Genomic DNA, 57,671 nt, shown 5'->3' with positions numbered 1-57,671 from the left:
CTACTGCTTCATCAGGAGAAAGAGAATCTGCCAGATAATAATTATAATCGTTAAACTCTCCATAATCACAATTTAGTAAATCCCTTATATCCATGAAACCCTGTCTTTGACTATATGCTATATCATTCTGTCTAAAATCATTCGACTTAGCTTCCGGTGTCTGTGAAATCCTGACATTTTCTTCAATAATTTTTCTAAGCACATCCTCTGTCAGTTCTCCTGACCATTCTTTTTTCAACTCACGAACCTTTAACATAGCCGATATTCCACTTTCCGCATCACCATTACGATTCACATATTTATTATCCCCGATGATAAAAGACAAGACTACTGAAATTACAATAAAAATAAATATCAGCGCAACCTTACTTCCTTTTTTTGAAAAAACTTTTTTTATTTCATAATACGTCATAATCATCACCTGTTTTCTCTCCGAAATAATATAAGAATATGTCCTCCAAAGTCATCGTTTCCTCTTTCGCATTATAGTGTGGAGATTTTTCAGACAAAATGCGTAATTCTATTCCATCCGAAAGTGTTTTCATATTTGAGACTTTAAACTGTTTTTGCCACATTTCAACTTCATTATTTGCAACTACACAACTCCATACTTTTACTGGTACTGACTGAATAATCTCTTCTTGTGTTCCTGAATGGCTAATCTTTCCATCTTTCATCAATAACACCTGGTTGGCAATGTATTCAATATCCGACACAATATGTGTTGATAATAGCACGAGACGATCCTGTGACAATTCACTGATCAGATTTCGAAAACGTATCCTTTCATTCGGATCCAGACCTGCAGTAGGCTCATCGAGGATCAAAATCTTTGGGTTATTTAGCATAGCTTGGGCAATCCCTGCACGGCGTTTCATTCCTCCAGACAATTTTTTCATTTTTCTATTCTGCATTTTAGCCAACCCAACCTGCCGCAGAAGTTCTGTTACACGCTTTCGTGCAATACTTATTCGCATTCCTTTAATTGACGCAATATACATTAAATAATCATGAACCGAAAATTCCGGATAAAATCCAAATTCTTGAGGTAAATAACCAAGAATTCTCCTATATTCGCCATCCAATGCAAAAATATCTTTTCCATCACATAATATGCTTCCCGAAGTAGGTTTAATAAGTGTGCAGAGCATTCTCATCAGCGTTGTTTTTCCAGCACCGTTGACACCAAGAAGCCCATAAACTCCATTACTCATCGTCAGCGTGATATCATCAACTGCTTTAAATCCCTGAAATTCTTTTGTTAATTTTTTCAATTCTAATTCCATAATCAAATTCCTCACATTTCTCTGATTACGACCGTTGTGTGATTTCTCGTAATTGACACCATAATAGTCTTATACACTTGCCCCATTACTCTCGTAATATCTTTCACTGCATTTCCATACTCGCCAAATACTGTAACACAAATATAAAACAGATAATATCATCATTCCACACCATATTGATGTAGATATATGCTCATAAATACTATCTTTGAGAACTACAAGCGTCCAAACAGCAATCCAAATCAGACAGGAAAATAATGTGGAAGATACATAATCATCTCCTTTACTGCAAAGTAATCGAAAACATATGCAGCATGTCACATTCATTGGCAAAATAAATTGTATTAAGATATCCATAAATGTAATCTGTAACACAAAAGTGCTGGTTATCAAAAACACACTCAATAGGCAAACATCTACCATGCCGAAGAGTAGCATTCGTGCGGCATATATATTCTTTATGGAAAAAAATGTTGCACCTTCTACTTCCATAGCCCCATTGCTTCTATTTTTCCAGAGTTCCGGAAGTATCAATATTACAAAACTCGGTGCCAAAATCCCCATGCAGCGCCTTGTATAAATACTACTGTCTGATAAGAACATTGTCATCCAAAGGATTAGTAATACTGCCCCTTGAGCAAACCACCAGTGCTTCTGTATATACGAAGCCTGCTGATATAAAAATTCTAACCATGACATATTTCTTTCGATTTCTCTATCCCAATATGCTTCTTTCGATTTTATAATGGTCTGTTGTAATTTTTTCTCATCTATATTTCTATCCTTCTGATTTTTTGCATACGCATGCAATTTTTCATCAACTGTCATCATCATTTCTTATCCCCCAGATAAACACTCAACAATTCTTTTGCTTTTCCTATCCTATATTTTACAAGAGGAAGTCCTATGCCAATAATGTCTGCTACTTCTTTTAATTTCAAATCCTGAAAATAATGTAGAATAACTACTTCCTGCAAATCTTCTGGAAGTTTTTTTATTGATTCTTCTATATCTATTTTATTCTCAATTACAGCAATTGGATTTTCCCCCTTATCTGGTAACGCTTCCATCACAATATCTCTTTTTTTCTTATAACTATCCCGACATAAATTTCGAGCAATCACATACAAATAATTAGCAGTCTTTCCCAAATGATGATACGATCTAAATGATCGAAAAAAGTGTTCAAATGTTGCTTGAGTAATATCTTCTGCATCACAGTCTGTGTATGTATGTAATCGACAATAATTCCGTATAGTTGAATAGTATTTTTTTACGAATACCTCTATAGCTTCTTCATCACCATTTTTCATTTTGTGAATCAAAAGAAAATCTGCATCCACTTCTTTCCTCCTTTTTCTACTGAAAGCACTTTCTATTATATATAACGAATAAATTGTACAAAAAGATAGTCAAAAATATTTTTCTTGCTTTTTATTATATCATTAATTACACTGCTCTTTTACATACTCGCTTTATTTTACTATGATGCATTGTGAAATTTAAAAGCCAATAATAAAATTTATCATATTAATAATATGTGCCAGTTTCTCAATCGGATTGGCTACTTTCTCCAATTTAAATAAATTCTATCTAACACTAATTCACACAAAATATTCTCTATTTTTTATAATTATCTTCCAAATCCACTTTATAATCTTCCAGATCCATAAGAAAAATCTCATAGCCTTCATCACTCATGCAGAACAGCTTTCTTATGGTATTGCAGACCAGCCCGATCATATCCGCATCCCCTTTCAGAAATGGAATGATATTGTCGATAGCTTCCATCGTATCATTTCGGTTGCCTTTATCAAACATTGCGGTCACTAAGCATTCATCTGTATCAAAGTTCATTGCCAGATTCATCATAATTCTACATTTCCCTTCTTATGTGCTTTGGATTTTTCAGTTGCCATTTCTTTCTGCTCCTGTGCTTTTGCTCTTGCCTGGAACTCTTTTAACGACTGCAGCACGGATTTTTTCAGTTCCCCTTTTCCACCCTTTGCAGGCTCTTTGTTTTGTTCCCGGTTCGATTCTACTGATACGGATTCTTTCTTGAATGGTGTTTCTGAAACTTTCTGTTTCACTTCCACGGTCTGTTCTGCCTCCTGCACTTTTCCATGTTTCTCATTCAGATACTTTTCCATGTCATTGATTGCTTTCTGTACCAATGGGCTTTCCTTATAATGTGGAATCATATCAATCAGATCCCTGTCTATCCTGTCTCCACTCATGAGTCCGTATTCCCCGGAATAATCCTCATCCCCGTCCTGCAGATCAAAACCAATCCCTTTGATTCCATGCAGGCGTTCTGCCGGAATACTTTCATAGATTTTGATTGCTTCTTCCAGAGTAAGATTATTATGGTACTCACCCATGACCGGGAACTCCATGCACTCTGCTACATAGAAACTGATCGTAGCTTCTGGCTGTTCCTGTTCTGATTGTCTGGTAAAGATAGAAAAGGTTTCTGCATTTTCTAAACGGGAGAGCAGTGACCGGGCAGTTATCACATCACTGTCTATATCAGATTCTTCCGATACTTCAACCAACCAGTCCTTTAAACACCCTGTTTTCTTATTCAGAATGTCCTCTGTGATTTTCTTCACCTGTTCTTCCCTGTTCTCAACGATATCTTTATATTCGTAAGTGTCATATTCATAGCTGAAATTATCTAAATCCACCGCCAGCTTTTCGATTTCCTTCTGATCAAGATAGGCTTCTGACTCTTTCATATATTCTGCCAGAGTGATTCTTTCTTCTGCGATAGGATTGATGTCCACCTTAATACCTGCCATTGCTATACCATGAGCATTTAATTCATTGAAGAAACTGTCCTCCCGGATATTGCCACGATAAGAAAGCACCACATCAAGGTCAGAATCATCTCTGTAAAGTTCCTCTCTGCTTCTGGAACCATGCACCCTTGCTGCAAGCAGCTCTACTTCATTTTCTAATCCCATATCTTCCAGAATACCCTGTGCGTGATACAAGACACCCCGTTCCACTTCTGCCCTGCTAAGACCATTTAATGCTGCTTCATCTCTTCCAATCTCAGAAGTCGCACGAAGCTCACCTGACTGTAGTAAATCCTTTGAATGTTGGATGGTCATTGCCTCAAATTCTTTATAGTCCACTTTGACACATTCCATATCATCCATTCTTTCACTTTTTAAGATTTCATAAGTAGCTTTCTGAACAGATACTTTGGGATCGTCATAATCATTGGAATGGATTTCGTGCAGGTCAGAATCATAAAAAATATAAAAATAGCCTTCTTCCGTTGCCTGTACGGTCAGATACCCTTTGCTCTTGGTAAACTGCATTACAATTCCCTCACAGGTATCCACTGCTCTTTTCCTGTCATAATCCTCAAAAATACTTGGTGGACAATTCTTTAATAACTGTGCCAGCTGCATCTGCCGTTCGCCTGCTTCTTCCACTTCTGCCATCAAATCCTCATAGTCAACGGGAACTGCATTTTCCAGGGACATTTCTTCATCTTCCAGAATATCTTCCATTGCCTGCTGCATAGAAATATCAGGATTGTCATAGGCACCGCCGTCGATCTCATCGTAATCCAAAGCATAAAAGGTATAATCATAGCCTTCCTCTGTTCTCTGGATTGCAAAATACCTATCGTCAATCTTATATGCCAGTTCATCCGGTTCCAGTTCCGGCATAAGTCCTTCCACAGAAATCCCTTTCTCCTGCAGATATTCTGAAATAGCTTCCAATGCTCCTGCATCATACCCATTCCAGAGATCTTCTGCGACAAGCTGACCATGTTCCGATACGATAATCCCTGCCACATCTGAACCATACTCATCATGTTCCATGAAGAAGAACTTCTCCCCTGCATACTCTCTTTCATCTACTGTATGCCAGGTTCCTGCATGTCCATCTGCTTCAAATCCTCTGGTATCTGCTGTAATGGTGACTTCCGCTTCATCTAATGCCTGTTCAATCTTCTGCATACGGATCTCTGCCCTTGCCATATCAATAAATCCATCTAACACCGCTGGGTGGCTTTCTATCACATAATCCTGATTCAGATTCTTCCCCTGATTGATATTTTCCGGGATTTCGATATGTTCTGCCCAGTCTTTGTTCTGTTTGGAAAATCTGCCGTCATAAGAAAGTTCCCGAAGTGTATTTGCCATAACAAACGTCATACGTTCTTCTCCAAACTGTTCCAGCACTTGTTTTGCGACATCTTCCTTTAAATGCAGCCCGTCAAAATTTAATGCGATTGCTTCCTCGATTGCTTTCTTACAATCAATATTTAACTTTCTGGAATCCAGATAAGCATCTACATCCCGTTCTTCCATTGCCTGAGCAAGTGTTCCTTTATAAACTGGCGGATAGGCTCTGGTATGATTATTTTCCAGCATCTCCATTCTCTGCTGTACAAAGTCCGGAAGTTCCTCAAAGCCGAAAGAATCCACATAATAAGCCTTTGTCTCCGCCGTCCGGTTTATAACTATGACGTCGCTTACCGATAAGGAATGTCCATGAAAATCGTTCGGGCGGTTGATATTAAATCTCTCAAAAATATCCTCTAATGTGATCGTTGGTGTCCACGGAGCCGCATACACCATCCTGTAGTCTTTCCCCTCAATGGTATAGCCTAATTTTTTAGCTGATTCAAAACCCATAAACTGATAAGTATGCTCTCCGCCCGTATCCATCTGATAGATTGCAAAACGACCGCTTTCTCCATGAAAAAGCAAAGTTTCATCAATCTTTTCCGCACTGTCCTGTTCCAGTTTTTCCTGTCTGGTGGCAGATGCTTCTTTTTCTTCATATTGCATGATATTTTCTCTTTCCAGCTCATGCATCTGCTCCTCAATGTTCCCAATGATCTCTGCAGATGTTTTTCGGATGGTATCCATTGATGCTTTCAACGCCTTCATATCCCTGCTCTCGCACCAGCTGGCGATATAGGTAAACGAATATTCTGAAGTATCCAGACCAAAATGGTTGCAGACAATATAAGCGATACTTTCTGCTTCCACTTCCTTTGTTGTTTGGTCTTTTAAGACGCCTTCCACATCCATTACTTCCCGGTCATGCAGCAATGCGTGGCTCACTTCATGGACTCCGGTTTTCATCGTCTGTACATTACTCATATCTTCCTTTATCGCAATATATTTTTCTGTCTGGTGATAATAGCCTTTTGCATCCCCTTCCACATTCATCATGCGGATCGGTACAGGAGAAATATTCTGCAATGCCTGCATAAACGTATCATAAAACTGTACACTTCCGGTAAGCTCCGGTACCTCCAGTTCTGCGATCGGTTCCCCCTCTGTCTGGCTGACATCAAACACTGTCGTTACACGGAATCTCGGTATCACCATCTCCACGATCTCTGTTTCCGGCTGTCCATCATCCCCGATCACAGGCTCTTTTGTTACCGGGTCGATCTTTTCAATCTCCTGTTTCTCCCGTATCGGTGCTGGTGCGATGATCTGGATTCCTTTCTCTCCACGTTTTACATGACGGTTAAATTTCTTCTGCCATGCCTGATAGCCTGCCACCAGTGTTGCTTCCGGTTTCTGCATGGTGATCAGCAACGTGTTATTAAAGCTGTAATTGTGGAACTTTGACATGGTATTCAGATATTCGGTATATCTCTCCGAAGTAAAGATTTCCTTTACTCCCTGTTCCAGCCGTTCCGATATTTCTTTTAACTGTTTTTCTATATTATTTGCCATAAACAAACCCTCCATTTTATGTCCCCGCCAGAGAAAACTCTGACGGGAAATCTTTTATAACTCCTGTTCATGTTTTTTCTTTGCAGCTTTCTGTACAGATGGCTGTTCCGCTGTATTCTGCTGTGCCTTCTCCTGCTTTAAGCGTTCCAGAATAGACGGCTTAAGGATTCTGTCTGCTGTTTCCGGAAGTTCTTTTTCTTCTATGGCATCCCTGCTGTCTGTGCTGCTTCCTTCTCTGCCAATATCCTCATCTGCCATAATCGTCTCATTACCCTTTTCATCCATGTTCAGCAGGGCATTTAACTCGGATAATCGTTCCATCTTTTCATTCAGCTCTGCTTCTTTCGGGAATGGCTTCTTTACCTCTTCCTGTGCAGTAGCAAGCTGCTGTTGTACAGTTTCCAATTTCTGCTCACTTTCCGTCAGTTTCCTGTCGATAGAAGAAAGGGTGTTATGGATACGCTGCATATTTCCTATCGGGTCTTTTCCAATCTCCAGCTTATAAGAGCATTTTCCTTTGACCGTCAGTTCAAACGCATTGGAGAACATATTGTAGGAAGCAGATAACGCAAACCCATGATATTCCCCGACCTTTCCGCCGGTGCTGACAGTTTTTAACCCTGCACAGGCGGCGATCAATGCCTCGCCTGCTTCTTTCTTATCTTCATAAAGGACATTCCCTACCGTCATGGCAAACGTGTCATTATCCTGTAAATCCACGCTTTTTACTACCTGCGAATCCACCTGCATCCCGGCAATCCGCTCTTTCAATGCACTGATCTGTACCGGGAAATTCTTTGCAATATCGGATTCCAGACGGTAAATCTGACTGGTATGGTTTGCCTTTAGAAGTTTCAGCTTACTCACCTGCACATCCAGATCCATTTTTTCCTTAATGTACGGATTGCCTGTAGCAAGTGCCTTGATCTCTGCATAGGACAGTGCCGTATCATCCACATCTTCACAAGCCCTGACCGGGGATTTACTGGTCATGATCTGGCTGATGAACTTCTGCTTATTCTCCAAAATCTGCCACATATACGCATCAAAAGTATTTTCCGTCACATACCGGAATATCTTTACTTTGTCATTCTGGTTTCCCTGTCTTAAGATACGTCCTTCCTGCTGTTCCAGATCAGACGGCTTCCACGGACAGTCAAGGTGATGGAGGGCAATGAGCCTGTCCTGTACGTTGGTACCAGCACCGAGTTTTGGAGTGGAACCCATAAGGATTCTCACCTGCCCGGCCCGTACCTTTGCAAACAAATCTGCTTTCTTTGTCTCCGTGTTGTATTCATGGATAAACGCAATCTCTTCTTTCGGGATTCCCCTAGCAACCAGTTTGTTTCGGACATCATCATATACATTGAAAGTCCCATCCCCTTTTGGAGTAGACAAGTCACAGAAGATCAGCTGTGTTGTCCGATCTGCTTTTCCCTCGTCCCATACCTGAAAAGCATTTTCCACACAGGTATTGACCTTGCTTTTTTCTGCATCCGGAAGGAGTTCATTTAATAGCCTCTGATCCAATGCACATTTTCTTCCGTCATTGGTAATCTTGAGCATGTTGTCCACCGTTGGATTCACAAGACCGGCTCTTACTTCTTCCGCACGTTCCGAAAAGGCACTGACCATTTCCTGCTGTTCTTCACTTGGCTTCAAGACTTCATTGATAAACTCTGCTTCCGGTACGGGAAGATTCAGCATATCCGAAGTCTGAATATCCGCAGCTTCCTTAAAAATGGAGATCAGCTCCGGAAGATTGAAAAAACGGGCAAACCGTGTTTTTGCACGATAGCCCGTTCCTTCCGGTGATAATTCAATCGCTCTTGAATTATAGGTACATTATGGAAATTTAATTGATTTCTCCAACGAACTTGTAGAAAATCCGGATATTCTGGACTTTCTCTCCGTCGATGGTCTGAGGTTCAGATACCTCAATCTTTTCGATAAGACGGTTTACTATGGCTGTGGTCAGCTCTTTGATTTCTGCACATTCTGCCATTTCATTGGCAAGCTGTTCCGCTTTGCAGGTGCTGTCCTTCAGATTGTCAGCCGTAGTTTTCAGTTTTTCAATTTCTTCGGTTGTTTCTTTCTTTTCCTGTTCAAAATGGGTGGACAACATCCGGAACTGCTGTTCTGACACAAGCTGCTTTGTAAAATCCTCATACAGCTTGATGAACTGTCTGTCCGATTCGAGGAGCTTTTTCTCCAGTTTCTCCAGCTTTTTCTGGATATTTTCCCGGTTATTCACCGCTGTCATATCCATCTGCCCCAGTACCTTCCGCATGAATTTCTCCCGGTTTTTTATGACCTTTTTTGCATGGGTCTGGATGTCCGCAAGTACAAGTTCCTCCAGATCGTCCGCATTGATGCGGTGCTGGCTGCAGAACCCGGTTCCCCTCACACGGTAGATGCGGCACTGATAAAAAGTCCGTTCGATGACTGGCTTCTCTTTATTCCTGCCATCGGTATGCACCATCAGGGTACTTCCGCAGTCGGCACATTTTAAAATGCCCCGGAACTTATTCTCATACCCGGAAGTACAGGGCTTGACTTTCGTATGGCGGTCAAGGATTTCCTGCACCGTGTCCCATGTGTGTTCATCGACAAGTGCCTCATGGTCACTGGGAATAATGGTTCGCTCACTCATGGGGATATAACCCCTTGTTTCCTGCTTGAAATGCTTCTTATCATATTTCTGCACCCAGAAATAGCCTTTGTAAAGCGGGTTGCGTAAAATCCGGATAACGGTTTCCTGTTTCCAGCTATAGGCATCATCTTCTTTTACCAGAAACTTTCCAAAATATTCCGGTTTATAATATGCCGGCTTTGGGATTTTCTGTTCATAAAGGATTTTCCCGATTTTATTGTTTCCCATTCCCTGAAGTGCAAGCTGGAAAATATAACGGACGGTTGGTGCGGTTTCTTCATCAGCAATCAGGTGGTTTTTATCCTCCGGGTCTTTCTGATACCCGAATGGTGCGTGTGTTCCCATGAATTTTCCCTGGCTTGCCCGGATGTACTTACCTGACTTCACCTTTTTAGAAACATCCCTTGAATAAAACTCATTAAGAATGTTCTTAAACGGGGTAATATCCATCTCACCGCTGTTTGCGGAATCCACACCGTCATTCACGGCGATATACCGTACCTGATGTTTTGGGAAAAATACCTCGATATAAGCACCGCTCTCCAGATAGTTCCTGCCTAATCTTGAAAGGTCTTTTGTGATCACACAGGTAACTTTTCCTGCTTCGATGTCCGCTATCATCTGTTGAAAGGACGGACGGTTGAAATTCGTACCGGAATAACCATCATCTACATAAAACCGATAATTATAAATTCCCAGTTCTTCTGCTTTTCTTGTAAGGATCGCCTTCTGGCTCTGGATGCTCATGCTCTCGCCCACATTGCCGTCATCCAATGATAATCTTGCATAAAGTGCTGTCCATGTTTCTCTGATTTCTGTTGTCTGCATATTGACCTCCTGTGGTTTCTTCAATATCCAGTGACAGAAATACGCTGTCTTTATTATAGCGATTCCTGCCACCTCCTGCAACTGCTGATTTTATTTTTCCGGTGAAATCTGCATCTTTTCTCATCCCACCTTTTTCTGATTTTCCAGTTTCTCCTTTACATTCTGTTTCGCCGCTTCTTCACTAACGGCAGTCAGTACCTTTTCCATGCTCTCCTTGCCGGAATAAACGTGTTCCACCACATAGCGGATGGGTTCTCTCCGACGGTTCCCTGCTTTTCTCTGCATAAAATCCCTCCATAAATACCAATGCTGGCAGAGGATTATCCCTGCCAGCACACCAACTGTCAAACTATTGTTTCTGTTTTTCGTAGTCCTGCAATCTTTACTCATTGCAATCTCCTTTCTGCCTGCCGGGGAACATCCCGGCAGATTTTCCTTAACGATGTATAAATCTAAAGTTCCATTTCCTGATGTTTCTTCTTTTGCTTCTGCCCCCTGTCCATTTTTTCATGCTGTCGGCTCTGGGACTGGTCTTTGTTCTTCTGATCCCGCTCATCCATCTTCCGGTTATGACGAAGCAGCTCCACATAGGCAAGATTGACGGTACTCCTGCCGTAACGTCTGGACTGTTTCTCGTATTCCTGTGTCAGCTCTTTGATCTGTGCTTCCCACTTTTTCGGTGTGAATTTTTCTCCTTCCCGAAGAAGTTCATAGACCGGAATACGGAGTTCTTTCGCCGTTTCCAGTTCTTTCTTATGCTGGCTGTGATAAACTGCCTGTGCGATTCCTTTCTTCTGCAGATATTCATTACGGATGGGAATGTATGGAGCATAGGCGGCATAAGCCTCTGACAGTTCCTTTAACCGCCGGATTTCCCTTCCATCTCTGTTGCAGATTTCCTCTGCTTCTTTCTTGGATGCTTCTTGCTGTACTGCAAAGGTTTCCAGTGCTTCAAAGCTGTCAATGCCTTTTTCTTCCACGAACCTACGCACGTTTTCAATATCCATCAGTACTGCGCGATTACTTACCTTTTTAAAATTCGGTGCCTGTATCAGCGGCAGATGAAGCCTTCCAAATGCTGCAAGAATACGTTCCAGCATTTCCAGAACCTCATTTTTCATCGCTGCAAATACGCTGACTTCCTTTGTACCGGAAGTTTCTTTCTGTATCGAACCAACTGCCGTCTGTTCTGCTTCACCTTCCTGTGCCGCAGGGATGTCTCCTGCCATTTTTCCTGCTTTCTTTTCTGCGGCATTCTTTGCAGCTTCCGCAGCTTTTTCCTGTTCCCATTTCTCCAAATTTTTCACACTGTTCCATGCAATATCATAGAACATCCTTGCCCTTTGCAGCGTCTGGTTATGCTCCATGATTGCCCGGTTCGCATCCCCTTTTTCGGTACGGATGCCTTTCCTCTCCAATGCACTGGCAATCGGGCCTAAGTGTCTGGTCGGCTCCTGCTCCAGTCCCAGCTCTTTAAAAGAACGGTGTTCCCAGTATTCCGGCAGTCCGATCCGGTCATTCACCACATTGATGGTGTCCGTCAAATCCTTTCTCCATTTCCTGGAATTACCTTTTTCATTCCAGTCATTCACATCTACCGCCCTGCTCTTAAATCCCCGTCCGGACTTATTGCGGATTTTATTGCCGTCTTTATCAAGGATATATTCCTTTCTCTGCTTGGCTCCCCACTTCCCGTTTTCTTCCACCGGGCGCAGGGTGAGCATAAGATGGAAATGCAGGTTATGGATGCCATGTTGATTAACAGAATCATGGATTGCCCAGTCCGCACACATCCCTTTGGAAACAAAATTCCGCTGCACATAATCCCGCACCGTTTCTTCTGCCAGCTCATAGCTCCAGTCATTTGGAAGTGCTGCTTTCAGTGTCCGGCAAAGCTGGGCATTTTTCTGTTTCTCATTCAGCTCCACAGAGTTCCACAGCACTGCCCTGTCCAGCCATTCCTCCGGTGCATATTCCGGGAGATTGATTTCACAATGCACCAAATCTTCATGGTATTTCGGGCGATACGTTTTCCCGTCATACTCGCTGACAAGAACACTCCTGCTGATGTAAGAAGCTGCATCTACCGCCGACTGCCCTTTGCTCCGCTTTACAATGCCGAACCTTGTGCTGGCATATTTCGTGCGCATACTCACAAAGTTCCTCCCTTACCGTAAAATAGAGGGCAGCAAGAAAAGCCTTTGCAGATGGACGAAAGCCGGGTGTTTTTTCCGGGTTACGGGCAGATGCAAAGGATACAAAGGGGTAGGAAGCGCAGCGGACGGAGGGGAAAGGTTATTTCCCCTCTTGACTGGTGCAAGGCAGGCAACGCCCACCGCAGGTGCCCTCGGAGAGCGCACAAGACCATACGGAGTGTGGTCTATCTGTGCGCACCCCATAACTGGGGTGAACCCATACTCCCGGAGATACTGCTTACACTCCCTGCGAAAAACTGCCACCCGCAAAATCTTTTGAATTGGCGTATCCGCCGCTGTTTTCTTTTGTCTTTGTTTCATCGGCGTGACCGCCGTTTCTGTCTTTTTCATCTTCCATGTCATCCGCATTTTTCTCCATCCTTTTTACGTTTTCCACCGCCTGCCTGCACTCTGCCGAAGCAAGAGCCGCTGACAAGATCACATTCAGTTCTTTTTCTTCATACTGATAACATTCCGGGAAATACTTTGCAACAATGCCGCCCATCAGATATTTATGATGGTTCTGTGCTTTCCTGCGTTTCTCATTCTCCTTTTTGCGCTCTGCCTCATATCTTGCCTTTGCCTGTTCCAGATTTTTCAGTGCCTTATCCATTGCAGCACTGGTTTCATTCCTGTTTTTTATCATGTGTTTATACTCCTTTTCTCATTTTTCTGTTTGATTTTTTATTTTATGGCATAAAAAAACAGCCTGAACCTTTTCCATGTCCATAGCCGCTCTCCTGCCATTTGGTTTTCTATTTTTCTTAATTTCCGTATTTTCACGGACAGCTTTCTTCCTGACACAGAGCTGTCACCTCTGTGGTGCGGTTCTTTCACAAATTCCCCGCATTTTTATGGCGGTTCATTTTCTGCATCCTCTGCCTTGCCCATTGGCTGTGTTCCTCATTCTGCTTTCTCGGTTTCCGAAGATTGATGAGGTGTTTTTCACAGGAATAGGTTTTACTCACTTCGGTCTGCCCTACCACCCGGTAATGCTCCGGATAAGCTGCAGCCAGTGCATCCAGTTTTCGCATCATCTGCGGGCTGGCTGTATAAATACTGGCTTCCTGTTCATCGTTATTAAAATTGATAATCGTTTCCTGCTCATACTTTGTCAGTTTCATCTGCTTTTTTCTCCTTTCCGGCTCCCGCCTGTTCTGCTGTATTTGTATGCTGTTCCATCCACAAAGCCAGCTTCTGCTTTGTGACAAGTTTCCGCCCTCCCACCTGCAAGGTTGGAAAATCCGGACGGTTCAATAGCTGATACGCTCCTGCCTTTGAAATAGAAAGGGCCGATGCCAGCAGTTTTGCATCCAGCACGTCCGGCAGCGTTTCAAATAATTCTTTCCCCACAAAAATCACCCCCTGTCCGAAAATGGGTAAAAGAAAGCAGCTATCGTAAGGATAGCCGCCGATGGGATGGATGGATTAGAATGTTTCCAGATATTTCTGATATTCTTCTGAGATAAAATCCTCATAACAGTCTGCAATATGACGGATTCTTTTCAGCACCGCACTGTGTGTCTGATAGCCTACAGCTTCCGCAATCTCCTGTGCCGTATGCCCCTCCATTTTCATTTCCAAAATCTTCTTATCACGCCCGGAAAACCTTGCGGCAAACTCCGCAATCTGAAGTTCTGACAGCACCGAGTTTTCAAACTCACTCCTCGTATCCGGAATATCAAAGTCTGTGCCATTTTCTTCTGCTTCCTCTGCAAGCTGCTCTATGGATACCGTCTTTTTTCTGGAACGGCTGTGTCCCCACGAACGCATGAAGTCCAGCTTTACCTGACTTCCCCTTTTATCGAAGTCCTCAAGGGTTCGGTTGTTCCAGATTTCATCAATCATCGGCTGCCAGTTCTGTTCTTGTATAATTTCAGGTACAAGGGTACCGATCAGATTGCCAAACTGCTGATAAGTGAGCCACGGAAGTTCTGTTCCTTCCGGCACGTTGTAAAGCTGCTGGAAAGAAAATCCACTGACCTCAAATTTGTCACGTAGAAGCGGCAGCATAGAGTAAGAGAGCCTCCACAAAGGGAAGTCCCCGGAATACTGTGCCGGACTGCCCGGTATTTCCCGGTAACCACTTCCATTTTGATACGGTATTTCAAAATACTGCCATGCGCTCCATGCCACACAATCCCAGACCAGTTCCAGAAATGTATCATCCTTTATCAGACTGTCATATTTATCCGTCCGCAGCACCTCATAAGGGCAGCGTGGTAAGTTCAGATAAACAAGACGTTTGCTGACAAACTCCTGCGGCAGACTATAGAATAATGTCAGCCATGCTTTGCCGCCGTTCTTTGGAATTTTTATCACCTGTCCCTGCTTCATTTCAATGATTTCTCCATTGTCATTCTGCTTCTGTTCTTTTACATCTTTCATCCAAAATCACCCCCTACTGATACATGGCAGAAGTCCCATTAAAATGTTCCAATATTTTTGAATATTTTTGAAAAAGTTTTTTCTCTTTTAAATTTCACAATCTGTCCGTTATTTTCTAATATTTTTCTTCTGCTGTCCATCTGTTTTCAGCGGACATAAAAACAGGCGGTACCCAATCTGTTTGAATACTGCCTGTCACTATAATCTTTTTGTATATCCTATGCGTTTTCCCGCAGCCACCGATTGATGATATACTGCCAGTCCATTCCATCCTGCATGACACGCAGAACTGTAACTGTTTTCACTGCTTCATCCACGGTATAAAACAGCAGATAGGATTCACACGGTTTCATGTAAATATCATAACCACGATACCGGAAGCCTGTTGTATTATACCCGGTCGGAAGTGTATCAAGTGCAAGAACCGCTTTTTTAATCTTTTTGGAAAAGTTTTCTGCATATTCCCGGTACTTAAATTGCTGAAGGATATATTTCTTTTTTTCTTTCACATCCAGCTTGCCGCTCTGGGCAATGACAACTTTGTATTTTTTGTTTTCCATCCGTACCCCTTATACTGCATCAATTTCTGCCCATGCTTCTTCCACTGTCTGCACTCTGCCATTTTCCATATCGTCAATGGCTTCATCCAGCTTTGACAGAAGGACATCCATTGCATCGTTGATCGTATAAGTTGTTTCACGGGATTTCGTTGCCTGTGCCAATGCCATAACCATCACCCTTTCTTAAAATAGCACTCATGTTTCTGTCTTTATCATACCACGAACCATCAGAAATATCTATCATTTTTTGACAGTCACACAACACTGGATCTGATTTAATTATTCACACATTTTTTCATTAAACTTATAACCAACTCCCCACACAGTCTGAATATAGACCGGATGACTCGGATCATCCTCTATTTTTTCCCGAATATGGCTGATATGGCTCATCACAATATTGTAATCTCCAGAATACGGTTCATTCCAAACAATATCGTATATCTGCTCCTTACTGAATACCCTGCCGGGATTTTGAGCGAGAAGCTGGAGGATTTCAAACTCTGTATATGTAAATTTCTTTTCTTCATTACTTTTAACAACCTCTCGTCGCTTAAAATCAAAAATTATATCTTTGTAATTCACTTCTGAGTTCGAATACATTTGTTGAAATGCAAATTTCTCTCTACCAACGCCTAAGACTGAAATAATAGAATCTATTACCTTTTCTTCGTTTCCTTCAAAAAATATCAGTAATACTTTTCCTATATTCATCACTCCTCACGATACATTTCTTTTTATCTGATTTTTTTCAACATTCCTTTCTTAACCCCATATACAACATCACATAAAATATCAATATCCTCTTTATAATGACTTGATATCACCGAATATAACTCCCACCAATACAAATCCTACTAAAAACCTTTTCCGCTTCATTATTTTCCCTCACCTATGTAAAACGGCGCTACAATAGCACCTCATATAAGTAGATGTATAACCATTACTCGGATAATAATCGTCATCAATTCTTGCACCTAAATACCTAGTGTGCTGACCGTTTTATACTTAGCCAAATAATTCTTCCATATATTGCTATTCCATGTTACAATAAAAAGAAACGGCGGTGGCGACTATGGCAAGACCTAAGACTTATATTATTAAGCTCAGCGATGATGAAAGAGCAGCACTTCAAAAGACTATCCGTAACAAAAAGACTTGTAAAACTGTTTTAAAACGGTGTCAGATACTGCTTGAACTGGACGAAGAACAGGGAACCGGGCTTACCCATTCCCAGATTGCCCGCAGTTATGCAGTCTGCCCTGCCACTATAACTAATATCGTCCAGTCTTATGTCAAAAATGGCATAACGAATATTGTCCGTTACAATATCAGCCCCAATTCCAGCGCTGCGCTCCGTAAAATGGATGGACGTACCGAAACACGTATTATCCAGATGGCTTGCGGCCCTGTCCCGGAGGGACATTCCCGCTGGACGATCCGGCTACTGGAGGAAAAAGCCCGTGTTGAGCTTGATATTCCGGTTGGAAGGGAAACCATACGGGAAACATTAAAAAAAATGAACTTCGACCTCACAAAAACTCCTACTGGTGTATCCCTCCAAAAGAAAACGCAGAATTTGTAGCCTGCATGGCGGATATCCTGGACATTTATGAAATGCCATATAACCCTGAAGTTCCAGTGGTATGCATGGATGAAAAACCCTACCAGCTTCTCGGGGAAACCAGAGAACCTCTGCCCATGCGCCCAGGTGACACACAGAAAACCGATTCCGAATATGTCCGAAAGGGCTTATGCAGCATATTTGTATTTGTGGAGCCTTTGGGCGGCGTACGGCATGTAAGTGTCCGGGAACACCGTACTGCAGTTGACTGGGCTGAGGAAATCAGGTATTTAGTGGATGTCAGTTACCCTGACCGAGATAAGATCATACTTGTCATGGACAATTTGAACACCCATGCGCTTTCATCCCTGTACAAAACATTTCCAGCTCCGGAAGCCCGCAGGATTGCCAAAAAGCTGGAAATCCATTACACTCCCAAACATGGGAGCTGGCTGGATATTGCCGAAATAGAACTTAATGTAATGACACGTCAGTGTCTGTCCCGTAGAATTGCGGACATAGTACTGCTCCGTCAGGAGTTGGCAGCATGGGAGGGCAACCGCAATGAACATACCGCCTGTATCCAATGGCAGTTCACTACCGATAATGCCCGAACTAAGCTGGTATCTCTCTATCCTAAATTTGATGTGGTGGTGAAAAATAATTAGACTAAGTATAAAACGGTCAGCACACTAGTACCTGTACCAGTGTCTCCAGATCCATAATCAGTATACATTCTTCCTGTCTGACCAGTTTTTCTCCATATACCACTATTGGAACAGGCAACCCCACTGCTCTTCACTGGCACAAAGCGCATTCCATAAGGACTGCTTCCTGTTTTTTTTTACACCATATCATCATCCTTGAGAACCTGGACGCGCTTTACTATAAGGTTCCTGAGTAGTTCCAACCACGACCCCATCTTTATTCAGTATATTACCTGTTTTGGGATCTATATGAGAACCGGCTGGTGGCGTCCATTTTCCCGACTCATTCACTGTACCAAGCGCATCTTCCAATTCCTTTTTCGTTCGGGGCGTTTTCAGTTCTGGCGTTGGTGCCGAGCTGCCGTCTGCATTGTCTGTATTGTCTATATTGTCAGTACTCTCAATAGTTTCTTCTTGAACAAATGATTCTCCTGAAGTCCTGTTATTTTTAGACGTATCTCCATTATCTTTATCACTGCAGCCTGTACATAACACCATTATTACAAACAACAAGCTAAAAACAACTTCTTTCTTATGTGTCATTTTAATCTTTTACCTCCATTATGTCCGTTTAACTACTCCGAACCGAACTACTCAATTTAAAGTGATAGAATTCTATCATTGTCCCATTGGAATCCACTCCCTTTCAATGAACAAACTGAATTAACTGTAAATAAAGAACTTTGATCAAATCAATGACAAACTTTATTATCTTTATTTTTGCCATGATTTCAACCCCTTTTGCACCAAACGACATTTACAGTCTGTTTTTGGTCGATTTACACATTTTCTTTACGATACAAGGTGCTTGTAAGCCTGCTGTCAGTAATATTCCAACAGAAAAACAGATTGTATAGATGTACTTTCCCAGCAAGAATAAAGCTATATCTAACAGCCCAAACAATATCACGAAGAACACTGTTGTTTTTTTATATGTCCTTTTCTCGTTAGTATCAAGTCTTCTGTTTTCACTGTCTATTGGACTAAATGTAATCAGGCTCACAGACGCAATAACTGTAGCTATTGCCAACTTCAAATCACATTGCACATGCATTGATAACATTATGCACAGAAACAATAGAAAACCAGATTCAAGAATACAAGTGTGCAAATTTTTTGCATGATAACCACCACTAAATTTTCTCAGAACCATAAACGGAAAAATAAGTGCAACTCCGTGTTTTACACTCCCTAAGCCAAAGCCAACACCTCCTGCAAGGATAAGTGGTGATACCAATAGAAAAAAACTATATAATGCATACTTGTAAAGTTCCTTATCCGCCTCGTTTATCGCATTACACCGGACCATCCAATCAACTCATTTTTCCATTACTTGTTTCTCCTGTATTTCATTAATTCTTTCGGTGCTTTTGGCTGATACATAATCGCACATGAAGCTGTGTTGGCTTCAGTCTGTAACACAACATCTAATGCTGCTTTCATCCCTTTTGCAACCGATTTAGTTACCCGTTTCTTCATAATGTCCTCTCTCCTTTCCTAAAGATTGTCATTGATTTTCACATAAACAATCATATGCCGGAGACTTTATCGAACTGCTTGTAAAACGAAATAACAAAACAAAAACATATAATGAACCAAAATTGTAATTAAAATGTCTTTTCATACGCATTTTTTGCATTTGGAAATTCTATATGATAAGATGTATGTAAATATACATTCATTAGAAAGCCAGGTGCAAAAATGCGTATTTTAATTTGTGATGACGATACTCTGATAATTGAACAATTACAGAAATATATTGAATCCTACTTTGAGTCAAATCATTTAAAATGTCCCGAATTAGTTTCCTTTACCAGTGGCGAATCTTTATTGGCTGAGAAAAGCGAAAAAGATATTGTTTTTCTGGATATTGAAATGCCCGGTATGAATGGAATTTATGTAGGAAATGAATTAAAAAAAGCAAACAAAAATGTCATTATTTTTGTGGTGACCTCATATTCTGAATATCTGGATGAAGCAATGCGTTTTCATGTATTCCGCTATCTTTCCAAACCTTTGGACAAGCAGCGTTTTTTCCGAAATATGAAAGACGCCTTAGCATATTACAATTCCATTACTACCAAAATTCCTGTTGAAACTAAGCAGGGAGTATATTCATTTCCTGCTTCACAGATAATTACAATAGAAGCACAGGGACGAAAAGTAATTGTACATACTACCCGGCAGGATTTTGATTCCATTCATAATATGGATTATTGGCTGGAACAACTCCCCAAAAACAGTTTTTTCCAGACACACAGGAGCTTTATTGTTAATTTCGAACATATTGTGGACTTTGATCATTCCACCATACATTTATCGAATCAGCAGATTGCAGCTTATCTGACACGCAGAAAATACAGTTCCTTTAAAAATGCTTATCTACTATATCTGGAAAGTATGAGGTAAAAATAAATGGGACATATCGTTTTACTTCTTTTTAGCTTTTTTACAGAAGCAGTTATACTATGGCAATACGCATCCAGCCTTTTTACCTCTTCTTATAGCAGTAAAATAAGGCTGGCACTATTGAGTGTTCTTTATACAATATTGTTTCTTCTTTCCCTGCTCGAACAAACAGGACTAAACGTTGTCAGCTTTTTTGTGTTTAACACTGTTTTTCTTTATATGTTGTTTAAACTCAAGTTGTTATTGGCACTCTTCCATTCGGCTATCCTTACAGCAATTATGGGTATATCTGAAATTGCAGTTCTGGGGATTACATCAAGATTTTTTCCGCATTTTCTCTTAGAAACAGATGTCGAACTTGTTTTTTATACGGTTTTTAGCAAAATTTTCTTTTTTGCAGTCATCTATTTATTAATTCATCTGTTCAAAGGAAAAAAATCAAATCAGGAACAGTACGATCACTCCGAACTTCTTTTAATGTTAATTCCGGTTTCGTCTATTTTTATAATTTTTACTTTTGCAGCAATGGGTGAAACATCAGCCTTTGCACCGCCTATTGATTTTATGGTAACAATCTGTGCTGTTTTTCTGCTGATGGTCAATCTGCTTGTATTCGGCATCAACCAATATAATCAGAAAAAATCACAGGAATATACTGATATGCAGTTGCTTCTTCAGAAAGAATCGGATTCCGTTGAATACTATGAAATGATGCTTTCACAAAATGAAAACCAGAGCATTCTGATTCACGATATAAAAAAACATCTACAATCTATCAAATTACTCAATGAAAAAAATGATTCTGATAAAATAAATGCTTATATACAACAGCTTATGGAATCTTCTGACTTAAAAGAAACCTCAAAAATCTGTGATAATGAAATGCTGAATGCAATTCTCTGCCGCTACCAGCGACAATGTAATGAAAAACATATTGTTTTTCATACTGACATCAGAAGCGGTACTGTTCAAAATATTTATCAGCATGACTTAACATCGTTATTCTGCAACTTATTGGATAATGCAGTGGAATCAGCAGATAATATCCCTGATTCTTTTATTGAGCTTACAGTACAAAAAAAGGAAAATTCACCTTTTATCGTTATCATAATCATAAATTCCTGCCGAAGCACCCCTGTATATGATCAGGATGGACTTCCTGTATCCCATAAATCAAGCAAGGGCAGACATGGTTTCGGAATCAAGAGTATTAAAAAAGTCGTGAAACAATATCACGGAAATTTGCAAATGTATTATGATAATGATTCCGGTACTTTCCACACAATCATAACCTTGAAACAATAAATGCAAAAAAATCAGGCAATCACAATTTTTTATGTGATTGCCTTTTTTGCGCATTTCTGTATGGACTGGAATTGTTTTGTACCTCTAATAGTGGAGCGAACTCAATTGCGGTTACTGTCTCCCCGAACGTTGCCGCCCAGGAATCAAAGTGTCCCATACCCATACGCATGAGTGTATCATACTGGAGATAACGCATGATAGTGTAAAGCTCCGTCATACTGTTTGATACGGGAGTACCTGTAGCAAAGGTGATCCCTCTGCCGCCGGTCAGTTCATCCATGTACCGGCATTTCATAAACATATCCGAACTTTTCTGTGCATACGTCTGTGAGATACCCGCCACATTTCTCATCTTTGTATATAGGAAAAGATTTTTAAATGAATGGCTTTCATCCACAAACAGCCGGTCTACACCCAACTGTTCAAAAGTTACCACATCATCCTTTCTGGTCTGGTCATTGAGTTTCTTCATCCTCGCCTGCAGACTCTTCTTTGTTTTTTCCAACTGCTTGATGGTATAATTCTGCCCTGCCTGATGTGCCGCTTCTTCAATGGAAAATGTAATATCTGCAATCTGATCTTCCAGCATGGCAATCTGACGTTCCCTTGAAAGAGGGATTTTCTCAAACTGTGTATGTCCGATGATCACCGCATCATAATCCCCTGTCGCAATACGGGAACAGAACCGTTTTCGGTTTGCCGGCTCAAAATCCTTCTTTGTTGCCACCAAAATATTTGCTCCCGGATAGAGGCGTAAGAAGTCACTGCCCCACTGCTCGGTCAGATGGTTTGGCACAACATAAAGATTCTTCTGTGAGAGTCCCAGCCGCTTTGATTCCATACCGGCTGCGATCATCTGGAACGTCTTTCCGGCTCCTACGCAATGAGCCAGTAACGTATTATTTCCATACAGCACATGAGCCACTGCGTTTTTCTGGTGCGGCATCAGGGTGATCTCCGGATTCATGCCAACAAACTGAATATGGCTTCCATCATATTCCCGTGGACGGATGCTGTTAAATCGTTCATTATAGATCTTACAGAGATCTTCCCGTCGGTGCAGGTCTTTAAATATCCACTCCTTAAATTCCTCTTTGATCAGCTCCTGCTTCTGCTGTGCCAGCATCGTTTCCTTCCGATTTAATTCCCGGTGTTCCCCATCGGCATCCTGTACCGTGTCATAAATCTTGGTATCTCTAAGGTTTAAGGCATCTTCCAAAAGGCGGTAGGCATTGGCTCTCTGTGTTCCATATGTGGAAGTAACAAGGGCATTTCCGTAGCTGTCCACATTTTTTCCCATAACATTCCACTGTCCGGTCACTTCGGCATACTGGACTTTGACCTTGCTCCCTACATAATATCTTGGTGTATGGAATGTTTCTGCCATGAACCGTGTAATGTAATCCTCGGAGATCCAGGTTGCCCCAAGTCTTGCTTCAATCTCTGATGCATCCAGATCTTTTGGCTGTACCTGCTCCAAATACTGCACATTCACCTGATATTCCGGGTGATCTTCTGCAAACTGTTTTGCAATCTGCAGTTTCTCCCTCACATTTCCAGAAAGATATTCATCCGACGGCTCCCATTTTTCACTGATCGGATTCTTAAAGATCACCCCTGCCAGTTCTTCGGTAAGCTCTGCTTCTGTTTTCCCGGAAAGCTGTGCCATATAGGAAAGTTCAACACCTGCCCTCTCACCAATGGAAACAGCAAGGGCTTCACTGGCAGTATCCACAGAAGTCACCGTTTCTGCCCGGCGGATCGTCCTTTTGGTAAAAATATCCGCTTTCCGTTTCAGTTCTCCCTTATCATCCAGAAATTCCAGAGAAGTCAAAAGACAATAGCTGCTGTCCTGACTAAATGCCCGCTTATTGGCATTGCTGCTGATAAGACCATATTTTGCTGTAAAGGTATCGTATTCTTCATTGAGTTTTCCCTGCAGCTTTGTGATCTGTTCATCGCTTCCCTCTTCCATCTGGCACTGGATCAGTTCATTCGTAATATCACGAATCTTCACCATCCCTTTGACACGTTCCGCTGTCATTGCCGGAAGCTCCATGCGGTTCATCACAGAGTTTTCCCGGTAATAAACTTCATCATCTACCACAGTAAAACTAAAATTCTTTACCTCCGGGTCTGCCGGGATAGAGACAACATCCTCCTCCAGCTCTGTATCCGAAAGTTCCAGTTCCGTGATCGTACCATGGATATTCTGGACAGCTTCTTTTAATTGTTCTTCTAAGATAATTCCTTCTTTTGGTTTTACGGTCACTTCCTGCTTTCCATACTGGGTACTTTCTGTAGTAAACTCACCAAGCACCATTTCCGGATGCTCTGCAAAATAAGCATTGACTGAATAGCCTTCCGGTGTTTCCTTTAAATTTAACCATTCCGGTTCCTCAATGGATGCCCTGTCCCTTTTCTGGAAAAACAGAATATCAGAAACAACGCTGGTATTGGCATTTCTCTGGAACGCATTATTCGGTAATCGGATGGCTCCAAGCAGTTCTGCCCGGTTTGCGATATACTGTCTCACTGCCGGGTTCTGCTTATCCATCGTTCCACTGGAAGTTACCACTGCAACTACACCGCCCGGACGGACCAGATCAAGGGATTTTGCAATAAAATAATCATGGATCATAAAATGATGCCGGTCATATCTGCGGTCACTGACCTGATACGCCCCAAATGGAACATTGCCTATCACACAGTCAAAAAAGCTGTCCGGATAACTGGTTTCCTCAAATCCCTGTACTGCAATCTTGTTTTTCTGGTAAAGCTGTTTTGCGATTCTTCCCGAAACCGGGTCGAGTTCCACACCGTACATATTGGCTTTGCCCATACTCTCCGGGATCAGTCCCATAAAGTTACCGACACCACAGGACGGCTCCAGAATATTTCCCTGTTTCAGTCCCATATTTTCCAGTACTTCATACATACTTCGGATCACGGTCGGGGACGTATAAAAAGCATTTAAGGTCGATGCCCTTGCTGCACTATATTCTTCCGGCGATAAAGTATTCTTTAATTCCAGATACTCATTCGCCCAGCTGCTGTTACTCTCCTCAAATGCCTGTGGGATACCACCCCAGCCAACATAACGGGATAAGATTTCCTGCTCTTCGGGTGTTGCCAAACGTTCTTCTTTCTCCAAAGTCTGTAACAAATGGATGGCTTCCATATTTGCCTTATACTTTGCCTTCGGACCGCCTGCACCAAGGTCATTATCCTGGATACGGAAGTTGTGTAGTTCTAACACAGCTTTTTCCTGTTCCTGACTTTCCGGAATATCTTCTTTGGCAGTAACCTCTTCCTCTTCTATTTCCTCCACATCTGACATATCTACTACGGTCGGTTCTGTCACTGCCTTCGTATCCAAGAAATCAAACATGGTCATCTGGTGTCCGGATGATTCCACAAAAGACGGTTCTGCTTCCGGTGTCGGGAAAATCGTATAGGTTCCTTCTGCATACTGGTGGAGTTCTGAAAGAAGTTCTGTTTTCTGCTGGTAGTTTGTCCCATACGCTTCAAAATCCAATGGAAGAGCTGCCAATGCTGCATCCATCTTCTGTAACAGTTCCTCTGTCTGCTCTGGATTCTCTAATACTGCCTCCATTTCTTTTCCTGGTTTTTCCCAGAAGAAATCATCCGTAAATGGTCTGTCTATCTCTTCCGGCAGACGGTCATAAAAGCGGAGTACCTTATTTGCCATCTGCTCCCGTTCATATTCCGGCATACGAGCATAATCTTCTGCCTGCAGAAACTGGTCATTCTTGATCAGATAAGCTATTCTATTTGCAACTTTATTCCAGGATAATAAAATTGACGTATATGGATTCCCATAAGCACCTCTTGCAAGAAACAAGCCTTTTCCATCATAGTTTGCGTGTGAATCATCGGCACCAGACAGTGCATGACTGCTTCCACCGATCCCATACTGTTCCTTGATAAAACCTGTCCTCGATCTTTCATCTTCATGAAGTAGATAAAAGGAATACGTCCTAAGCCTGCCCTGCGAATACGCTCCACCTCCTGCAAGATAAGCATCAATCTCATCCTGTGTAATGAACATCGGATGTTCTTTCCAGGCAAAGCCGTCCCTAACCTGATAAGGAATCACCTCATCCGCAAACTTTTGAAACTGCTTTGAGATATTTATAGGATTATAATGATGGAAACGCATAATAGAATGATTTTCTTCATAGGCTTCTGCCAGTGCATCCAGTCTTTCATTCAGTTCCGAAAGCCACTGGGGATCCTCCAGCTTTTCTTCCAGATAATCCGTGATCTCCGGATAGATACTGCGAAGATGTGGTAAGTCCTCTTCGTCAAAAACAATCTCCGCTACTCCTTCTGCCATATCCCCTTTCATATAGGCAAGAGCCTGGGCGTGTTCTTTTACTGCATTACTTCTTGCCGCATCCAATACAGACTGCGGTGCATATTCACCCTGGTCTAAAAGCTGATGGATACGTCCGCTGACATCTTCCCATGATAAAAATGCCTTATCTAAGATATGGTCTGTAACCGTATGCCCTACTGCGATCTGCATCCCGGTTTCATCAAACCAGACTGAATATTCATTTCCATCAATCTGAAAACCTTTTCCACCTTTACGGTATTCACGCTTCACAAACTCCGTATATTCCTCCGGTGTCTGTTCACTCATGAAATTATAGATGATCCGGAGCTGGCTGGCTTTCCGGTTTCCTCCTGTCCGTAAGATCTCATCAACAACTTGCTCTGGAATCGGAATTTCTCCGGCATAAAGGGCAGCTGCCTTTTCCTCGATCTTCCGTCTTTGTTCATTTGCGGTGGGATATTCGGGCAAAGATAAAGCAGAGGCGATCTCTTCCTCTGCTTTACTCAATCCATCTTCTCTTGTATCTTCGACTAACTGTATACCAATTCCGTCAAGATGCTCTCTTCCGCTGTTGCCATCAGTGCGTTCATGTGTGCTGTCCATGCCATCGGATCTGCTTCCTTGTCCGGTGCCGGATTCTTCTCCAGTAATTTCTCCATCTGGCTGTCCATTCTCTCCTGTGCTGCTTTCTCGATCTGTTCCAGATGGCCGTTCAGCTTCCCGGTCAGGAACAGGCTCTGATAAAGGCTGTTCTTGTGTTCTTTCAGAAATGTCCTCCGCAGCATCCCATATTTCCCGATCGTCACTTCTTCCTCTTCGACGGTCAGATTCGGAAACAGGTAATCTCCCTTGCGATGATATGTCAGTTCCATAATCGTTTCCTCCTTCATTTTCAATATTTTCTTCTTTTTTCGTTTCTGCATCCTGGTTTTTAATTTCGCGTATTAACGTGGTAAAGTTATTATAATTCCTTTCATTGGATTTTTCAACCTCTTTTCTCGCTTCTTCCAGAGAAATTTTATGTACGGTCTTTCCAATATCAATCAGAATACTCTCACTGAGCTGGCTTGCCGCATTTCCAAGGAAGGTGAGAACTGACAGACGGTTATAATCTGTGATATGCATGAAGTCCTCTTCTTCCAGAAGTTCCATCGGGTCAAGCCCGCATCGCCTGGAAAGCAGATAGTAAACACTGTCTGTTGCCAGCTGACGAAAATCACTGCGGATCGTCACCTCATCCAGATCTTCCAGATAAGTACTTTCTACAGCATATTCCAATCCATCCAGGTATTCCTCCAGATTGTCATTGACCATTTCCCTTGCGACCGCCATCAATGCGTCCTGCAAAGTTGCCGCATCCTTTTCTTCCAGAGCATAGACTTCTGCCAGATGGGTGAGGATCTCTTCTCTCTGGTGTTCCTGCATCTTCCAAAGATATGGGCTTCTGCCTCCGGCTACCATGTGGGTATCCGAAATATCAAACACATAACGAAGTTTGGTATTCTGCCAGGTTTCATCAAACAAGGCAATTCCTCTTGCACCACGATTTACCCAGCGTAACATCTTTTCATTCCATAGTTCCAGTGATGCACAGGCTGTTGCGTCTGGACGCTGTGCATGGATCAGAAGCTGGTCTGAAAAAGAATAACGATATAACCTTGATGCTGTGTCCATATAATCCATCCAATCCCCTGGCGAACTGCTCACTGATACGGCATGTTCCTGCACCAAGTTTCGGATGTCCTGTAGTTTAGACATTAAACTTCCCTCCTATCAATAAAAAAACAGCCCACTCTTTTTTAGAATTGGCTGCATAAAATGTACTTTACTTTTCGGAGAGAAAATGCTATATTCTAATTGAAAAGAGTAACCGCCCACAAGGTGGATGCTCCTGGATTAGGTTTTAATTTATTTTGCTCTCAAAGAGAGCTGCCTATCCTGTTGGCAGACAGGGTAGGCTATTTTTTTCGCTTGTTGTCCCTATTATCCAAATAGGCAAGCAAAGCAATCAGAAACGTACCGCCTAAGAACAATAAGCTCAAGACTTCGTATGTATCCATTCGCTCCACCTCCCTTCTTCTGTATCCCTTAACGGAATCTGAAAATCCAGGAGGTTTTTACCAACCCTGTACACGGTTACTCCAGTAATATTCTAACAGGTAACTCTCCGCAAAGCAATTCCTTTTTACTTCATACGGTTTTATATTCTGTTTTTCTCTTATTCTCTGGCCAATGCAGTTTCCATTCCAGATATTCCTCTTCTGTGATTCTTCCATCGCCCAATTTCTGCTTTTTCCCCATCCATTCCTGCAGATAAGACATTGTTTTTTTATCCCTTATTGTGATTCCAGCCATTTCACTTTCTGAATCATTTAGCAGGAACAGATGAAAAAGCCCTCTATTTTCTTCATCCATCCAGAATAAAGTTTCCATTAATTCGTCCATTGTCGCAATTCCAGGACTTAAAAAATTTCGGACATCAACTTCCAATATTTCTGCTATCCGGATAAGCGTTTCCTGCTTCGGTGTACGCTGTCCACTTTCATATTGGGCGATTCTCACATCCGCACTACTTTCCCCATATCCTAATCTGCGTCCCAATTCCTTTTGAGTTATGTTGCGAAACATACGGATTTTTCTTATTCTTGCTCCTAATTTCAATTTCTTCTCCTTTTCAAAATGGGGCTGTGCAGTAACCACAGCCCCAGAACACTATTTATATTATCATTTGCGTTTTCTCTTAACTGTCACTACAGTTCCCAGACATCCTGCTGATACTGCAAGTGCCAGCACAAAAATAGCAATATTTGTATTATCTCCTGTTTTTGGTGAATTGGATACAGAAGTCGCATCAGAACCATGGGAACCAGGAGTGCTGACTCCCTGGTTTTCTGATGTTTCCGGAGTGTCTTTTTCCGGAGCTTTCTTATTTGTCAGATCCAGAGTATATTCAATCACAGGAGTACGGTCATTGACATATTCAAACTGAATCTTATGCTCGGTTTCATCAAGCTGATAGCCATCCAGTGTTTTTGTTTCTTTCAGGATATATGTGATTGCTTTTTTATACTGCCCATTCTTAAAAGTCGCAATCGGATAATTCTTTGATTCTGCATGGCCAGCACTGTCTGTTACCAGAGTTTCCAGAACTTTACCTTTGCTGTCACAAAGGGCAAATTCTACACCTTTCATTGGCTTCTTGGTATCTTTATCTGTTTTATTTAAGATCACCTTGCCCATTGCCTGTTCATCTTCCATTTTGGCTCCCTGAATATCTCCGGTGTCCTTAATCTCAAATGTCACTTTATTTGCCACAATGTAACCCTTCGGTGCTGTTTCCTCCAATAATGTATAAGTACCGATTGGAAGTTTCTCCACATAATGGGGCTGATCACCAGACGTCCAGCTTTCCATAACTTCCTGGTTTTCATTAAGGATATACAGCTTCGCACCTTTGACCTCGCTGCTTCCATCTGTCATATCCACCTTACTGATCAGAATTTTTGTTGTATCATCCTGCATTTCTACTTTCTGTATATCTGCAGTATTTTCTACTACAAACGTAATGGATTCTGCAGTTGCATAACCATCAGCAGGAATTGTCTCTGTTAATGTATATTTCTTTCCAACTTCCAGTTCCTTAATGATGTGTGGTGTGCTTCCGGAAGTCCATTCATCCACAACGTTTCCCTCTGGATCGGATACTTTCAGTTTTGCACCTGGTAATTCTTCCCCAGTTGTAAGATCTGATTTTGTGATTTCAAAAGTAGTTGGCTCGTCTTCATAAGTGAACTCAAAGGATACTTCTGCAACATCTTCTCCCGCATAAGTAAAGTCAAATTCCTTGATTTCTTCTGTTGTTACAAATCCTGCAGGAGCCTGCACTTCTTTTACATAGTAGCTGCCATTGATTGGAAGATCTGCCGTAAATACAATTCTTCCATCCTGATCCGTAGCTTTCTGCTCGATCATGGTATCTGCTTTCAGGATTACTTCGCCTTCTGCATTTAAAATATCATTCTTTGTATAAAGTGCAAATACTCCGCCTTCCAGAACACGGTCTGTATTTTTTTCTTTCTTAACTACAGTTACTTTTGCTTTCTGGCGGTTATTCTGCCAGTCCTCATCATAAGTCACAACCGGAGTATTCTGATCACGATAAGTCAGATCAACCTCTCTGATTTCTCCATCCAGAACATATCCATCCGCCGTCTCTTTTTCCTTTACATAATATTTGCCTAAAGGAAGATCTTCTGATCTCGCATATCCAAGAGCATCTGTCGTAATTGTTGCTACCAGTTCGTCCTTTTTATAATAATCACTGCTTTCCCCATCTGCAGCCTTGATATCCTCCGCTGCATAAATTTCAAAAGTAACATCTTTCAAAGAACCTGTAACATAACCAAATGCTGCGTCCATGCCGCCTGCCAGCATATCTTTCCAGGTAACTTCTTTGACAAATTCACCTTTTTTATTGATGATGATTCGTCCAACCGGAACAGCATCCTTCATTTCTACTTTTTGAACATCTGCAGTATCAGAAACTGTAAATTTCACTTCCTCTGCCTGCAGATAACCATATGGTGCAAACTCTTCCCGAAGTGTGTAATTTTCTCCCACATGAAGTCTCTTTATTACATGAGCTTTTCCTTTTACAGAAGTCCATTTTTCTACTTCTTTTCCGTCTGAATCCAAAATCGTCAGTGTTGCTCCGTCAAGTTCCACACCTGTTGTAATATCTGATTTCGTAAATTCAGTTGTTGTCGGCGCATTCCTAAAAACAGTTTCCAGTTTTACTGTTTTTACTTCCTGTCCCTGATATTTCGCAGTCACCTCAATCTGCTCATCTGAAGATACAAAACCATCTGGTGCTGCCAGTTCTTTTATATAATAAGTTCCAAATGGCAGATCCTGCTCAAAAACAGCTTTTCCATCTTCACCTGTTACCGCTTTTGTAAGCAGTTCGTCTGCTTTTACCAGTACCTTATCCCCTGCTTTTATATCCTCTTTTGCGTAAAGACCAAACTCTGCTCCAGAAAGCCCTTTCTCATTTTCAGCATCTTTTTTCACAACTGACACTTCTACTTTCTGGCGGTCATTTATAAACTCTGCACTCTGTGAGATCACTGGTGTATCCTGGTCTGCATAGACGAAAGAAATTTTCTGTTCTTCTTTATTTAATACAAATCCCTCTGGTGCAGTCTTTTCTACCACTTTGTATTCTCCTAAAGGCAGATTATCAAGATCTGCTTTTCCGGATTCATCCGTTGTCAGTTCTGCAACTTTTGCACCCTTTGCATATTCCAGGATTCTTTTTCCTGTGTCATCTTTCTGGAAATCAGCTGTATAAATATCCTCTGCAGCATACACTTCATATACTGCACCGGAAAGATTCTGAACTTCATACTTAAAATCATTCTTATAGGTCGAAAGAACCTCTCCTTTTTTCTGTACAGTGAGTTTTCCTTTCACCGGATGATTCTCATATACAACTTCAATGATTGCATCACCTGATACCGGATCAGTCTGATACAGGGTATTGGTGTCCACCTGTATTTCGACATAATTTTTGTTAATGGTATAACCGTCCGGTGCTGTTACCTCTTCGATTCTATAATGACCGATTTTTAAATTCTGCGGCAAGATCAGATATCCGTCTATATCTGTGAAATAAGAGGTATGTGTAACGGTTGTCGGGTATGTAGTTACCTGCTCTACATATTTTTCATGACCCAGATCATAAATTTTAAACTCTGTTCCCGGAATTAAAACTGATTTTTTAGTCTCGTCATCCTGTTTGATGATTTTCAGTTTTGCAGAAAATTCTTTATCCAAAAGAACTCTCCATGTCTGCGGCTCTGTTGGTTTATTCTCTGTAATCCGGACAATAAAATCATCTACAGGTTTGTAATTATGGGGTGTTGTAGTTTCTCTCACCAGATATGTTCCATATGGAATTGCAATGGATTTTACATAACCTTTCTCATTTGTAAAAATTTCCGTTGCTCCATTTTCACCGATCACAACCGGCTCTGCAGAGGAAAAATCATAATTTCCATCCTCTTTTACCACCAAAGAAGATACCAGATATGCACTAAATCCAGCTCCGGATAGTAATGCAGCATCTGTGTCTCCATTATTGGCAGCTTTAATAAGTTCAAACGGCTGTTTCTTCACCGTTTCCAGTGAGGTACACTCTTTTTCTACAACCGCTGTCAGATCACCTTCATCACTGCATACAAGATCATATTCATGCTCGTCTGCCAGATATCCTACGGATGGGGTAATTTCCTTGATGTAATACTCTCCAAGATAAAGATTCTCTATCCTTGCTTTTCCTTCTTTATCGGTAGTTAGCGTACCAATCTGGCTTCCGGCTTTATAAATAACGCCTGTCTTTCCATCTGGATGGGTAATGTCGTTTCTTGCATAAAGTCCATACACCGCATTTTCCAGGGAAGCATCTCCCTGTGCCTTATTTTCTTTTGTCTCGGCATCTTTTTTATTCAAAGAGATTGCAGCACTGACCCTGTCATTCACAAAAGTATGACTGAAAGAAATTTTTGCCTGTTCATCATTGGTATAACTGAACTGGAAAGAATAAGTATCGTTCTCATTTCTGACATAACCAGCCGGAGCCTGGACTTCTTTTACATAATAAGAAAATCCCACTGGAAGATCTGCTTTAAATGCTGCTTTTCCATCAGTACCAGTAATTGCAGTCTCAATCAGAGCATCTTTTTTTACCGCTACTTTTCCATCCACAGTTTTCATATCCTGCGCTGCAAACAGAGCAAAATGCCCTCCGGATAGTGTATTTTCAGTATCTTTGTCTTTCTTTATCACCTGCACCACTGCTTTCTGACGGTCATTTGTAAAGGTAGTCTCTGAGAAAGCCGCTTCTGCAGTCTGCCCTGCATAAGAAATGGTTACTTTTTTTGTTTCTTTTGCATTATAAAAATTTTCCGGGGCCTGTGCTTCTGTTACATTATAGCTTCCAAGCGGAAGATTCTTTACCGTTACAGAACCGTTCTCACCTGTGATCAGATTTTTCGCTACTTCTGCGCCTTTTTTGTAAACTGTTTTTCCACCTGCTGTTACAATATCCTCAGCAGCATATATGTTATAAACGGCTCCTTTCTGACGGCGTTTCTCATACTGGAATGAAGTTCCATTTTCATCAGATACAGCTCCTACAAAAACTTCTCCCTCTTTATAAACGGTCAGATTTCCTTTCTGCTCTTTGTCCGTTACAGTCTGTTTGGTTGTACTGCCAACTACTAATTTCACTCCATACGAAGAAGCCTGGACAACATAACCTTCCGGTGCTGTAATCTCTTTTAAGTAAACAGTATCCTGTGTCTTGGTAAGAGTTACTCGTGAAGAACCATTGCTGTCTGTTGGCGGCATCTTAACAATCAGCTTTGTGCAGGCGTTATCACTATATACTCCATACACGGCTCCGGCCAGATTTTTCCCAGTATCTCCATCTTTCTTTGTAATTTCGATAACTGCTTCTTCCGGCCAGTCAACTGTAATCTGCAGATCAGCGGAATCCGTATAGTAGCCAAATCCAATATCCTGTGAACTCTCCAGTTTTAAAAGCATTGCATGGAAATCCAGGGGAAAATTGGAAGTGATCGCATACTTTCCTTTCAGACTGCCCATATTGGCTGTTGTAGCTACAAGATGAAATTTCTCTCCACCTTTTACAGTGACATTTCCAGATGCCGTCTTTCCTGTAGTTTCGTTGACAAGGCTCACACCATTTTCCAGATGAATGGTAATGGTAAATGCTTCATTTGCCTTCCAGGTAAAACTTTCTGTTTCCTTTCCCGTTGCATTAACGGAAAGTCCTGGAAGAAGTTTCATTGCTGTCGGATCAGGCATTTTAGCAAGAGCTGCTTTAATCTCTTTCAGCATATTTTTAGCGGTTGTAGAAAGCGCACCTCCAAATCCGGATTCGCCATCATATAAATAGTCAACCAGGTAATGCTGCATGGCTCTTGTCTCAGAACTACATCCATATTTTTCCATAATGGATTTTACATTATATCCATTGAATGTATGTCCCCATCCTGGACCGCCATATCCATAGAATAAGGCTTTTCTCAAATATTTATCATCTCCGCCTTCATCCAGTTCAACCATATTTTTATATGTTGTCCCACTTGGAGGTGACTGCATGGAGTGCTGCATACAATACGCATTTACTGTATAAGTCTTTCCGCCTGCTTTGTAACGAACATATTTGTAGCTGTCATTTCCACCCTGTCCCATAACTGTATCAAACGGATGAAGCTGGCCATCTGAATAATAGTAATATTTATTTGCTTCAATATTTGTTGCATCATCCCATGGAGTATCGGTTGCAAGTAACATGATACCGTTTTCTGCCTGATCCATGGAAACACTTAGGTCAATGTCATCTGCTGGCATTTCAAAACTGAATTTATCCGATTCTTCGTGATAAGTCACCTCTGAATACAATAAATCTTCTGTATTCTCTGTCTGGTTTGCCTGTACTTTTGTTGTTCCTACTGCAATTAAGCTGCCTTGCGGCATATCTCCGGAAAATACAACGGTTTCTCCTGGCTGATACTGTCCATCTTCATGGTTCAGCTCAATATGAAATTCCTCTCCACGAACAATATTTACCTGATAATTTCCATCTGCATCTTCTGTTTTCTCTGTTCCATCTGTAAAAGAGTCGTCTGTCGCCTCTGGCATTTCTTCCGGATCTGTATCTGTAATTTCTTCAAATGTGCTGTCTGTATCCGGATTATCATCTATGGCAGGTTCTTCTGTTGAAACTTCCTCAGACGGATTTTCCGGGATTGGTGTATCTATTGGCTCTTCCTCAACCGGAATTTCTGTCGGAGTTACTTCTTCATAGATTTTATCCTCTGACGGAATTTCTACATTTACCTCATCCTGCACAGGTTCTTCACTCTCTGCAGTGCCTATGGCTGGTTCCTCGCCTTCTGCTTCATTCTCATCTTCCTGGTTGCTTACAGATTCCTGATTCTCAGATTCAGCAACCTGCACCACCGCTTCCTTTACAATCAGCTTACGATTGATCTGATAAATTGGGTGGCCACTTACTGGCTCTACATAATAAACAGCTTTGTATGTATCTTCGTAATCTGTTGTAAAGTCCTGCTTTTCCTCATTTTTTGCCTCATGGAAAGTGATCTTCACCTTTTTTTCATCTGGTATTTCCAGTCCGGTAAAATCTTTCTCCACTTCAAAAATACTGCCTGTTTCCAGTTCCAGATCTTTTGCTTTTACCACCTCATCTGCATCAAGTTCATTTTTTACCTTTTCGTATAACGGTGGCTCTTCTGGCACTACATCTGCCGCATAGGACAGTATTGGAGATAGAATTGTAGATAACACTGTAAGCATTGCCAAGAATCCCGACAAAAATCTTCTCATATTTTTTTTATTCTTCATTCTTTTTTCCTTTCTTCCGTTCCGGGAAAATCAACTGAAACTTTGGATTTCCGGTTTCTGAAACCTCCATCTTTATAGTTGCTTCATACTTCCTTTTTGTTTTCTCTGATACCAGATCTTTGAAATGCACCTGCTTCTCACTCAGCAGCTTCCTGACAGTTGCTTCATCAAGTATTTTTCCCTGACTCTCAAAAAATCGGTTATTTTTCCATAAAGTAAAACTGCAATCACTTCCTGAACAATAATAATTTCTCTTTCCCACATAAACCTTATTGCCACATCTTGGGCATTTTCCAATTTCTTTCCGACCATCTGAAAATAGTTTCTGGTATTCTTCCACTGGCTGTCCATTATCACTTACCAATTTGGTAACCATTTTTTCAATTTCGAAGAGAAATTCTTCTACATTTTTCTGGCCTCTGGAAATCAGTGTCAGATCATTTTCCCATTCTGCTGTAAGTTTTGGTGATTTGATCATTTCCGGAAGAATCCTGATCAGATTTCTTCCATCTGCTGTAGGTAATATCTGCTTCTTTTTACGCTCAATAAAGCCTTTCTCAATCAGTTTTTCAATAATCGCTGCCCTGGTAGCCGGAGTTCCAAGCCCTTTTCTCTCTGCGTCTTCTATCGTATCCGAACTTCCAGCGTGTTCCATGGCACTAAGGAGCGTATCCTCCGTATAATGTTTCGGCGGTGCTGTAAAATGTTCACTAAATTTTACAACAACACATTCAAATACCTGTCCTATTTTTATATCTGGAAAATCACTTTCCTCCTCTTCTGGCTTTTCTGCATTTTTCCCATATGATTTAAAGAACCGTTCTTCCACTTCTTTCCATCCATATTGGAGAACATTCTTTCCAGATGCAGTAAACAGTTCTCCATGACAGGAAATTTCAGTCTTAATACTCTCATATATGTATTCCTGTTCCGATGCACATAATAACTTTGATGCAATCAGCATGAGAATTTCTTTTTCTCCACCCGGAAGTGCTTTTAAATCCGTGTTTGCAATTTCTACCGTTGGTATAATTGCATGATGATCTGATACCTTTTTGCTGTTTAAAAGTCTTTTTATCTCTGGTTCCGAACCCTTCATTGATATTCCTGGAAATACCCTATTTACCGCATCAATAACCAAAAACGCATTTTCTTCCATATCATCTGTAAGATATTGGCTATCCGTCCTTGGATACGTCACCAGTTTCTTCTCATAAAGGCTTTGGGTATAGTCCAAGGTTTGCTGTGCCGTAAATCCAAAAAGACGATTTGTTTCCCTCTGTAATGTGGTCAGATCATATAATTTCGGCGGCTGTACCTTTTTCTTCTCTTTCTTTACTGAAAGAATCTGTGCAGTTTCATCCTTCATATCCTCCATCATCTGAACGGCAGTACTTTTCTCTTTTATCCGGCTGCTTACAGCATCCAATCCATCCATCAGAAGATGAACCAGATAATACTTTTCTTTCTGGAAGTTCTCGATGTTCTTTTCCCGTTCCACCAGCATTGCAAGTGTAGGTGTCTGCACCCGACCTACAATCAACCGATGGTGGTACAACACCGTAAACAGTCTGGTTGCATTAATTCCCACCAGCCAGTCTGCTTCACTTCTCGCCACCGCAGAATAATAAAGATCATCATATTCATGTCCATCTTTCATCTGCTGAAATCCTTCCAGAATTGCTTTTTCCTCCATGGAAGAAATCCACAGTCTTTTAAAGGGAAGTTTACATTCTGCCTGGTTATATACCAGACGGAAAATCAACTCCCCTTCTCTTCCTGCATCTGTTGCACATATAATTTCTGTGACATCTGCTCTGTGAAGCAATTCCTTTAAAATCCGAAACTGCCCTTTGGTACTTTCTTTGATCTGATATTTCCAATTCTCCGGGATCATGGGAAGTGTCTCATATCTCCATGCTTTCCAGTCATCCCGGTACTGATCCGCACTGGCCAGTTCAATCAAATGCCCAATACACCAGGAAACCAGATATTCTTTTCCTTCTAGGTAGCCATCTTTTACGTTTGTGGCATGAAGCACCTTCGCAATGTTTCTGGCTACGCTGGGTTTTTCCGCAATTACAAGCTGCAATTTTCTATCTCCTTTCTGCACCTGTCGCTGTAATTAAGTGAAACAAAGTTATTCCTCTGATTCTTCGTCTTCTACTTCACCTTCCATTTCATATTCTTCTAATTCTTCATCATCCTCACGAATTGTATCTTCCTCCTCATCGTCGTCCTCGTCCTCTTCATAATCAAAAGAAGTATTTCTTCCTTTCATAAATTTCCAATAATAGTAAGCACCACAAACTCCTGCCAGAACCAGCAGCATTAATAAAATCGTGCCGGAATTATTGCTTTTCTTCTCAGGTTCTTCCTTTTCTTCCGGTATGATCGTAACTTCTGGTTCCGGTATCTCTGTGATCTTCTCTGTTTCAAGTGGCAGTGCGGATTCTGCAATAGCCTGGTTCTGTGGAAGTGTGACCATGTTGGTATCCGTAAAGTTCAAAAGATCATTTTCGCCTACCTCTGTAAGAAGATAAACATTTTCATCCGTTTTATCCTTATCTACAATCAGATAAAAAACCTTATCACTTTTTGTCTTGATCGTATAAAATTCCTTTCCCCCTTTGTCCTGAACTGTTCCTGTTGTCATGCCGGAAGCAGAACTTTCTCCCTGCACCCGTCCGGTATCTGCTTCTGTATCCGTTTCATTTCCTGTGTTTTCTGGTTCTGTTGGTGCAGTAGCAGTCTCGTTCGTTGTCTGATGTTCCGTTACGGTTGCCGTAGCACTGGTGGGCTTACTTGCAGTTCCATCGGCTGGCAAAGAAGCTGCATTCTGCTCCGTTCCGGAAACCTCTGTATTCTCTTTTACTGCATCTGGATTTTCATAATAAGGGTTTCCTACTTTATAGATCTCTGACATATTTCCTGCTTTGTCTTTTGCCTGCAGGGTAAAGTATTCATAGGAAGTATCCGCTTTTTGCAAACGGACATTTAATGTATTATTCGTCAGTTCTGTGAATTCATTTCCATTGACATACAAAGCAGCAATTCCCGATTCCGCATCAACTCCCTGCACGATCAGTATCCCATTCTTCGCAGCCGCAATAATAGTTGGTTTGGTTTTATCAAAACACTCTATGTAACGATTCTGCTCATAAGTATTTCCATTCTGATCGGTAACTCTCACATAAACACTACAATTAGAAGAGATGGATACTTCCATATTTCCGGTTATGTCTGACCATCCTCCATTTTCTGAAAGTCTTGCTTCTACTTTTGCAATAGAAAAAGCACCTGTATTCTTTGTATCTTCCACTTGAATTTTTACGGTTGCCGTATCTGTCTGCCAGCCTTCGGGTTCTGTAAAGGTAATCCCTACTTCCGGTGTTTCCGTCACATCATTTCCTGCATCTTCCTGTGCCTGTTCCACTGGATCTGCAAGAATTTCAGCTTCTGATCCATCTGAAAAATCAACATCTTCCGGGCTACTTTCTTCTGATGATTCCACTTCTACATTATCTGCCCATACAGTCAGACTTCCGGGTGAACTATAAAAGAAAGCTCCTGCCGGAAGTCCTGCTAACGTAGCTGCGGTTAAAAATACAGCTGCTCTTTTATGAAATTTCTTCATTTTCTGTCTGCTCCTTTTCTCTGGTTTCCAATATCTTTTTTTGTTCCTCCTTGCTGATATCAATCATCAACTGAAGTTCCTCTGCGGAAACTCCATTGCTTCGGATAATTTTCAGATACTCCATATCCTCTGCCTGTTTCTTCTGTTCTTCCAGATCCCTTGCTTTTTTCTGTAGCTTTTCAATCTTAGCGTAGGTTCTGGCAAGTTCTTCTTTTATTCGTTCAATGTTCAAATACGCCCCTCCTTATGGCCTGCCAAAAGCATAAAAATGAGACTGCCAGTATGCAGAATTAATGGACGTATACTGAATTGGATTTCCACAATGGATCATCTGTCCATCTCCGGCATAAATTCCTACGTGGGTAACCGGCTCTCCCGCATCATACGTCCCAGTGAAAAAGATAATATCTCCTGGCCTTGCTTCTTCTGGTGATACAGGCATACAAATGTCATAAATTCCCTGTGCAGTAAGTCTTCCCATATTGCAGACACCCGAATTGGTAAACACATAGCTTACAAAACCAGAACAGTCAAAAGAAGTCTCCGGGCTGGAACCGCCCCATACATACGGCATACCAAGATATTTGTCTGCTTCCGCAAATAATCTCCGCACAGTCTCATCATCATAACTGCCGCCTCCACCATACAGCCCGCTATCTCCGGTACTGATATAAAAAACAGGATTATAATATTCCCCATCTTTGACCAGTTCCAAATATAACTGGCTTCCGGTTGCACTTCCTGTACTTCCCGTTGTACCAATTACAGTATCTGTTGTTACTTCCTGACCATTTGCTACCGAAATGCTCTGCAGATAAGCGTATTTAATCTGCACACCTTTTTTATCCTGCGTAACTACATAATTTCCAAAAGTTCCGCTATATCCTACATCTACAACAAAACCATTCATCGCTGACTTCACTTCTGTTCCCTGTCGTACATTAATCGTCACACCTCTGTGAAGTTGTGTCTGCCCGGTTCCATTGTTTACAGAATACCCATAATAGGTACTGATATAGGCATACCAGTTTAACTCAACCGGAGTTTTATATGTCTGTAAATTTCCTCTGTTGGAATAGACCTCTTCATAAATTTCCTGCTCATCCTCTTCCATTCTGGACAGAATAACACTTCTAAGCGGTTTTGCCTGAACAGAAACATTCAGTACATCTGCAGTTACTGTACGGGTAACTTCCACAGAGTTCTGATTGCCCTCTGCCAGAAAACATTCCCAGGTCTGATGACCATGTGCCTCAGCTACTGCGTGATTATCATAATAAACATCAAACTGGACACCATACTGGGCAAAGTTTCCAGTATCTTCTACGGTGTACTCAATCCCATTCATCACTACTTTCGTCCCCATTGGAAGAAATGGATTTGCAGCATCAACCGCAAGCGTATGATTAGCCTGTGGCATTGCCCCTGAAGCAGTAGGTCCTCCACTCCACACGCCACAACAGATGGGACAGTTACAATATCCACTGGTCACCACATTTCCCAATGACTGCCCTACCTGTATCGTAGATGTTTCCTGCCGGGTTTCACTTTTTTCCTCTATGGTGATTCCGTACTGTAAAGAAAAAATTGTTTCCAGTTCTCCTTTTATCTCTTCAAACTTAAAATCCCCATACCTGGCAGTCAGATAACTGATCAATGTATGGGGATCATGGCCGATTTCACCAATGTTATATCTGTATTCATCTTTTCCTGGATACCGGGCTTCCATCTGGTTTATTTTCTGCTGAAGACTGGCTTCCAACTGCGTATAATACAACTCTGCTTTTTCAATTTCGTCCGGATCCGCAATGTAACTGGAAGCGATTACCGTAGAAATTCCATTAGAAAACATAGCCGAACAGGAAGCAAATCCTGTCATTACAGAAAGAAGCAAAATCAATAACAACCCCAATGAGATCAGAGTAGTTACATTTCTTACAAATACTTCCTGTGCCTTTCTTGCAATTTTAGTAGCAAGATTTACTGACCGGATTGAGGTGTCTTTTGTTTCTTTTGCAATCTTCCCAGCCCGGTATGCCATCTGATACTCTCGCTTAATCCTCTGCTTCTGTATTAATTTTCTGATCAGCTTTTTCTGCATCTCTGGATGTTCTTCCAGATATTTCTGATATTGATACCTGGCTGCACTCTTCCAGGCTTTTTGCTCTAAACGGTTTTCTTTATGTATCTGACTGCGATTCTTCCGGATATTTCGACTGCTATGTTCCTGTAATATCCACTCACTCGAACGCACCAGCTTATGCGCTGCATCTACAGCACTGTTTTCCTCCTCTTCCTCGCCTGTTTTCTGATATACTGCATTTTTTAATGCTTTTTGGGGAACAGAAGACAATGTTTTCTTTTTACCATCCGTTTTCCCTGTTTTTTTATCGAAATATAAATGATACTTTACCTTTGCTTTCTGTTCCTCATTTGTTTTCTTGATATAAACAGAATCTTTCGGAATTTTGTTCTGCCTTTCAGCTTCCTGTTTTCTTGCAGCCTTATCCACTTCCTGATAAGTTTTTATTGTTTTTCGGCTATATTTCTGCGTTCTTTTTTTTCGATTTGTAGAAACATCATTCTTCTCTGCCTGAAAATGTCCTCCATCTGTTTCAGACGAAGTTTTCTTTTCTTTCTTCAGACTTCCATCTGTCTCCAGTTTTCCAAACTGCAGTCTCTGCTGTTTCTTTTTCTGTCGCTGATACTGGCTCCTGTGTTTTTCTTTGCGCTCACGTATTTCTACCGCTGAATCCACAGATACACCTGCAGGCTTGTCCCGGTATCTGTACCGTCCCTGTGTTTTTTGTTTTCCCGGAGGACTGTTTGCAGCCTCTTCTTTTTTCGCAGGATTTCCCTCCTGAACTTTTTCGGAAAATTGTTTCTTTTCAGCTTTTTTATGAGAGTTTTTCTTCTTTTCAGAAGTAATAAATGCCTGTTCTACATCCTTCTGTTTATAAGACAACTCCTGATCGCTGTTTGTAACTTTTCTGGTCTCCTTTGTTGCAAGATTTTCCTCAACCAGACCATTTCTGGTCATACGGCTGACTTTCTTCTCTTTCGCCGTATATTTTTGTTTTCCCAATGTACCTCACCTCTGCTTTTTTGTCCGTTAAGTCTGAATCTCATCCGGTTTAGTACTCATCAAAGCATAGGTTCTGGTATCCTGCGGATATCTGTCTGCAAAAGGTATGATTACATTTCCGTAAAAAAGCAGCCCTTCTCCTGCATTACTGTTATTTGCAAAAGAAATCTGATGTTTGGAAATATTCAATTTCTCCGCAAGGATCTTCTGATCCCCACTGTGCTGATTTAACATCAGGATAAAATCACTGTTTCCCACAATACTTTCTACTGCTAGAGAGCCAAGAAAATCTGTTACATTCTGGCTGATTCCTGTAATGATTCCACCCCACTTACGAAATCTCTTCCACATTTCAATAGAATAATTAGCAGTCTGTGGCTGGTTCAGCAAAAGGTGAAATTCATCCACATAATAACGGGTTGATTTCCTGCGACTGCGGTTCTGTGATACTCTTGTCCAAACCATATGCTGGACAATCAACATCCCTGCTTTTCGTAATGTGGTTCCAAGTTCCCGGATATCAAAGCATACCACTCTGTTCTGCGTATCAACATTACTTCGATGGTTAAATACATTCTGCGATCCTGTTACATACAACTGCAGACTGTTGGCAATGTTCTGTGCTGCTGGTTTATCTGGTGCATAAAAGTTCAGACGTTCATAGAAATCCTGCAAAGTCGGCATATTTTCCGGTTTTGGATCATTGTAAAGATATTTTTTATAAATGTCTTTTACACACAGGTCAATCATGGAAACCTCATCACCATTTAATTCTGCATTTTGAGGTTTCTTCATAATGACCTCGCAGAAAGATGTGATAAACTCTGCTTTATCAGCAATAATGGTATCAATATCCTCCACATCGCCATTAATCCTGTATTTCTCCGGATGATAAATAACATCCAGGTTCACTTCCATAGGATTGATGTAATCATTACTTTTTGCACTGATTTTAATAACTTCACCATTTAAGGCATTTACCAGCGGAAAATATTCTCCCTCCGGGTCACAGATAATAATGTCATCGTCTGTAATCAGGAAAACATTGAGAATTTCCCTTTTCGTTGCAAAACTCTTACCGGAACCAGGAGTACCCAAAATCAGGCCGTTAGGTGTTTTCAATCGTTTCCGATCCACCATAATGAGATTGTTTGACAGTGCATTTAAGCCATAGTAAAGAGCTTCACCGCCTTGGAAAAGTTCCTGTGTGGTAAACGGAACAAAGATTGCTGTAGAAGTCGTAGTCATAATTCTCTGTATTCCAGTCTGGTTCATTCCCAGTGGCAGTGATGCCACAAGTCCCTGTTCCTGCTGATATTGAAGTCTCCGTATATTACAATTATATTTCTGGGCAATTCCTGCCGTCTGATACACAATATTGTCCAGTTTTCTCTTATTGTCCGCTGTATTCATCAGCAAAAAAGTAAGTTCAAAAAGTTTCTCATTTCTGGACTGGATTTCATTGAGCAATCCCTCCACATCCTCTCCGTATGTAGAAATGTCCGTTGGAATAATATCCATATCATATCCGCTTCTGACCGCTTTCTTCTGTTCTTCAATTTTCATTTTCTGAATATTTGACAGCGTACTTTTCAGACTTTTAATAGCTGCCTTGGGATCAATGGGACGCAAGTGCATATTGATGATAAGATTCTCTTCCAGATCCAGCAGATCTGCCAGCAGTTTATCCGTAAGTTCTGGTGATGTAATCTGTAAATATGACACGCATCCAAAAGTCTGTCCCATCCGAAAATAGCTGTCATTGCGAAAATCAAATCCGGTAGGTGCAATAAAGTCTTTTGTCTGCAGACCTGTTTTTGCAACCATCCCATAATGGAAATGGAAAGATTCTTTTGTGTCCATATTCATCACATCATGCAGAATTTTCAGACGTTCTACTCCATTTAAAGGCTCTGCCATGGCTCCCATCACCTTAAAATTATTCAACACACTGGCTTCAATTCTCTCCAGCCTGGATTTTGCATTTCGCAGATTATCCGCTTTAATGGAAAATGTGATATATTTTGTTTTTACAAGCCCGTTATTTCCTTTGGAAAGCTGCATTTTCAACATATCCGAATATTCTTTCCGGATATCATTGAAACAGTCATCCTGCTCTGGAATATCAATATTTTTTGCATACTCATCAAAATTCACCTGTTGATTAAGAAATGTAATTTGTACCTCAACAGAGCTGTCAAATGAATTTAGGAACTCACAATAGTTCTCAAAAATAGCCGCTTTATCATCATTCTGCGCTAACTGGTAATTTATATCGTAGAACTGCACCATTTTTGAATAATAGTTATCATCCGTTCTGCAGATACCATCCTTATATATTTCCTTATATGGAATCGTATCCTGCGCTGTAAAAGGCTTCCTCTTCTTCTGATTCTCCGCTTTTATCATCCGAAGTTCTTTCAGACGCTTTTTTTCCTCTTTCGTAAGTCCGGTTTTCTGTTTCTTATTTTTTTCGGTCTGCTTTTTTAAAGAAATGGAACGGATTTCTCGCTTCCCTGGCTTCTTTTGCCTTTTTCTCAAGCCATGCACCCTCTTTCTCTAATTTATCGTACTCTATAATCCGGTCATATAAGTTTTTTGAACGATAGACCCTGATTCCAGGTCTTAAAAATTTCTGCCGGATAATGTGAAGCAGTATTTTCTCTGCTGGAAATCCATCCTTTTCATACATTGCAAAAAAGAAAAATGGCAGCATCACTATGATCATAAGCGTTGCTGCCACATCTGTTCCCAGTCCTGCTTTTGTCAGCAAATAGACCGGAACCCCACAAATTCCTGCCAGAGAAAAACATATAATTTGTCTTTTAGTTAAATTCAGTGCTAATTTTGTCTTTATTTTTGAAAAATCTTTCGGCACTGGAACATATGCCATATTCTTGTTTCCTCCTAATGTGCATTGAAGATTGATTTTGCCAGGGAACTGGTCTTAAACAGGCTGAAACATAAAATAACTGTATATGCTGCAACTGACCAGATAGCTGTATGAAGATTATCCGCAACTGTAATAGCATTTACCAGAACTGCATAAATCGCAACACATACCATCATAAAAAATCCCTGGAATCCCAACGCTAATAATGCCTTCACATAATTATTTCCAATACTTCCCCATTCCCTGTTCGTAAATGTTGAAAACGGAATAGGTGCCACAGAGACATAAAGATATATTTCTATCATTCGTCCATATAAAATGACGGTAATCAGGACTGATATGATTTTTAGACATAAACTGACCAGCATCGTTTCCAGACCAAGCCCCAGTAATTCTCCGATTCCCATATCTTCAATCTGCGTTTCAAGAAGCGTTTTCAATGCTTCTGTAACATCAATAGATGCGGAACCGGTTATCATACCGCCAGCATTGGATACCACATGATTCGCTACATCAAAAATTGCCATCGCAATATCAAAAGTATGAGTAACCAGATATACCGCTACCCACATCTTAAAAATGTATTTGAAAAACATAAACGTATCCGTATCGTGCATATTGTTTTTTTCCATAATCATGGAAATCAGCTCATAACACAGTACAAATGTAATAATCATCCCCGCAATGGGGACAATGACATTATCCGACAGATTTTTTATCATGGAAAAAATGCCACTGTTCCAATTTTGGGGTGTTTTCCCAACCTCTGTAGCAATCGTTTCTACTTTGGTATTTACATCGGTGAACATGGTATCCAGGTTTGATGTGATCCAGCCTGTTAGCAGATCCTTTATGAACTCTGTTATTTTTTCGGTTATTCCACCCATTTATTTATCCAAACAAAGTTGCAAGCTGTGGAATCAGGTTTATTCCAATCAGTACGATGCCACCGCCCGCCATCAACTGTTTTATTCCTTGTGACTTTGCACCCGGATTGTCCGTTCCATATCCTTCCAGCAGATTGATCACTCCCCAGGCTGCAAGTCCGGCTCCGATCGCACAAACCAATGTTTTTAAGGTCGTAATTGCCGTTGTAAAAAATGCCATAAGTGTACCTTTGGAAAACTTACATTTTCCAGTCCTTTCTTAGATTTTTTCCAGAAAGGGAAGAAAACACTATATAAACCCTGCCTTTTGTGCTACACTAAGCATAGGATTTTCTACTTGGAAAATTCTTCACACGTACAGTCGGTATATTCATTTTCGTCGATGGATACCGACTGTTCCTTTTTTCCAAATTATTCATGATTTCCTCCCATGATCCACTTCCCGACAATTTGTCGAGAAGTTACATCTGATACAGTTCCACTTCATCCTCTGGTTTCAGTATCAGATTAGTACTCAGATATTTTTCAATATCAAAGATATTCTTTTTGTCATAATCGGACAGATATTTGTAGTTTTTATGTTTGCAAATATCGTATTTATTTGAGAAAAATGGTCTGACACCTCTCACCTGCAGAATACATTTTCCTCCGTCCATGACTGCTATTTCATCCTGGCTCATCAACTCCTTTCCTATTTTCTGGTAGTTCATTCCATAAGACCGCTGACTGCCTCTCGTATCCGATGTGTTATAAAGATCTATGGTTTCTTTTCCCAGGATCTCCGCTATTTCCTTTAATGTCGTTTTTTCCTTTCCCCCCAGGAATAAGGTCGTATCATGAGGTAAGCTTCAGCTCATCCTTCGAAAAGGGCTTGCATCCACTCCCTCCCAAACCGCACGTACACCTCTCGATGTATACGGCTTTCCGCTTATCATTTGCGGTGTTACGAATGAATTAAATTATGGCATTCGGGGCATACCACGAGTGTTTTCCGTCTCCTTTTTCGCATGAGAAGTACCCACTCTGTATTTCCCTTTAAATCTTTGAGTTTCTTAACTTGGTGTATTACCAGATTTCTACAGTCTTTTTGGCATAATTCACAAGTATGACGTTCCACTCTCTGTTTGAGAGTGTTAGTCTTGGCATATTTTGAAAACTGCGGAAGCTCGCTTACATTATCAAACTTTGTAGCACATTCCTTCCGTTTATAACCATCCCTGTAGAATGTTGTTGTTTTCATTCCCTGCCTTGTTTCATACGCAACTGTAAATAATTCGTTTCTGCAATATCTCCGCTTAATCTCATGAACGTTCGTCTTATACTTGCACGCAAATGTTTTATACATGCTGTATTTCATTACATTGGCAAATCTCCCTATTTTAAAGGAGTCATTCGCTATGGAGTAATAATTATATAGTCCACGGACTTCTGCATTGTATCTTGCGAGAATTTCAATATCGCTCTGGTTTACCAGTTTTCCCCTATGAAGGGCTACAAATCTCTCTTTTCCGTTTTCGTTGATTTTGATTTTCATTGCTTTGTATTCAATTAACTTACCTACCCATTTTTCGCGTGGAACGTACAGTTTAACAACTCCTGTCTGACATCTCTGAACCCTTCCGTTAGAAGCCTTCTGTAGCGTCTGCACTCTTGATACCGTAATGTCGTAACCTAGAAATCTTGCTCTGTCTCCAGTGTGCGTAACCTTTGTCTTAGTGTCTGACATTTCTAATTTCAATGCTTTTTGCAGGAATATTTTCACGTCTTTCTTGATAGCTTCTGCGTCTGCTTTGCTACCAATAACCCCGATGATAAAATCATCCGCATATCTCGTATACTGCACCCTTTTATAATTACTGTCGTTATAGACGTACGGTGTTGTAGATTTTTCAATCATTTCCAGTTCCTTAAGATTTTTGCATCTGATTTTCTTTTCTTCGTCAGACAGACTATCCCATATCTCTCTGCCCTTTTTCCTATATCTGTATGCCTTACCGACACTGGACTTATATGCAGTAGAAAAATGTTTCTTCTTGGCTTCTGTATTGAAGTTTTCTGCATAATTTTCCATAAATTTGTCCAATTCATGAAGGTAAATATTTGCCAGCACTGGACTGACTCCCGACCCCTGCGGCACTCCGCTATAGGTTCTGTTGAATGTCCATTGTTCCATATATCCTGCTTTTAGGAATTTCCATATAAGCTGGATAAACGCTTCGTCATCAATCCTCTTTTTCAAGAGGTCGATAACTACATGGTGGTCGAAACTGTCAAAACAAGCGTGTATATCTCCTTCCACAAACCAGTTCGCACCAGTAAAGGTGTTCTGTATCTGTTTCAGTGCTGTCTGACAGCTTCTGTTTGGTCTGAACCCATGTGATTTATTACTGAACACAGGCTCATAAATACTCTCCAAAATCATCTTAACGACTTCCTGCACGAGTTTATCATCCCCTGACTGAATACCCAGAGGACGTTTTTTACTGCTGTTTTTCTTTGCAATATATTCTCTTCTTGCAGGCTTAGGTTGGTAACTTCGGTTTTTTAAGGATAAAATAATCCTCTCAATTCTCTCGTTACCCATGCCATCAATCGTTGTTCCATCAGCTCCGGCAGTCATACTGCCATCATTTGCGTAGATATTTTTATACGCAAGCCAATAAAACTCCGGATTGTACAGATTTCTGTATAATCTCTGAAATCTGTAAGTTTCATTCTTTGACTTTTCCATCAAATTTTTCAATACCTCAGTTGGATTTCTCAATGCCTCTCGCACCTTCCTTCATTTTAGTATTTTCTGATAAGCTGCTCCCCTTCGCCATGTGAACGTCATTAACGTCTCGGACTACTATGGGAGCTGTGTGACCATGCCTGTTACCAGGTTTAGGTCATCCCCAGTTAGTAAATACAGGATTAGCATTCAGTGTTGTCGGCACCGACTTTCGCCATTTATCCGCTGTCTTGCGGTTGCTCTTTCATGAGTATCGCTTGCTTTCATAACTGCGAAATGAAACCAACATGAAAAGCATACGTTTCAATCCTTTTCGTATGCGGGGCACGGGTTCCCCCACTCTGGCTATCGTTTAGGCAGTTTAGCTTTGTACCTCATACACTGATTTTTTATTCTTAAATATTCTGACGCATAGGATTAGCGCCTTTCCTATTTACGTTCCACCTGGAACAACAACATGCTACACTCCCCTTCGGGTTTCCCCTCTCGGATAAGTTGTAGAATAATAGGTTGTGATTTTTCATCACCTGATACTTTTACCTACCGCTTGCTAAAGGCGGTATCCTGTAAGTACCACGTCGCCAATTTATATTGCGCTGGCGACTTCCGGGCGCACACAGTTCCCTTCGATGGTATCGGCATTATCCTTATAAATTGCCTTAAGCTGAGACTTTGACTGCAAAATAATAGAAGCTGAGATTTCCCGGCTTCTAATCGTAGCAATCAATTTTTCAAATTTAGGAATTTGTCCGATGTTCGCAAACTCGTCCAGGAGACACCTCACATGAATTGGAAGTCTGCCTCCATATACATCATCAGCTCTGTCACAGAGCAGATTAAAAAGCTGTGTGTACATAATAGAAACAATAAAATTAAAGGTATCATCGGTATCTGAAATAATAACAAACAATGCAGTTTTCCTGTCACCAACCAGATCCAATTCCAGCTCGTCATAACTCATAAGCTCCCGCAGTTCCGCAATATCAAAGGGTGCGAGTCTTGCACCACAACTGATCAGAATAGATTTTGCTGTCTTACCGGCAGCCAGCTTGTATTTTTTGTACTGCCTTACTGCAAAATGGTTCGGGTCTTTCTGCTCCAGTTCATCAAACATCAGATCTACTGGATTCTTGAAATTCTCATCATCTTCCCTGGCTTCTGACACATTGATCATTTCCAACAGAGTATTAAAATTCTTTTCTTCTTCCCTGCCTTCATACCAGATATAACCAATCAAGGCACAATAATAGAGTTTTTCCGCCTTTACCCAAAAATCCTCACCTGATTGCTGCCCTTCACCTTTGGTATTAGCAATAATGGTTGTTACCAGTTTTAGAATATCTTTTTCACTGCGGATATATACAAATGGATTATAGTGCATGGATTTTTTGAAGTTAATTGTATTCAAAACTTTGATTTTATACGGTTCATATATAACTTTTCCCTCTTTGTCCCGCACGATTTTTCCATTCTCATCCGTCATCGGACTGCCTTTTGCCAGCATACTGCCAACTTCCAGAAGCACAGTTCCCTTCGGATCAGTAATCACATAAGAGCTGTGCATCTGCATAATGTTAGGCTTTACAAAAAATCTGGTTTTTCCAGAACCGGAACCGCCAATTACCAGAATGTTTTTATTCCTGGCGTATTTCGGATTCTTTGGTCTGCTTGACATAGTAAGACTCTCTGTTTCTGTGAGAATAATATTATTTTCAAATTCAGGATCAGCATATGGTCGTATATCTTTTTCTGTTCCCCATCTGGCAGAACCATACTCCACACCCAGCCGATATTTCCTGGCATTTTTCGTGCGGTAAATAATAATAAACTTTACAGCCACGCCTCCTGCGATTCCACACAACAAATCTATATGATTCAAACTTGGCCAGAGATTCTGAAACGCCAGTTCAAAATAAGTAATGGTATTCATCAATTTATCCCAAGAAGTTGCTCCGGTGTTTACCCTATACAGCCAGGCAATCTTATTGAAAAAATAAGCAAACATCAGATAGGGGAAATTAGCTAAAAACAGCTTTTTCTGATCTGCCCTCTTCAATTCACTTGCCTTGTCCGTAATCAGATTTTTCACATCCGCAAGCATTTTTCCTGGGATACTCTCTGAAGAAAAAACAGCTTTTCCAAATATTTTTCTCTTTTTCGGAGAACCTCTGATATGCTGAACTTTTCCTCTTTTCTTCTTATGCTGCTGTTTTTTCTCCGTCATAAACTCTGCCCTCTGTCTTTCTGCTGTTCTCTTGCTCGTTCTCTGTTCTTTCCTTTAGACACAGCATCCTTAAAGTGCATAAGTTTTTTCATAATAGATGGTTTATCCTTTTTGTTCATCTGTACACCCAAATATTTCTTAAATGCCAGATTCATCATTTCTGTATCCTGTCCTTTAAAGAACACATAGTAGGTCGGTGGCTTGGTCGAACTGTCTTTTTTCAAGGCAAAATCTAAACGGTATTTTTTCGCCACACGTTCAAAAGACTTGATATTTCCATCTGTGATCTCAATATTAGATAAACCAGAACCCTGGCTTTTCAATTCTTTGTATGACTGTTTTCCAACCTTATAAGAATTCTTTCCCTTTTGCTTCTGTCCTGACAGATACTTCCGCAGCATATTTTTTAACACGTCGGCAGTCACTCTTGCAGTTTTAACCGACAATGCGATTGTTTTCTGAGTAACTTCTTCCTGCAATTTGCACGCCTCCTTTCGACTCTGATCAGCAAATTACGGTGGTACTAACAGATGGGGGAGATATATTTTCATTGGAATTTGACTCCTTTCCACTTCCCGACAAATTATCGAGAAGTCATGGGTTTTAATTTTTCACTGTCTGCTTCAATAAATAAATTGTGCTGAACTGCACATATAACTTTTCTTCTTCCCAATCCATCTGATCCATCAGCAGGCATTGGAATAATACATCTACATCCTGCAATTTATAAATCCTGTTGCACGTTTCTGACAAACCTTTTAATTCCGGAATCTCTTGCATCGCATTTCGTCTGTGCATAAGACATTGCAAGTATAATGCTTCAAGATGTTTCTGGCTGAAAATAAGTGCTGTCGTATCCTGTTCATTGACTGTACATTTACGTTTTTCTAACTCTTCTTGGGAAATGTCCAGAAAACACCGGATATTTTCGACATATACATCACCATCAAATGTTGGATGCTTTTTCTTAATCCATCGTTTTGCCGCTACCTCCATATTCTTTCTGTCTCGATCAGATCTGGCACTACGGAAATTCAGCCTTTTGCCCATTTCTGCATAGATATTACTTTTCACCTGCCGCTCTGCCAAAGCTGCGTATTCTTCATTGCGAAAAAAATAATCTAAAAGTTGGTTCATCTTAGCCTGACTATCTACCAAATGATAACATTCCTCGGAAAACCCCAAACCTGCAAATGCAACTGGCGCACTTCCTTTTTTGATTTCTTTTTCAATTACTCTTAAAATGTCTCTCTGTGATTCCATTTCTCGGTTTCCTCTCTCTTCTTCATTTTTCTGATTCTTTTCACAAATCATCAATAAATTTTCATCTGCTCTTTTCGCTGTCAGTGTCAGTGAATAACAAACAAAGATCAGCAACAGTGATACCAATGCACTTCCAACACCAATCATAAAAACTTTTCCCCCACCAATACATGAAGCAATCCGTCCCATTTAAAAAACGGACTGATTTTTTTCAGCATAGCAATCAAGTCCGCTTCATTTTCTATTTCAATATCCAAAAATTCTATTACACTAATTTCAAGTCCATCCGCAATTTTCTTTAATTGTTCTACTTTCGGCTTTCGTATGCCTATTTCATACTTCCGAATTGTATTCACATTAATTCCTGTTCGTTCTGCAAGCAGCTCCTGCGATAGCCCTCTCTGTTTCCGAAAATAACGAATCTTTTCATTTATCTCCATGTCTTTCATCTGTTGAACTTCTCGACAATTTGTCGGGAAGTTGTTCCCTTTCCCAGTTTTCTTTTCCTTCATATCCATACATAGATATTTCCTCATCCAATAGCCTTGCAACCATAAAGCAACAAGACAGCAAAAACAAAAGCACTATTCCTGCCATAATAATAATTATCAAATCAATCACATCTCATCCTCCTATGTAAGCGGTACAGAAAAAGCAGCCTTGACAGACTGCTTTTTCAATCACCATATTCTATTTTTGTTCTCATGTAAAAAGGCTTCCGAAATTGTGCGAATCCCAAACGCTAATCCATCTATGTAAGCGTCTCTCTGTTCTGTTTGTTTAAGATTTAAAGTATATTCCTTGTAATCCTCAAACATTGCCTGCAGATCCGGACTCATTAGACTTATCATTTCCTTTTCTAATGTTTCACACAGTTCCTTTGTCTCTTCATAACTTTTACTTTGTGTCTCACATTGATTCATTGGATAAATGCTATAATACAATTTTTCCAGTTGCTTTTCGCTCATTTTTGATCACCATTTCTTTCAGTCTTTTTATGATCCATATAATTCCAGAAATGCCGTTTTTTAGCAAAATGCCTGCTACAGCTAATAATCTCCAGGCAAGAACCCCTATTCCAATCAAACTTCCTACCATCAGTTTAAGTACCACCAAACCAAGCATTTCCCCTGTCCCCACATTTCTTGGAACGACCAACAAAAACATTTTCTGGATTCCGAAAGGTATTCCCACAAAAAGCAATAATTTTCTCCAGTCTAATATTTCACCATTCATGCACATAGGGTGAACAATTAAGCAGATAATCATAGCTATTGCACCAGGAATTATCAATTTTGTTATAATTTCTTTTCCTCTCATATGCCACCTCCGTACATATCATGATTTACTTTTGCCTGGTAATAATTGCCTATTGTCGTTATTGAATTCATAAGACAGGTAAGCAAATACGCTTTTATGTTCTTTACTTCCCTGGTATTCTCATGCAGACAGTCAAGTACATACTCTATGTGGCTTTCTTCCAGCAACAATAATCTGCTTTTTACGAACTGATATGGGTATTTCACTCCACTGATCGTAATATTCTCCCGTTCTATGCTGATTGTTTCCACAATTAGTGCCACAATTTCATCCAACTGTTGCTGTTCCCCTAGTCTGCATCGTTGTACAAGACAGTCATATTCAATATTTCTTTTTACAAGTGCAGTATTCATCTGGAATAACCCCATCTCTTCCATCAAATCCATTGACTGCTGTTCGGAAGAATCTGAAAGATTGATAAGATCAGTATTACTTCTGTCAGTATTACTAATATCAGTATAATTATAATTAGTATTATTAGGGTCGGTTTTTCCGACTTCTGTACTTCGGTTTTTCCGAACTCTTGACTTCGATTTTTCCGACTTCCAGACTTCGGTTTTTCCGAACTCTTGACTTCGACTTTCCAGAACTCCAGACTTCGGTTTTTCCGAACTCTTGACTTCGGCTTTTCCGACTTCTTGACTTCTGTTATCATTCTCTGCCGAATCTAATACTTTTTCTTTTCTATATACAAAGCTCTTTACATAAATAATTGTTGGTTTTCCCAATCCTCTCTTTACTCTTTCAATCAAACCAATTCCTTTATCAGTATCTAATTCTGCAAGAATTTTCACACCTTTGTCTTTTCCGCAGTTCATATATTCCATCACTTGTTCCAATGTAAATATGATATAAACTTTCCCCTCATTGTCCACCCAATTATTTCTGATAGACAAAGCCATTCTGTCCAGCATCAGCCCATAAAGAACCTTTGCATCGCTGGACAGATTACGGAAATATTCATCTGTGAATAATACTTTGGGAATACGGTAAAAAGCAAACTGTTCCGATTCATAATCGTGAAAATAACCAAACTCTATTTTTGTGCTTTCGGATTTTGCCATTTTGCTTTCCCTCCTTCCCTCGTTATTGGCTTTTCTTCCAGTTATCAAGCAGTTCATAGATAACCTGTTCAATCTGTTCTCTGTTATATTCCTTTGGGAAATACTTTCGTATTTTCTTTTCAGTTAAAGTAACTTTTCCTGTCTCTGTTTTCTTTTCATTCAGAATAAGCTGTACCGCTAATTCTGTCAGTTTACCTTCACCGCTGTATTGCTTCAGTTTTGTTGCCATTGAACCTGTAACAGAGCTTGCCCCAGACACTATGCAGTCTTTCACCCAAATCTGCTCCGTTTCTGATAAATAGGTTAATGAAACACCTACTGTAAAATTAATCTTTCCTTCATCCAACAATTTCAGCAATTCCGGAATAAGACAGGTCAAGCGTATGTAACGCTGAACGGTTCTTCCACTGTCACCTGCAGCCTGTCCAACCAGATCTGCACTGTCAACAGAAACTGCGTTTTCGTCTTTTATGCCTTGATGTTTTACTGCATCCATCTTCATCTTATAAGCATATGCCTTTTCGCTTGGAAGCAAATTTTCTCTCTGTATATTAGAATCCACCATAACGATTACGGCTTCATCATCGGTATAGTTTCGTATGAGTACTGGCATTTTACTTTTTCCAGCCAGTTCGCAACCACGTTTTCTCCTGTGACCAGCAATCAGTTCATATCCTCCCTCTGCGCGAGGACGTACCAATGCAGGATTTAAGATGCCATAATTCTTGATACTTTCTACTGTTTCAGCCATTTTTTCATCATCATTTACATGAAATGGATGATTTTTAAACGGATATAACTCGTTTAGCGGCACTTCAAAAACCTGATTGAAGCTATTTTGTTCTGCTTCATTGATTCCAAGCAATTCATCATAAGAAGTAAGCTGAATTTCTTTCTTAGGTTTACGCATGATTCAGCACCTCCTGGACAAGTGCCTGATAACTGTACGCACCTTTTCCTTTTGCATCGTAAGAAAAAATACTGACACCTTCTGATGCAGTTTCGGCAAGAGCTTCTGTTCTTGGAATCGTTTGATTGAAAATTTTAATCTCTGCTCCATAAGCATCTCGCACTGCCTGCTTGTTTCTCTTTGAGTTGTTATAATGACAACTGTCCATAGTAAACAAAATTCCCTCAATCTGTAAAGCTGGATTGAATCTCTGATGAATTCCTTTCACAACTTTCAGCAATTCCATAAGTCCATCTGCCGCATAATATTGTGGCTGTACCGGAATCAATACACTGTCAGCTGCAGTAAGGGCATTGATTGTCAACATTCCCAATGAGGGCATACAGTCTAATGCGGAGTAAATTATTATGCTGGGTAACTATCCGCAACAGTAGTAATAGCCTGTAAAGGTGTTTCTATTTACTCAGCATAATTTTCCATATAGAATACCCCTTACAAATCACAGGAAGGAGGTTCCTATATGGAGCAACGCAAGCTAACAGTTGAGGAATTAGTTGATGGGCTTATAGGTCATCTTGAAGTCACTGGCTACAAAGAAAGCACCCGGGAAAGATACCGGGCTTATTACAAAGTCTTTATCAAGTACTGTAAAAGAAAGGGGGTAGATCATTTTTCGCTTGATCTTGGTAAACAGTTTTTGCGAGAGCATCACAAACATGAATGGGCTGATTTTAAAAAACTTACATTGGCTCAGAATTACCTTCAACGTCACATATGGATGTTGTACGAATTTCAGCAGTATGGAGAAATACGCCAGAAAAAGAGAGAGCCAAAAGATATGAGTCTTGATTATTTCGAGGATGTATTATCTGATTACATTGCCTACGAATCGGAAAAAGGGCTCAAGGATACCACCCTAAAGGGTAAGGAGTTTTCTGCCAGAAAAGTATTTAAGTATTTCGAAAGTATTGGGATAAAAAACACCAAGGATATACGTCCCGAACATGTATATGGCTTTTTATCGAGCAAATCCTACTACTCAGTTACCACAAAGGAGGCTTTTCAGTATTTACTGCGGAGTCTGCTTGGTTATATGAGTCGAGAAGAGATATGCAGTAAAGATTTGGCGCAAATGTTTCCGGTCATTTCGATCCATACAAAGAACTCGTATCCTTCGTATTTCACACCGGAATGTATAACCAAGCTTCTTCAAAGTGTTGACACCGAAACAGTGTATGGAAAAAGAGATTATCTGATACTTCTTTTAGCTACAACACTTGGGATGAGATGTATCGATATATGCAGTCTTACCTTGGATGACATAGACTGGAAAAGAAAAACTCTTGGTTTTGTGCAGTCTAAAACCGGCGAATATGTTTCTCTGTCGATTAGTGATGAACTGCTTATGGCTCTTGCAGATTATATAAAAAATGCACGTCCTGCATGCAACTATAGGGAAGTGCTGATTAGTAACCGGGCACCTGTGAAACCATTCGATCACAGAAATTTCTATGAACTGTTGCAAAAATATTTTAAACTCACGGGAATCACTTTTAAAGAGGAGCAGAAGCACGGACTTCACTCTATGCGTTCTTCTTTAGCCAGCAACATGCTTAGAAGCGAAATTCCGATTCCTGTGATATCAAATGTGTTGGGACATAGGTATACGGACACGACAGGGATTTATATCAAAATCGATTTAGAAGGATTAAGAAAAGTCGCATTGGAGGTACCAAGATATGAGTGAAAAAGAAATGACTGGGTTTGATGGCTTATACGGGGATACGTGTATTGCATTTATAGAGTACCGGCGAAGCCTTGGATATAAATATGGAGAAAGAATTGTGCGGGCAATCAGGGAATTGAATCGGTATCTGAACGAACATACGACAGACAACACCATAAATTTGACAAAAGAACAGGTCCTTGGATTTGCTGCTAAAAGAGAGAATGAACAGCCCATGACCCAAATGAGGAGGGAAGCTCTGATAAGGCAACTTGCAGTATATTTAAACAGTGTGGGTGTACCTGCATATGTTCTCCCGGAGCATCAGCACGAAAGATGTTCATTTGTTCCATATATTTTCACAAGGGAACAGATTTGTAGTCTGTTAAAGGCGGCAGACGGCCTTCAGTATGCCTATCGCTCGCCTAATATGAACCATGTATACCCTTTTCTTATCAGGTTGCTCTATTGCTGTGGTTTAAGGATATCGGAAG

48 protein-coding genes and 3 pseudogenes (1 of these 51 running past the window's edge) are annotated in these 57,671 nt (G+C 40.7%); 6 read left to right on the top strand and 45 right to left on the bottom strand.

Features of this window, described 5'->3' with window-relative positions; genetic code table 11:
• The 18 genes from G5B11_RS09200 to G5B11_RS09115 form a co-directional block, all read right to left on the bottom strand.
• Positions 1–412, bottom strand: partial view of an ABC transporter permease subunit gene (locus G5B11_RS09200; protein ID WP_044926005.1) — the 5' portion only. Its footprint begins 818 nt before the window's first position; only the first 412 of its 1,230 coding nucleotides appear in the window; it begins with the start codon at positions 410–412; its stop codon lies beyond the left edge, outside the window.
• Positions 399–1,286, bottom strand: a complete 888-nt coding sequence (locus G5B11_RS09195) for an ABC transporter ATP-binding protein (protein ID WP_005426530.1) — start codon at positions 1,284–1,286, stop codon at positions 399–401. Before G5B11_RS09195 ends, G5B11_RS09200 begins: the two co-directional genes overlap by 14 nt.
• Before the next feature lie 69 nt (positions 1,287–1,355).
• Positions 1,356–2,120 (bottom strand): hypothetical protein, encoded by a 765-nt coding sequence (locus G5B11_RS09190; RefSeq protein WP_173727774.1) that lies wholly within the window; start codon positions 2,118–2,120, stop codon positions 1,356–1,358.
• Complete coding sequence (locus G5B11_RS09185; RefSeq protein WP_021650349.1) at positions 2,117–2,629, bottom strand: RNA polymerase sigma factor; 513 nt, start codon at positions 2,627–2,629, stop codon at positions 2,117–2,119. The genes G5B11_RS09190 and G5B11_RS09185 overlap by 4 nt, the downstream gene beginning before the upstream one ends.
• Before the next feature lie 277 nt (positions 2,630–2,906).
• Positions 2,907–3,158 (bottom strand): transposon-transfer assisting family protein, encoded by a 252-nt coding sequence (locus tag G5B11_RS09180; RefSeq protein WP_117739739.1) that lies wholly within the window; start codon positions 3,156–3,158, stop codon positions 2,907–2,909.
• A complete protein-coding gene (locus tag G5B11_RS09175; RefSeq protein WP_173727772.1) occupies positions 3,155–7,009 on the bottom strand; it encodes a DUF3849 domain-containing protein in 3,855 nt (1,284 codons plus the stop codon). The genes G5B11_RS09180 and G5B11_RS09175 overlap by 4 nt, the downstream gene beginning before the upstream one ends.
• A gap of 54 nt (positions 7,010–7,063) precedes the next feature.
• Positions 7,064–8,716 (bottom strand): helicase C-terminal domain-containing protein, encoded by a 1,653-nt coding sequence (locus G5B11_RS09170; protein ID WP_244092956.1) that lies wholly within the window; start codon positions 8,714–8,716, stop codon positions 7,064–7,066.
• 148 nt (positions 8,717–8,864) lie between these two features.
• Positions 8,865–10,490: a recombinase family protein gene (locus G5B11_RS09165; RefSeq protein ID WP_117456763.1), complete on the bottom strand. Its 1,626-nt coding sequence runs from the start codon at positions 10,488–10,490 to the stop codon at positions 8,865–8,867.
• Positions 10,429–10,614, bottom strand: a complete 186-nt coding sequence (locus G5B11_RS09160) for a hypothetical protein (protein ID WP_055056597.1) — start codon at positions 10,612–10,614, stop codon at positions 10,429–10,431. Before G5B11_RS09160 ends, G5B11_RS09165 begins: the two co-directional genes overlap by 62 nt.
• Positions 10,611–10,880, bottom strand: a complete 270-nt coding sequence (locus G5B11_RS09155; protein WP_055152805.1) for a hypothetical protein — start codon at positions 10,878–10,880, stop codon at positions 10,611–10,613. Before G5B11_RS09155 ends, G5B11_RS09160 begins: the two co-directional genes overlap by 4 nt.
• 62 nt (positions 10,881–10,942) lie before the next feature.
• Entirely contained in the window at positions 10,943–12,640 is a 1,698-nt protein-coding gene (locus tag G5B11_RS09150; protein ID WP_055152807.1) for a MobA/MobL family protein, read from the bottom strand.
• A 283-nt stretch (positions 12,641–12,923) separates the two neighbouring features.
• Positions 12,924–13,331, bottom strand: a complete 408-nt coding sequence (locus G5B11_RS09145; protein WP_070100048.1) for a hypothetical protein — start codon at positions 13,329–13,331, stop codon at positions 12,924–12,926.
• A gap of 187 nt (positions 13,332–13,518) precedes the next feature.
• Positions 13,519–13,809 (bottom strand): hypothetical protein, encoded by a 291-nt coding sequence (locus tag G5B11_RS09140; RefSeq protein ID WP_055152809.1) that lies wholly within the window; start codon positions 13,807–13,809, stop codon positions 13,519–13,521.
• Positions 13,790–14,038, bottom strand: a complete 249-nt coding sequence (locus G5B11_RS09135; protein WP_055152811.1) for a hypothetical protein — start codon at positions 14,036–14,038, stop codon at positions 13,790–13,792. Before G5B11_RS09135 ends, G5B11_RS09140 begins: the two co-directional genes overlap by 20 nt.
• Positions 14,039–14,113: 75 nt before the next feature.
• Positions 14,114–15,073, bottom strand: coding sequence for a hypothetical protein (locus G5B11_RS09130; RefSeq protein ID WP_173727770.1), 960 nt, complete (start codon positions 15,071–15,073; stop codon positions 14,114–14,116).
• Between the two features lie 218 nt (positions 15,074–15,291).
• A complete protein-coding gene (locus G5B11_RS09125) occupies positions 15,292–15,633 on the bottom strand; it encodes a type II toxin-antitoxin system RelE/ParE family toxin (protein ID WP_055056593.1) in 342 nt (113 codons plus the stop codon).
• 9 nt (positions 15,634–15,642) lie between these two features.
• Positions 15,643–15,801 carry a hypothetical protein gene (locus G5B11_RS09120; protein ID WP_154108127.1) on the bottom strand — a complete coding sequence of 53 codons (159 nt, stop codon included), beginning with the start codon at positions 15,799–15,801 and terminating at the stop codon, positions 15,643–15,645.
• A 111-nt stretch (positions 15,802–15,912) separates the two neighbouring features.
• Positions 15,913–16,347, bottom strand: a complete 435-nt coding sequence (locus G5B11_RS09115) for a winged helix-turn-helix domain-containing protein (RefSeq protein ID WP_055152815.1) — start codon at positions 16,345–16,347, stop codon at positions 15,913–15,915.
• A gap of 361 nt (positions 16,348–16,708) precedes the next feature.
• Between G5B11_RS09115 and G5B11_RS09110 the strand changes: the two genes are divergently transcribed.
• Positions 16,709–17,218 (top strand): helix-turn-helix domain-containing protein, encoded by a 510-nt coding sequence (locus G5B11_RS09110; protein WP_055152817.1) that lies wholly within the window; start codon positions 16,709–16,711, stop codon positions 17,216–17,218.
• Positions 17,143–17,865, top strand: a complete 723-nt coding sequence (locus tag G5B11_RS09105) for an IS630 family transposase (RefSeq protein WP_156331230.1) — start codon at positions 17,143–17,145, stop codon at positions 17,863–17,865. The genes G5B11_RS09110 and G5B11_RS09105 overlap by 76 nt, the downstream gene beginning before the upstream one ends.
• Positions 17,866–18,054: 189 nt before the next feature.
• Here the strand turns inward: G5B11_RS09105 and G5B11_RS09100 are convergent, their stop codons facing one another.
• From G5B11_RS09100 to G5B11_RS09090, 3 genes are all read right to left on the bottom strand, one after another.
• Positions 18,055–18,447, bottom strand: a complete 393-nt coding sequence (locus G5B11_RS09100) for a hypothetical protein (RefSeq protein ID WP_055152820.1) — start codon at positions 18,445–18,447, stop codon at positions 18,055–18,057.
• Positions 18,448–18,661: 214 nt separating this feature from the next.
• A complete protein-coding gene (locus G5B11_RS19575; protein WP_119253250.1) occupies positions 18,662–19,213 on the bottom strand; it encodes an accessory gene regulator ArgB-like protein in 552 nt (183 codons plus the stop codon).
• A 20-nt stretch (positions 19,214–19,233) separates the two neighbouring features.
• Positions 19,234–19,383, bottom strand: a complete 150-nt coding sequence (locus G5B11_RS09090) for a cyclic lactone autoinducer peptide (protein WP_055152822.1) — start codon at positions 19,381–19,383, stop codon at positions 19,234–19,236.
• A gap of 222 nt (positions 19,384–19,605) precedes the next feature.
• Between G5B11_RS09090 and G5B11_RS09085 the strand changes: the two genes are divergently transcribed.
• Both G5B11_RS09085 and G5B11_RS09080 read left to right on the top strand, forming a co-directional pair.
• Positions 19,606–20,313: a LytR/AlgR family response regulator transcription factor gene (locus tag G5B11_RS09085; protein ID WP_055152824.1), complete on the top strand. Its 708-nt coding sequence runs from the start codon at positions 19,606–19,608 to the stop codon at positions 20,311–20,313.
• Positions 20,314–20,319: 6 nt separating this feature from the next.
• Positions 20,320–21,618 (top strand): ATP-binding protein, encoded by a 1,299-nt coding sequence (locus G5B11_RS09080; protein WP_173727768.1) that lies wholly within the window; start codon positions 20,320–20,322, stop codon positions 21,616–21,618.
• A gap of 19 nt (positions 21,619–21,637) precedes the next feature.
• Here the strand turns inward: G5B11_RS09080 and G5B11_RS19840 are convergent, their stop codons facing one another.
• The 24 genes and pseudogenes from G5B11_RS19840 to G5B11_RS08965 all read right to left on the bottom strand — a co-directional run bounded on the left by G5B11_RS19840 (position 21,638) and on the right by G5B11_RS08965 (position 55,833).
• Complete coding sequence (locus G5B11_RS19840) at positions 21,638–27,739, bottom strand: DEAD/DEAH box helicase family protein (protein WP_330603108.1); 6,102 nt, start codon at positions 27,737–27,739, stop codon at positions 21,638–21,640.
• A gap of 200 nt (positions 27,740–27,939) precedes the next feature.
• A complete protein-coding gene (locus tag G5B11_RS19055) occupies positions 27,940–28,041 on the bottom strand; it encodes a putative holin-like toxin (protein WP_015524590.1) in 102 nt (33 codons plus the stop codon).
• 130 nt (positions 28,042–28,171) lie between these two features.
• Positions 28,172–28,642: a helix-turn-helix domain-containing protein gene (locus G5B11_RS09070; protein ID WP_173683800.1), complete on the bottom strand. Its 471-nt coding sequence runs from the start codon at positions 28,640–28,642 to the stop codon at positions 28,172–28,174.
• 63 nt (positions 28,643–28,705) lie between these two features.
• Positions 28,706–35,437 (bottom strand): SpaA isopeptide-forming pilin-related protein, encoded by a 6,732-nt coding sequence (locus G5B11_RS09065; protein ID WP_173727765.1) that lies wholly within the window; start codon positions 35,435–35,437, stop codon positions 28,706–28,708.
• Entirely contained in the window at positions 35,427–37,529 is a 2,103-nt protein-coding gene (locus G5B11_RS09060) for a DNA topoisomerase 3 (protein ID WP_173727764.1), read from the bottom strand. Before G5B11_RS09060 ends, G5B11_RS09065 begins: the two co-directional genes overlap by 11 nt.
• A gap of 48 nt (positions 37,530–37,577) precedes the next feature.
• Positions 37,578–39,074, bottom strand: a complete 1,497-nt coding sequence (locus G5B11_RS09055) for a CD1107 family mobile element protein (protein ID WP_173727762.1) — start codon at positions 39,072–39,074, stop codon at positions 37,578–37,580.
• The gene (locus G5B11_RS09050) at positions 39,058–39,306 is read right to left on the bottom strand and encodes a DUF4315 family protein (RefSeq protein WP_055066060.1); all 249 of its coding nucleotides are present in this window, start codon (positions 39,304–39,306) and stop codon (positions 39,058–39,060) included. The genes G5B11_RS09055 and G5B11_RS09050 overlap by 17 nt, the downstream gene beginning before the upstream one ends.
• Positions 39,307–39,318: 12 nt before the next feature.
• Entirely contained in the window at positions 39,319–42,159 is a 2,841-nt protein-coding gene (locus tag G5B11_RS09045) for a CD1108 family mobile element protein (protein ID WP_244092955.1), read from the bottom strand.
• Between the two features lie 27 nt (positions 42,160–42,186).
• Positions 42,187–44,568, bottom strand: a complete 2,382-nt coding sequence (locus G5B11_RS09040; protein ID WP_191868086.1) for a VirB4-like conjugal transfer ATPase, CD1110 family — start codon at positions 44,566–44,568, stop codon at positions 42,187–42,189.
• 55 nt (positions 44,569–44,623) lie between these two features.
• Positions 44,624–45,052 (bottom strand): PrgI family protein, encoded by a 429-nt coding sequence (locus G5B11_RS09035; protein ID WP_173727760.1) that lies wholly within the window; start codon positions 45,050–45,052, stop codon positions 44,624–44,626.
• A 14-nt stretch (positions 45,053–45,066) separates the two neighbouring features.
• Complete coding sequence (locus G5B11_RS09030) at positions 45,067–45,939, bottom strand: VirB6/TrbL-like conjugal transfer protein, CD1112 family (protein ID WP_005426566.1); 873 nt, start codon at positions 45,937–45,939, stop codon at positions 45,067–45,069.
• 4 nt (positions 45,940–45,943) lie between these two features.
• Complete coding sequence (locus G5B11_RS09025; protein WP_015524585.1) at positions 45,944–46,159, bottom strand: Maff2 family mobile element protein; 216 nt, start codon at positions 46,157–46,159, stop codon at positions 45,944–45,946.
• A 241-nt stretch (positions 46,160–46,400) separates the two neighbouring features.
• Positions 46,401–46,775, bottom strand: a pseudogene (locus G5B11_RS09020) (TraM recognition domain-containing protein); the annotation flags it as partial.
• Positions 46,776–46,882: 107 nt separating this feature from the next.
• Positions 46,883–48,703: a reverse transcriptase/maturase family protein gene (locus G5B11_RS09015; RefSeq protein WP_173727758.1), complete on the bottom strand. Its 1,821-nt coding sequence runs from the start codon at positions 48,701–48,703 to the stop codon at positions 46,883–46,885.
• A gap of 583 nt (positions 48,704–49,286) precedes the next feature.
• Positions 49,287–50,675 (bottom strand): annotated as a pseudogene (locus G5B11_RS09010) (VirD4-like conjugal transfer protein, CD1115 family); the annotation flags it as partial.
• A gap of 215 nt (positions 50,676–50,890) precedes the next feature.
• Positions 50,891–51,373 carry a PcfB family protein gene (locus tag G5B11_RS09005; RefSeq protein WP_059085509.1) on the bottom strand — a complete coding sequence of 161 codons (483 nt, stop codon included), beginning with the start codon at positions 51,371–51,373 and terminating at the stop codon, positions 50,891–50,893.
• A gap of 124 nt (positions 51,374–51,497) precedes the next feature.
• Entirely contained in the window at positions 51,498–52,304 is an 807-nt protein-coding gene (locus tag G5B11_RS09000; protein ID WP_005426603.1) for a hypothetical protein, read from the bottom strand.
• Positions 52,301–52,606 carry a helix-turn-helix domain-containing protein gene (locus G5B11_RS08995; RefSeq protein ID WP_227094345.1) on the bottom strand — a complete coding sequence of 102 codons (306 nt, stop codon included), beginning with the start codon at positions 52,604–52,606 and terminating at the stop codon, positions 52,301–52,303. The genes G5B11_RS09000 and G5B11_RS08995 overlap by 4 nt, the downstream gene beginning before the upstream one ends.
• Positions 52,584–52,778 carry a hypothetical protein gene (locus G5B11_RS08990; RefSeq protein ID WP_005426607.1) on the bottom strand — a complete coding sequence of 65 codons (195 nt, stop codon included), beginning with the start codon at positions 52,776–52,778 and terminating at the stop codon, positions 52,584–52,586. The genes G5B11_RS08995 and G5B11_RS08990 overlap by 23 nt, the downstream gene beginning before the upstream one ends.
• A 59-nt stretch (positions 52,779–52,837) precedes the next feature.
• Positions 52,838–53,125 (bottom strand): DUF6809 family protein, encoded by a 288-nt coding sequence (locus G5B11_RS08985; protein ID WP_015541255.1) that lies wholly within the window; start codon positions 53,123–53,125, stop codon positions 52,838–52,840.
• Positions 53,091–53,477, bottom strand: a complete 387-nt coding sequence (locus tag G5B11_RS08980; protein WP_005426609.1) for a DUF6050 family protein — start codon at positions 53,475–53,477, stop codon at positions 53,091–53,093. Before G5B11_RS08980 ends, G5B11_RS08985 begins: the two co-directional genes overlap by 35 nt.
• On the bottom strand, positions 53,474–54,541 hold the full coding sequence (locus G5B11_RS08975) for a DUF6017 domain-containing protein (RefSeq protein ID WP_118608521.1): 1,068 nt from the start codon (positions 54,539–54,541) through the stop codon (positions 53,474–53,476). The genes G5B11_RS08980 and G5B11_RS08975 overlap by 4 nt, the downstream gene beginning before the upstream one ends.
• Positions 54,542–54,563: 22 nt before the next feature.
• Positions 54,564–55,451, bottom strand: coding sequence for a ParB/RepB/Spo0J family partition protein (locus tag G5B11_RS08970; protein WP_118608520.1), 888 nt, complete (start codon positions 55,449–55,451; stop codon positions 54,564–54,566).
• Positions 55,444–55,833, bottom strand: a complete 390-nt coding sequence (locus tag G5B11_RS08965; protein WP_274603248.1) for a ParA family protein — start codon at positions 55,831–55,833, stop codon at positions 55,444–55,446. The genes G5B11_RS08970 and G5B11_RS08965 overlap by 8 nt, the downstream gene beginning before the upstream one ends.
• Before the next feature lie 138 nt (positions 55,834–55,971).
• On the opposite strand from G5B11_RS08965, the gene G5B11_RS08960 reads away from it, so the two are divergent.
• Complete coding sequence (locus G5B11_RS08960) at positions 55,972–57,198, top strand: site-specific integrase (protein ID WP_173727756.1); 1,227 nt, start codon at positions 55,972–55,974, stop codon at positions 57,196–57,198.
• Positions 57,191–57,671 (top strand): annotated as a pseudogene (locus tag G5B11_RS08955) (hypothetical protein); the annotation flags it as partial. The gene G5B11_RS08960 and the pseudogene G5B11_RS08955, both read left to right, overlap by 8 nt.

The sequence above is a fragment of the Blautia glucerasea genome (assembly GCF_013304385.1).
GTDB classification, from domain to species: domain Bacteria; phylum Bacillota; class Clostridia; order Lachnospirales; family Lachnospiraceae; genus Blautia_A; species Blautia_A ammoniilytica.
This window is presented reverse-complemented; position numbering and strand designations above follow the sequence as displayed.

Bases quoted from the DNA above. Each gene is read 5' to 3' on its own strand.
- G5B11_RS09195 (WP_005426530.1), bottom strand. From the start codon at position 1,286: ATGGAATTAGAATTGAAAAAATTAACAAAAGAATTTCAGGGATTTAAA.
- G5B11_RS09190 (WP_173727774.1), bottom strand. From the start codon at position 2,120: ATGATGATGACAGTTGATGAAAAATTGCATGCGTATGCAAAAAATCAG.
- G5B11_RS09180 (WP_117739739.1), bottom strand. From the start codon at position 3,158: ATGATGAATCTGGCAATGAACTTTGATACAGATGAATGCTTAGTGACC.
- G5B11_RS09175 (WP_173727772.1), bottom strand. From the start codon at position 7,009: ATGGCAAATAATATAGAAAAACAGTTAAAAGAAATATCGGAACGGCTG.
- G5B11_RS09170 (WP_244092956.1), bottom strand. From the start codon at position 8,716: ATGCTGAATCTTCCCGTACCGGAAGCAGAGTTTATCAATGAAGTCTTG.
- G5B11_RS09165 (WP_117456763.1), bottom strand. From the start codon at position 10,490: ATGCAGACAACAGAAATCAGAGAAACATGGACAGCACTTTATGCAAGA.
- G5B11_RS09160 (WP_055056597.1), bottom strand. From the start codon at position 10,614: ATGAGAAAAGATGCAGATTTCACCGGAAAAATAAAATCAGCAGTTGCA.
- G5B11_RS09155 (WP_055152805.1), bottom strand. From the start codon at position 10,880: ATGAGTAAAGATTGCAGGACTACGAAAAACAGAAACAATAGTTTGACA.
- G5B11_RS09150 (WP_055152807.1), bottom strand. From the start codon at position 12,640: ATGCGCACGAAATATGCCAGCACAAGGTTCGGCATTGTAAAGCGGAGC.
- G5B11_RS09145 (WP_070100048.1), bottom strand. From the start codon at position 13,331: ATGATAAAAAACAGGAATGAAACCAGTGCTGCAATGGATAAGGCACTG.
- G5B11_RS09140 (WP_055152809.1), bottom strand. From the start codon at position 13,809: ATGAAACTGACAAAGTATGAGCAGGAAACGATTATCAATTTTAATAAC.
- G5B11_RS09130 (WP_173727770.1), bottom strand. From the start codon at position 15,073: ATGAAAGATGTAAAAGAACAGAAGCAGAATGACAATGGAGAAATCATT.
- G5B11_RS09125 (WP_055056593.1), bottom strand. From the start codon at position 15,633: ATGGAAAACAAAAAATACAAAGTTGTCATTGCCCAGAGCGGCAAGCTG.
- G5B11_RS09120 (WP_154108127.1), bottom strand. From the start codon at position 15,801: ATGGCATTGGCACAGGCAACGAAATCCCGTGAAACAACTTATACGATC.
- G5B11_RS09115 (WP_055152815.1), bottom strand. From the start codon at position 16,347: ATGAATATAGGAAAAGTATTACTGATATTTTTTGAAGGAAACGAAGAA.
- G5B11_RS09110 (WP_055152817.1), top strand. From the start codon at position 16,709: ATGGCAAGACCTAAGACTTATATTATTAAGCTCAGCGATGATGAAAGA.
- G5B11_RS09100 (WP_055152820.1), bottom strand. From the start codon at position 18,447: ATGACACATAAGAAAGAAGTTGTTTTTAGCTTGTTGTTTGTAATAATG.
- G5B11_RS19575 (WP_119253250.1), bottom strand. From the start codon at position 19,213: ATGGTCCGGTGTAATGCGATAAACGAGGCGGATAAGGAACTTTACAAG.
- G5B11_RS09090 (WP_055152822.1), bottom strand. From the start codon at position 19,383: ATGAAGAAACGGGTAACTAAATCGGTTGCAAAAGGGATGAAAGCAGCA.
- G5B11_RS09085 (WP_055152824.1), top strand. From the start codon at position 19,606: ATGCGTATTTTAATTTGTGATGACGATACTCTGATAATTGAACAATTA.
- G5B11_RS09080 (WP_173727768.1), top strand. From the start codon at position 20,320: ATGGGACATATCGTTTTACTTCTTTTTAGCTTTTTTACAGAAGCAGTT.
- G5B11_RS19840 (WP_330603108.1), bottom strand. From the start codon at position 27,739: ATGTCTAAACTACAGGACATCCGAAACTTGGTGCAGGAACATGCCGTA.
- G5B11_RS19055 (WP_015524590.1), bottom strand. From the start codon at position 28,041: ATGGATACATACGAAGTCTTGAGCTTATTGTTCTTAGGCGGTACGTTT.
- G5B11_RS09065 (WP_173727765.1), bottom strand. From the start codon at position 35,437: ATGAAGAATAAAAAAAATATGAGAAGATTTTTGTCGGGATTCTTGGCA.
- G5B11_RS09055 (WP_173727762.1), bottom strand. From the start codon at position 39,074: ATGAAGAAATTTCATAAAAGAGCAGCTGTATTTTTAACCGCAGCTACG.
- G5B11_RS09040 (WP_191868086.1), bottom strand. From the start codon at position 44,568: ATGATAAAAGCGGAGAATCAGAAGAAGAGGAAGCCTTTTACAGCGCAG.
- G5B11_RS09035 (WP_173727760.1), bottom strand. From the start codon at position 45,052: ATGGCATATGTTCCAGTGCCGAAAGATTTTTCAAAAATAAAGACAAAA.
- G5B11_RS09030 (WP_005426566.1), bottom strand. From the start codon at position 45,939: ATGGGTGGAATAACCGAAAAAATAACAGAGTTCATAAAGGATCTGCTA.
- G5B11_RS09025 (WP_015524585.1), bottom strand. From the start codon at position 46,159: ATGGCATTTTTTACAACGGCAATTACGACCTTAAAAACATTGGTTTGT.
- G5B11_RS09000 (WP_005426603.1), bottom strand. From the start codon at position 52,304: ATGATTGGTGTTGGAAGTGCATTGGTATCACTGTTGCTGATCTTTGTT.
- G5B11_RS08995 (WP_227094345.1), bottom strand. From the start codon at position 52,606: ATGAAAGACATGGAGATAAATGAAAAGATTCGTTATTTTCGGAAACAG.
- G5B11_RS08985 (WP_015541255.1), bottom strand. From the start codon at position 53,125: ATGAGCGAAAAGCAACTGGAAAAATTGTATTATAGCATTTATCCAATG.
- G5B11_RS08980 (WP_005426609.1), bottom strand. From the start codon at position 53,477: ATGAGAGGAAAAGAAATTATAACAAAATTGATAATTCCTGGTGCAATA.
- G5B11_RS08975 (WP_118608521.1), bottom strand. From the start codon at position 54,541: ATGGCAAAATCCGAAAGCACAAAAATAGAGTTTGGTTATTTTCACGAT.
- G5B11_RS08970 (WP_118608520.1), bottom strand. From the start codon at position 55,451: ATGCGTAAACCTAAGAAAGAAATTCAGCTTACTTCTTATGATGAATTG.
- G5B11_RS08965 (WP_274603248.1), bottom strand. From the start codon at position 55,833: ATGCCCTCATTGGGAATGTTGACAATCAATGCCCTTACTGCAGCTGAC.
- G5B11_RS08960 (WP_173727756.1), top strand. From the start codon at position 55,972: ATGGAGCAACGCAAGCTAACAGTTGAGGAATTAGTTGATGGGCTTATA.